The organism is Bombella pluederhausensis (genome assembly GCF_026385525.1).
Classification (GTDB): Bacteria; Pseudomonadota; Alphaproteobacteria; order Acetobacterales; family Acetobacteraceae; genus Bombella; species Bombella pluederhausensis.
Genome location: NZ_JANIDY010000004.1, coordinates 1 through 57,671, shown reverse-complemented (window position 1 = coordinate 57,671; position 57,671 = coordinate 1). Strand labels below are relative to the sequence as shown.

The following is a 57,671-nucleotide window of genomic DNA, read 5'->3' as shown; positions in this document are numbered from 1 at the left end:
CAATACGCTGGTGCTGGCCCGCAGGCCTTCTGCCAGTGGCGCTAACTATGCCCGCATCTGGGACAAGGAGGAGAATGCATCTCCTTTACGTGTCTTTACCCGCAAGCAGGCGGAAGGGCTGGCGGAGCGTCTGGCACCAGACGGAATCCCGGTGGCCTGGGGGATGCGCTATGGCACGCCTTCCGTAAAGCAGGCTCTGGCGGAACTGATGGATCAGGGTTGTGATCGTATCGTTCATATTCCGCTTTATCCGCAATATTCAGCAACGACTACCGCAACGGCGAATGACCAGCTTTTCCGTGCGTTGATGCGTCTGCGGCGTCAGCCTTCGGTGCTGACAGTGCCATCTTTCCCCGATCATCCGCAGTTTATTGAGGCTCTGGCGGCATCAGTACGCCGGGTTTATGAAGGGCTGTCCTTTAAGCCGCAGCGTCTTGTAGCGTCCTATCATGGTTTGCCGAAGGAGTTCGTGGAGAAAGGTGATTCCTATCGGGATGAATGTGTCCGTACAACCAAGGCTCTGGCGGCGGCATTGGGACTGAGTGAGGAGGAGGTTCCTCTGACCTTCCAGTCTCGCTTTGGACCGATGGAATGGTTGCAACCCTACACGGCGCCTTATATTTCCGCTCTGCCGAAGCAGGGAATCACGAAAATTGCCGTCATTATGCCCGGCTTCATGGCGGACTGTATCGAAACGCTGGATGAAATTGGTCGTGAAGTCCGTGAGGAGTTCATGGAAGCAGGCGGTGAGGAATTTGCCTTCATTCCTTGCCTGAATGATGCCCCAGAGGCTGTTACGCTTTTGGAGACCCTGTCTCGTCAGGCCATTAAGGGGTTCCAGTTTTAAGAAGGAAACCGGGAGTCTGAACATGAAAAAACCCGGCCATACTTGGCCGGGTTTTCTTTGTTCACGAAGGAACAATTAGCCCTTAGTGAGAGGCCTGAGCATCGCCATTCGGGTGCTCGGCATCATACCACTGGGCTTTCTGCACATTGGCAGCGTTGGAGTGATTCTTCTGCCACCAGCCAGAGCCGTTCTGCTTGCTGTCTGCAGGGTGCTCTTTGTCCCACAGGGCTGCTTTCTCGGCGATGCTCTTGCGGTATTTGTGGCGCTGATACATGCCAACAGCGCAGCCACCTACAGCGCCCATCACGGTGTGTTTATTGGCAACATGACCGGCGACAGCCCCAGCTGCACCGTATTTCAGGCAGCCACCGGGCTCAGCCATGGCTGGAGCAGCAGAGCCAGCCAGTACGGCAGCGGCGATGAGAGAATAGAGTTTGCGGGTCATGAGATGATCCTTGCACAGAGGCGGGTGAAAACACAGGGTCTTGCTTTGCAAAGCATACATGATGGGTCCATCATGATGAAAGACAAGGCCTGCCTTCCCCTATAATGGAAAGAACATCAATCGTCTTTCGGCTATAGGGTATGGGATGGTGAGTAATCGCCTTATGGGCGATCACATTTTTTTGTAAAAAGACCGAAATCTTCATGAATATCCAGACACATAACGGTCCGGCCTGAGAAGACAACTCTTTGAACAATTTTAGGGGGAAATGGTCGGAGTGAGAGGATTCGAACCTCCGGCCCCTGCGTCCCGAACACAGTGCTCTACCAGGCTGAGCTACACTCCGACTTTCTGGGGCCATTCCTACCCTTCCTCAGGGAAAGGCGCAAGGGGCAATCGGCCTGTTTTTACAGAAAAATGAAGCTTTGCTTACGGGTAGAGGGTCCAGATATGCAAAAACCCGCTCCCTGTTCTGGGAAGCGGGCTTTTGCGTAAAGCGGCAGGCTGTCAGAGGGCTTTTGCCAGAGCCGGGAGAATCTCAAAGAGATCCCCCACCATGCCGTAATCCGCCACCTTAAAGATGGGGGCTTCAGGGTCGATGTTGATGGCCACGATCACACGGCTGTCCTTCATCCCGGCGAGATGCTGGATGGCCCCGGAGAGACCCGTGGCAATGTAGAGTTCAGGCGCCACGACTTTGCCGGTCTGACCCACCTGCATCTCGTTCGGGGCAAAGCCGGAATCTACAGCCGCACGGGAAGCCCCGATGGCTGCGCCCAGCTTGTCAGCCACTGGTTCCAGAAGGGTATGGAAGTTGCTGGCATCTTTAAGGCCCTTACCACCGGAGATGACCACACGGGCCACTTCCAGCTCAGGCCGGTCAGACTGGCTCTGATCCAGCCTTATGAAGCTGCTTTTCCCATCCTCTGCGGGAGCATCCAGAACCTCGACCGGGGCACTGCCGCCGTCTTCAGCCACGGGGTCGAAGCTGGAGGAGCGGATGGTCATGATCTTGACGCTGTCGCTGGACTGCACGGTCGCCAGAGCGTTGCCCGCATAGATGGGCCGCACGAAGGTGGACTCATCCTGAATGGCGATCACGTCAGAGATCGGCTGTGCATCCAGCAGGCCAGCCAGACGGGGCAGGATATTCTTGCCGCTGGAGGAGGCAGCAGACAGGACATGGCTGTAGGAGCCAGCCAGACCAGCCAGCAGGGCAGCAGCAGGTTCGGCCAGAGCGTGCTTCAGGGCCGGGACATGCAGCACTTTGCGGATGCCAGCCAATTTACTGGCGGCTTCGGCACCGGCTTCACCCAGAAGCAGGGCATCAACCTCACCAAAGCGGGAGGCCGCAGCAATGGCAGAACGGGAAGCCTGACGGACTTTGCCGTTCTCGATTTCGATCAGAACAAGTGCGGTCATCAGATCACCTTCGCTTCTGTCTTGAGCTTCTCGACCAGCTCATCCACTGTTTCCACAATGACACCGGCCTTGCGTTCCGGCGGTTCAGCAACGCTGACGATCTTCAGGCGGGGTGTCAGGTCCACGCCGAGGGAGGCGGCTTCAATCGTCTCCAGCGGCTTCTTGCGGGCCTTCATGATGTTGGGCAGGGAGGCGTAGCGTGGCTCATTCAGGCGCAGGTCCGCCGTGATGACGGCAGGTAGGGTGAGGGAGACGGTTTCTGTCCCGCCATCGACCTCACGGGCGACCTCGACCTTGCCATCGGCAATCTCCACCTTGCTGGCGAAGGTTCCCTGCGGCCAGCCCAGACGGGCCGCCAGCATCTGGCCGGTGGCGTTCATGTCATCATCAATGGCCTGTTTGCCCATGGAGACAAGACCCGGCTGTTCTTTCTCCACAACCGCCTTGAGAAGGCTGGAGACGACACGGGGCTCAATCTCGGCATCCGTCTGGATGAGGATGGCACGGTCTGCGCCCATGGCCATGGCCGTACGCAGCACGTCCTGAGCCACCTGCGGACCGATGGAGACAGCAACCACCTCGTCAGCCTGACCTTTTTCACGCAGGCGCAGAGCTTCTTCCAGTGCAATTTCGTCGAACGGATTCATGGACATTTTCACGCCCTGCGTTTCGACACCACTACCATCAGCCGCGACACGCGGCTTGATGTTGTAATCAACAACCCTTTTGACGGGGACAAGAACCTTCATGGTCATCCTTTGTTGCTGTCGCGGCTCAAAGTAAAACTGGAGTCAGACTATCCGCTTTTATCCTAAAAGTCACATCCCGGAAGGATAGTTCGGCCCGCTACTGCCTTCTGGTGTACACCAGTTGATGTTCTGTTCCGGGTCCTTGATGTCGCAGCTTTTGCAATGCACGCAGTTCTGCGCATTGATGACCAGCTCATCCGTCTCGCTGGTTTCATAGACACCGGCCGGGCAGTAGCGGCTCTCCGGTGCGGCAAAGCGGTCAAGGTTTGTGGCCTTCCATGTGGCCATGTCCTGCACTTTCAGATGCACAGGCTGATCTTCATCATGGCTGAGATTGCTGAGGAAGACGGACTCGGCCCGGTTGAAGGTCAGTTTGCCATCGGCCTTGGGGTAGTTGATCTTCGGGGCTTTATCGGCAGGGAGCAGGGTCTGGTTGTCAGCATGGCGGTGACGCAGTGTCCACGGTGCCTGACCACGGAAGATCATGCTGTCGATCCCGCTATAGAGGGCACCGCCCAGCATCCCCCAATGCGAGAAGGCCGGACGGATATTGCGGGCAGCGTGCAGCTCTTTCCACAGCCATGAGCTTTTGAGTCGTTCCATGTAGGAACGGGCTTCATGCTGCTCATTCTGGATGGCTTCCATCACGGCCTCGGCAGCGATGATGCCGGACTTCATGGAGGTATGGATGCCCTTAATCTTGGGCATGTTGAGGAAGCCGGCGCAATCGCCTGTCAGCACACCACCGGGGAAAACCGGGTGAGGCAGGGACTGCACGCCGCCTTCGGAGATGGCCCGTGCCCCGTAAATGATGCGGCGTCCGCCTTCAAAATGCTCCCGGAAGGCCGGGTGCTGCTTGGTGCGCTGCATTTCCTCAAAAGGGGACAGCCATGGATTGCGGTAATCCAGAGCGGTAATGAACCCATAGGAAACGAGATTCTTCCCGAAATGATAGAGGAAGGCCCCGCCATAGGTCTGTGTATCCAGCGGCCAGCCGAAGCTGTGCTGCACGAAACCGGGGCGGTGCTTCTCTGCCGGGATTTCCCAGACTTCCTTGATGCCAAGGCCGAATGTCTGTGGGTCGGCATCCTTGCGGAGGTCAAAAGCTGCCATGGCCTTTTTGCTCAGGGAGCCTCGTGCACCTTCGGCCAGAATGGTTTGTTTTGCCCGCAGGATCATGCCCGGCATGTAATCCGGCTTTTCCTCGCCTTTGCGGTTCACGCCCATGTCACCCGTGATGACACCGCAGACTTTGCCATCTTCCATGAACAGGTCTGCCCCGGCGAAACCGGGATAGATTTCCACGCCCAGAGCTTCGGCCTGTTCGCCCAGCCAGCGGCAGAGGGCTCCGAGAGAAATGACGTAATTCCCCCGGTTATCCATCTGCGGCATGAGAAGATGCAGGGCCGGGACGGGGAGCGCTGCTTTTTCGGTCAGAAAGAGCAGTTTTTCACTGCTGACGGGTGTGTCCAGCGGGGCACCTCGCTCTTTCCAGTCTGGAAAGAGTTCGGCCAGTGTTGTGGGTTCCAGCACGGCCCCGGAAACGATATGGGCACCGACTTCACTGCCTTTTTCCAACAGGCAGACGGAGAGGTCCGGATTTTTCTGGCGCAGCCGGATGGCAGCGGTCAGACCCGCAGGCCCCCCACCCACGATGACAACATCAAAGGCCATTTCTTCCCGTTCAATGGCGGTGTTATCGCTCTGTGGCTGTGTCATGGCGTACTCCTGCGGGCTACCTGAAACATGAAGCTGTACGGGGGGAGGTATCTCACCCTTTCCGTGTGAAGGTCCAGTAAAAAGGCTGCCGTCCTTCACGGAAGGCCTTAGCCTCGTAGCGGGTGGGGGACCAGCCTTCAGGCCGTTCCAATGCGGGGGCGGGGGCTTCGAAAAGGTCCTGCTGGCCCATCACTTCTGTGACCCATTCCTGATAGACGGGATGGTCACTGGCGACACGCCAGTGCGCCCCGGGCTTCAGGAGGCGGGCCATCTGCCTGATGTTTTCCGGATGGATGAAGCGCCGTTTGGTATGGCGGGCTTTGGGCCACGGGTCCGGGAACATCAGATAGGCACGGTCCAGACAGCCATCGGGCAGGCCCTTCAGAAGCTGGCGGCCATCTTCTGCCCAGAGGCGCAGATTGTCCGGGCCGGGAGCGATGGCTTCCTCACCTTCCGGGATGATGCGGGAGAGCAGGGAGCAGACGCCGTTATCGAACACTTCTGAGGCGATATAGCCAGTATCCGGGTTCTGGGCGGCCTGATCGAATGCATGTTCCCCACCGCCAAAGCCGATTTCCAGAAAGAGCTGGGAGACGGGCTTGCCAAAGCCTTTCAGCGGTTCTGCCATGTTGCGGAAATGCACACGGGGCAAAGCTTCATCCAGCAGGCGCTGCTGGCGGGGGCGGAGAGGATGGCCACGCTGGCGGCCATAGAGACGTTCGGGCTGGGGTTTGAGGTCGTCAAGCAACGGTCGGTACACAGTCTGAAAATGGCAAAAAGCCCCGCCCTTGGCGCATATCATGCGGGCAGGGAAGGGGCCTGAAAGCTGGAGGGTGTTTTCACGCCCCCCAAAAGGAGAGATCAGCGGTTGAGAGCGCTCTTGAGCTGCTCGGCCAAGTCTGTGTTCTCCCATGTGAAGTTGTCCAGAGCCGGGTCTGGGATACGGCCAAAGTGACCATAAGCCGCCGTCTTGGCGTAGATGGGGCGGTTCAGACGCAGGCGTTCACGGATGCCACGGGGGGAGAGGTCCACGATCTCGTTCAGCAGAGAGCCGAGGCGGACTTCATCCACATCCTTGCCAGAGCCGTCCAGATCAACATAGACGGAGAGCGGACGGGAAACACCGATGGCGTAGCTGAGCTGGATGGTGCAGCGGTCCGCCAGACCGGCGGCGACCACATTCTTGGCGAGGTAGCGGGCGGCATAGGCAGCGGAACGGTCCACCTTGGTCGGGTCCTTACCGGAGAAAGCACCACCACCGTGAGGGGCAGCACCGCCATAGGTGTCCACAATGATCTTGCGGCCTGTCAGACCGGCATCACCATCCGGCCCGCCAATGACGAAGTTGCCGGTCGGGTTGACGTAGAATTCATGTTCCGGGCACATCCAGCCTTCCGGCAGGACCTCACGAACGGTTTCACGCACCATCTCACGGATGGTGTTCTGACGCATCCCTTCGACATGCTGCGTAGAAACAACCACGGACGTGGCACCGACAGGTTTGCCATCCACATAGCGCAGCGTCACCTGACTCTTGGCATCAGGCAGCAGGCCAACGCCACGGGCATCACCCTGCTTGCGGTAGTCCCGGATGCGCTCAAGGATGCTCTGGGCATAAAAGAGCGGAGCGGGCATCAGCTCCTCCGTTTCACGTGTAGCGAAACCGAACATGATGCCCTGATCGCCCGCACCTTCGTCCTTGTCGCCTGCGCTGTCCACACCGACAGCGATGTCGGCGGACTGAGCATGGAGGAAGGAAGTGATGTCAGCGTGCTTCCAGGAGAAACCTTCCTGATCGTAGCCAATGTCTTTGATGGCCTGACGGGCACGGTCAATCAGGGTGTCTTCCACGGCCTTGGGGCCACGGACTTCACCGGCAAGGATGACCCGGTTGGTGGTAACCAGCGTTTCACAGGCTACACGGGCTTCTGGGTCGGCTTCAAGATAGGCATCAAGGACGGTATCGGAGATACGGTCTGCCACCTTGTCGGGATGACCTTCGGAAACGGATTCAGAAGTAAAAAGAAAATCGCCGTGATTGCGCACTCAGGGACCTCGCAGGGAATGAGTGGTGAAAAGAGGCTGCCCCTGCCCCCCGAAAGGCACAAGTGACAGGAATAAGAGTTCTATCGCTTGACTGAAAATACCCTTGAGGTCAAGAGCAAGCTGACATCAGGCAGGGTACAGGGAGGCATGGAACAGGCCTGCCTCCCTGTGATGTGTCATGGTGCTGTTACGGTGTGTTCAGCACATCCTGCATCCCGTAAAGGCCGGGTTTGCGGTGGCTGTCAGCCAGCCAGAGGGCGGCTTTCAGAGCACCACGGGCGAAGACCCGGCGGTCCAGTGCCCGGTGGGAAAGAGAGATTTCCTCATCAGCGGCGAAGAAGCGCAGGTCATGCTCACCCACGACCTGACCGCCCCGCAGGGAGGCAAAGCCGATGGCACCATCGGGCCGTTTCCCGTTCTGGTCCAGCCGCTTTACGGCATCGAACTCATCGTCCCGGCCCGCCGCAACGGCCCGGCCAATGGCCAGAGCCGTACCAGAAGGTGCATCCAGCTTCTGGCGGTGATGGACCTCTAGGACCTCAGCATCATAATCCGGCAGGGCAGCCCCAAGCTGACGGGCCAGAGAGAGGAGCATCGTCAGGGCTGGGGAGAAATTAGCGGCCTGTAAAACAGCGATCCGGCTGGCAGCATTCTCCACGGCTTGCTGGGCAGCCCTGTCCAGCCCTGTGGTGCCCAGAACCCATGCACAGCCTGCCTCTGCAAAGGCTTTGGCATGAACAGGGACAAGGCTGGCATGGCTGACATCAATGATGACATCGCAGTTTTTGGCCAGCTCAGTAGCGTCTGTCACGATATTGTGGGCCGGGTCTGCTGTGCGGGACAGGCCACCAGCCAGAAGTGGACCGGCCTCCTCGGCACAGAGATGACCGAGGCGGCCTGTGATGCCAGCAATGCCGATGCGGGGAGAGGTGCTGCTCATATCCGGTATCCTTTACCGATCAAGGAATTTCTTGACGCGGGCAAAGAAGCCATCATGCTCCGGGCTGCCCTTGCTGTGGTCGCTGTTTTCTTTCTCAAACTCCTCCAGCAGCTCCCGCTGGCGTTTGGTCAGATGGCTGGGTGTTTCCACTGTGATGCGGATATACATGTCGCCCCGTGCCTTGGAGTGCAGGACGGAGAATCCCTTACCACGCAGGCGGAAATTGTCGCCTGTCTGTGTTCCGGCGGGGATTTTGACCATCGTCCGGCCACCATCAATGAGTGGCACTTCAATTTCATCACCCAGAGCGGCCTGTGTCATGCGCAGCGGGACACGGCAATGGATGTTAGCCCCTTCACGCTCGAAAATGCTGTGACTGTCCACGGAGACCAGAACATACAGATCACCCGGTTGGACGCCTTCGCCACCGGCTTCGCCCTTGCCAGCAACACGAATGCGGGTGCCATCTTCGATACCGGCCGGAATGTCGATCTTGACGGTTTCCTTGGCGGCCTCGGTGCCGCTGCCGTGGCAGCTGCGGCAGGGGTTGCTGACGGTCTGGCCAGCGCCGTTACAGGTCGGGCAGGGGCGTTCCACCACGAAGAAGCCCTGCTGGACCCGCACGGCCCCCTGACCATGACAGGTCTGGCAGGTCTGCTTGCTGGCATTAGGGTCGGCAGAGCCAGACCCATGACAGCTGGAACAGGCCTTGCGGGTGGCGATTTCGACTTCCTTGCTGACACCGGAGAAAGCTTCTGTCAGGCTGATATCAACCTGTACCTGCACGTCCTCAGCCTGACGCTGCTGACGGCCACGGCGCCCGCCCATGTTGAACATCTGCTCGAAGATGTCGCCCAGCCCGCCAGCATCGAATCCACCAAAGCCGCCGCCGAATCCACCAGCGCCGCCACCGCCGCCCATGCCGTTCTGGAAGGCATCATGGCCGAAGCGGTCATAGGCAGCCCGTTTCTGGTCGTCTTTCAGCACTTCATAGGCGGCGTTGACTTCCTTGAACTTCTGTTCGGCTTCTTCATCACCCGGGTTGCGGTCGGGGTGATAGCGCATGGCCAGCTTACGATAGGCTTTTTTGATTTCCTCACCGCTAGCCGAGCGGGAGACACTCAGTGTCTCGTAATAATCCATCTGTGTAGCCATAGTGATCCTCAGTCACGCAAGAGAGCGGACACCCGGACAAGGCGGGCGGCGTATATCCTGCCTTTAATGGCAGGTGGGGCCCTCAATGTAAAAAGGGCGTCTGTTTCCCGCAATGATGGGGGAAGCAAGACGCCAACCGCAGGAAGGGAGCCCGACATGCGGGTGCCGGACTCCCTCTCATTTTCAGCGATTATTTCTTTTTCTTGTCGTCAACGTCTTCGAACTCGGCGTCAACAACATCTTCGTCAGCCTTGCCGCTGGCCTGATGGTCTTCACCACCGGCAGAGGCCCCAGCCTGATGGACGGCCTGACCAACCTTCATGGCGACCTGTGTCAGATGCTCGCTGGCGCTCTTGATGGTCTCGGCATTGTCGCCTTCCAGAGCTTCACGAGCCTTCTTGATGGCTTCTTCAGCTTCGGTCTTGTCTGCAGCCGGGACCTTGTCACCATTTTCAGAGAGGGTCTTCTCTGTCTGATGGATCATGGCTTCCGTGCTGTTGCGGAGGTCAACCAGCTCACGGCGGGCCTTGTCGGCTGTAGCGTTTTCTTCAGCTTCCTTGACCATGCGATCAATGTCAGCATCGGAGAGGCCGCCATCGCTCTTGATGGAGATGTTCTGCTCTTTGCCGGTGGCCTTGTCCTTGGCGGAGACGTTCACGATACCGTTGGCGTCAATGTCGAAGGTCACCTCAATCTGCGGCACGCCACGGGGAGCCGGAGCAATGCCTGTCAGGTCGAAGTTACCGAGCAGCTTGTTGTCCGCAGCCATTTCGCGCTCACCCTGGAAGACCTTGATGGTCACGGCAGGCTGGTTGTCTTCGGCTGTGGAGAAGGTCTGGCTCTTTTTGGTCGGGATTGTCGTGTTGCGATCAATCAGACGTGTGAAGACGCCACCCAGTGTCTCGATACCGAGGGACAGCGGGGTCACATCCAGCAGCAGGACGTCCTTCACGTCACCCTGAAGCACACCACCCTGTACGGCGGCACCGATGGCGACCACTTCGTCCGGGTTCACGTTGCGGGCGGGTTCCTTACCGAAGAACTCCTTCACGCTTTCCACGACCTTCGGCATACGGGTCTGACCACCGACAAGGATGACTTCCTTGATGTCAGCCGGTGTCAGGTCTGCATCCTTGAGGGCCTTGCGGCAGGGTTCCAGAGACCGCTTGATGAGGTCATCAACGAGGCTTTCCAGCTTCGCACGGGTCACCTTGACGACCAGATGCTTCGGACCGGAGGCGTCAGCCGTGATGAAGGGCAGGTTGACTTCTGTTTCCTTGGCGGAGGACAGCTCAATCTTGGCCTTCTCGGCAGCTTCTTTCAGGCGCTGGAGAGCCATCTTGTCGGTGCGCAGGTCCAGACCCTGCTCCCGCTTGAACTCGTCAGCCAGATAGTCGATCAGCTTGTTGTCGAAGTCTTCACCACCGAGGAAGGTGTCGCCGTTGGTGGACTTCACTTCGATCACGCCATCGGAGATTTCCAGAATGGAAATGTCGAACGTACCACCACCAAGGTCATACACGGCCACGTTGCCGGAATCACCCTTCTCAAGCCCGTAGGCGAGGGCAGCAGCGGTCGGCTCGTTGATGATGCGCTTGACGTCCAGACCAGCAATGCGGCCAGCATCACGGGTGGCCTGACGCTGTGCGTCATTGAAGTAGGCCGGAACGGTGATGACGGCTTCCGTCACCTTCTCGCCTAGATAGGCCTCAGCCGTTTCCTTCATCTTGCCGAGCACGAAGGCGGAAATCTGGGACGGAGCGTAATTCTCGTCACGGGCACGCACCCATGCGTCACCATTGTCACCCTTCACGATTTCGTAAGGGACGGTCTTCTGATCCTTGGCAACGGTCGGATCGTCATAACGGCGACCGATCAGACGCTTGACGGCATAGAGCGTGTTGGTGGGGTTGGTGACGGCCTGACGCTTTGCAGCCTGACCGACCAGACGCTCACCGCCATCTGTAAAGGCAACAACGGACGGCGTGGTGCGGGCGCCTTCGCTGTTCTCGATGACCTTGTTTTCATTACCTTCGCGGACGGAAACGCAGGAGTTGGTCGTCCCGAGGTCAATACCAATAATCTTACCCATGGATATCTGTCCTTTTCAGCGGCTTCCCACGACCCCCTCAAGGCATCGGGAGGAAACCCTATTGTGACGTTATCAGGTCTGGGGCAGGCAGGGCCTGCGGTACCCTCGTTTTCCGATCTGGGGAGGGAGAATTATGGTTTCAAGGGGGATGAAGGGAAAAGATTCACGGATACTTCAAGAAGGCCAGGTGGAGTTTCTCTTTGGCGAAGCCTTCCATTTAAGGTAAGCTTTTCAGACCTTCTGCAACTGGATGTTTTTTTGGGGGCTGTCTTCTGTCCTGCCTGTTCTCCCTGCTCTGTAAGTTGGGCCGCTCCCTGCCGTCTCTAGGTGGGACAGGGCGGTACGGTAACGGGGGCCGGTATCTGGTCACCGCCCTGCTTTCTGCCGGTTTCCTGTTTCTGGGTGGGTGCCAGCCCATTGGTCCAGCGCATCTTCAGCATGACCAGCTTGCCTATTCCCGTGCGCTGGGTGAGGTGCAGAAGCGGGAAATGCTGCTGAACATTGTGCGGCTGCGCTATGGGGAGCCACCGGCTTTTCTGGATACGACACAGGTGATTGCGGGTTATAATTTCTCCCGCAGTTTCTCTGGCGGTTATTATGGATATCCGGCCTCTGCCGTGAGCAACTATCTGTTTGGTAGTGGGACGTTATCTCAGGCAGAAAACCCCACTATCACTTATCAGCCTCTGACGGGTGAGCAGTATGCCGAGAATGTGGTCCGTCCCATTTCCCCTACAGCGATCATGCCGCTCAGCCTTGGTGGCATGGCGATTGATACGCTGTTGCGGCTGACGGCCCAGTCCATTGATGGTCTGTCCAACGTGCGAGGTGTCGGGCCTTTTGGTGGTGGGTCCGTGCGGTTTTATCTGTTGCTGCATGATCTTCGTCAGCTTCAGCTTGCAGGGGCTATGACGGTGCGGATCGCTACAGATGATGCGTCTTCATCATCGGGGAAGGCTGGAAAACAGGGGGGCGGTGGCAGTCAGGGAAATAATGGAGGGAATGGCGGGTCTTCCGGTTCATCTGCCAGTTCTGGCGAGCATATTTACCTCGTGCTGACAGCTACGGCGGATAGTAATCTTCAGGCCATTCAGGGTGAGGTGCGCCGCCTGCTGCATCTGGATGCCAATGCGGCGGAAGCTGAAATTGTTTACGGGCCTTACCCCAAGAAAGAAGGGCAGATTGCCATCCTGACCCGGTCCATGCTTGCCATGCTGACACAGCTTTCTTACGAGATGGAAGTGCCAGAAAAGGATGTGCGTTCTGGCCGGACCCTGCCAACCATTGGGCAGGTTGGGATTGAGAGCCGCCCCGAAGTTGCCATTCATTCCGGCAAGAATGCGCCCGATGGCAGCTATGTCTCTGTTTATTACAAGAAATGCTGGTACTGGATTTCCGATACGGATTTCCGGAGCAAGGAGGCTTTCACCATGGTACAGGTGCTCAGCACCCTTGCGGCAACAAGCCATAGCGGTGGGGCTGTCGTGACAATTCCAGCCGGATGACCGGGCTGGTTGGATGAGGATGGCGGATACAGAGTGGTAATGCAGCAGAAACCTGTGATTCTTCAGGTCCTGCCAGCTCTTGGTGTGGGCGGGCTGGAACGCGGGGCGGTCGATATGGCCGAGGCTATCAGTCAGGGCGGAGGGCGTGCCCTCGTGGCGGCAGAGAGTGGGGCTCTTGTGGCCCGCCTGCGCTATGTCGGCGGCGAACATGTGGAGATGGCGTTTCGTAAAAGCGCATCGCCATGGCGTTTCTGGGGGCGTGTGGCTGCCTTAAGAAAGCTTATCCGGCAGGAAGGGGTTAGCCTTGTTCATGCTCGGTCACGTTATCCGGCACTCGTGGCTGTCATGGCCTGCCGGAAGGAAAAAGTTCCGTTGGTGACAACATGGCACGGTGATCATCAGACACGTTTCAGACTGAAGAAGTTCTATAATTCCGGTCTGGTGCGGGGGCAGAGGGTTATTGCCGTGTCCGAACATATTGGGGAACGGCTGCGGCAGGAATATCGTGTCGGAGAGGATCGGTTGCGGATCATCCCCCGTGGGAGTGACCCGGATGTTTTTTCACCGGATGCTGTGCGGGGCCTCCAGATGCAGGAGCTGTTAGAGCGCTGGCGTGTCGGTGAGGAAAGCCGCATTATCCTCATGCCCGGACGTATGACCCGCTGGAAGGGGCAGGAATGCCTCATTGAGGCTCTGGGTTATCTGGCAACGCATCACCCGGAACAGGACTGGGTTTGCGTCATGGTTGGGCCGGGTATGGAGAGCAGCTATACCCGGATGCTGCACCGGATGGCGGAAGAACGGGGGATTGCGGCCCGTCTGCGCTTTGCAGGAACATGCAGGGATATGGCAGCGGCCTATAGGCTGGCCCATGTCGTGACGGTACCGTCTTTGAGGCCGGAGCCTTTTGGTCGTGTCCCTGTGGAGGCGCAGATGATGGGGTGCTGGGTGATTGGTTCGGCCCGTGGCGGGTTGAAGGAAACCATTCAGCATGGTGAGACAGGGACCCTTGTGCCCGCGGGAGACCATCGGGCTCTGGCAGGTGCCCTCAGGGAAGTGCTGGACGTGCCACCGGAACTTATGGCAGAGCGGCAGGACGAGATTCGCGCCCATGCTTTGGCTCATTACACTAAGCAGCATATGCAGCGGGCAACGCTGGGCGTGTATGACGAGTTGATCCATGCTGGATTGCAGGACAGGTTCATACGGTTCCATGAGGAAAGGGATACAGGTGCATGACGCCTGAACAGAACAGGAAGACCGGCGATACGCCTATGACAGCCCGGCAGGAACGCCAGCTGAGGGAAGCACAGGCATTGCGGGCCAATCTTCTGCGCCGTAAACAGCAGCAGCGGAGCCGTCCTGCACAGGCTGGCCGTTCTACGCCTTCCACCCGCCACGAGGACCGTTGAGTGAGCGAGACACGTCTGCGTCTGCCATCCCGGCAGGAGATTGCTCTGGGCATCATCACGGTGCTGTGGGGTGGAACGTACTACATCATTCAGATGGCACTGAAGACGAGCGGGCCGCTATTCTTCATCGGGGTACGTTTTCTGATCGCTGCCTTGTTCGTGATCTGCTTTGTCGGACGCAAACATATCATGCAGGGGATTCCCCGCTCGGAAATATGGCGTGGCGGGTTGATCGGTGTCGTTCTGGCTTTTGGCTATATCTGCCAGACAGTGGGGCTGATGACCATTACCAGCAGCCGCTCTGCCTTTTTGACAGCGCTCTATGTGCCCTTGGTCCCGCTATTACAGTGGATTATTCTGCGTAAGCCACCAAGCAAGAGCGGTATTGCCGGTATTTTTCTTGCTTTCATAGGGCTGGTTCTTCTGGCGGAGCCATGGAAAACCGGCCTGACCATGAGTACAGGCGATGGCCTGACTCTGCTGGGAACATTCTCTTACGCTTTTGAGATCATTTGTGTGGGGCTGTTTGCCCTTCAGACGGATAGCCGCCGCATGGCGTTTGTCCAGCTTGTGGCAGGTGGATTATTCGCCTTCTGTGCCATGCCGGTAATGGGTGAACATATTCCACCCTTCAGCTGGGGCTGGCTGGGCTGTGCGCTGGTGATGGGCGTTGTGAGTGCCGCCACGCAGCTTGTGCTCAACTGGGCGCAGAAGACGGTTTCGCCGACCAAGGCAACGATCATTTATTCCAGTGAACCGATCTGGGGCGGGCTTGTCGGCTGGTGTACGGGGGACGTTCTGACAATGATGACCCTTGCGGGTGCCGGCTTTATTGTGGCTGGTGTGCTGGCCAGTGAGGTGAAGCCCCGCTGGCCGCGCTTCCGCCGGACTCTGCGTGGTGGTGCAGTGCGTGAACCCCTGCCGGAGCAGCGCCGCCGTCGGCGCCGTCCCAGCATGTCCGATCTGGTGATTCATTCCTCGCAGGATGACTGAGGACTTTTCTGCCGCCGGGCCATGACCATCCTGTCCCGTCTCCTTTGCGTGGACGTGGACAGATGATATGACATGGAAGGCCCGGCAGTCGGGTCTCCTCGGCGGGAACAGGCCGCTATGGGGTGTTTTGTCTGGTCAGAGCGACCATCAGCCATAAGGGAGAGCGGTTATGTCAATCATGCCCGATCACTGGATACGCCGCATGGCGCAGGAACACGGCATGATAGAGCCGTTTGTTGAAGCGCAGAAGCGTGAAAAGGTCATTTCTTACGGGTTATCCTCTTACGGGTATGACGCCCGTGTGGCTGATGAGTTTCATATCTTCACGGATGTGGATAGCGCCGTGGTGGACCCTAAAAACTTCTCCGCCGACAGTTTCGTGACACGTCGTGGCGACATCATCATCCCGCCCAACAGTTTCGCACTGGCCCATACGGTGGAATATTTCCGTATCCCTCGTGATACGCTGGTGGTCTGCCTTGGCAAGTCCACCTATGCCCGCTGTGGCATCATCGTCAATGTCACACCGCTGGAGCCGGAATGGGAAGGGCAGGTGACGATCGAGATCAGCAATACCACGCCGCTGCCAGCCCGCATTTACGCTAATGAGGGCATCTGCCAGTTCCTTTTCTTTCAGGGTGCTAGCCCCTGCGAGGTCAGCTATGCCGATCGTGCCGGGAAATACATGCATCAGTCTGGTGTGACGCCCCCGCGTCTGTAACTTTCAGAAAGATAATAATGTCATCCAGCTGCGTTATAGTGGGATGACAGGATGAGGATGGAGAGAGGCTGATGGATTATTTCCTGATAGAAGGTGGCCGGCGTCTTGAGGGACGTATTCCCATTGGTGGGGCCAAAAATTCCGGCCTGAAGCTGATGGTTGCCTCCCTGTTGTCTGAAGGCCCTCTCATTCTCTCCAATGTGCCGGATATTGCCGATATCCGTACCATGCGAACTTTGCTTGGCCAGCTTGGCTATGACGTAGCCGAGATTGATGGCCCCCGGAAGCTCAGCCTTGGCGGAACCATCAGGTCCGTAGAGGCGCCGTATGACATTGTGTCACGGATGAGGGCGTCTATTCTGGTGTTGGGGCCGTTGCTGGCCCGTATGGGAGAGGCCCGTGTCTCCCTGCCGGGGGGCTGTGCCATTGGGACCCGTCCGGTTGATCTGCATCTCAAGGGGCTGGAAGCTCTGGGGGCAGAGATCAGGCTGGAGGGGGGATACATTAACGCCCATGCCCCCGGTGGTTTGAAGGGCGGGCGTGTGGTGCTGCCTTTCCCCAGTGTGGGCGCAACGGAAAATGTGCTCATGGCGGCCACATTGGCCCGTGGGACGACCGAGATCGTCAATGCGGCACGAGAGCCGGAAATTCTTGATCTTGCCAATTGCCTCAATGCGATGGGAGCCCGGATCACCGGGGCGCATTCCGGGACCATCATGGTGGAAGGTGTGGAGCAGCTTCACGGTGCTCATTACGCTGTTATGCCGGACCGCATTGAATGTGGCACTTATGCGTGTGCTGTGGGTATGACTGGCGGGGACGTGCTGCTGGAAGGTGGCCGCATGGCTGATCAGGAAGCGGTCGTATATGCCCTCCAGCAAGCGGGTGTTGAGGTCACGGAGGAGGCTGATGGCCTGCGGATCAGGAGCAGCGGCAAATTGCACGGGTTGGATCTGACAACCGAGCCTTATCCTGGCTTTCCGACTGACATGCAGGCGCAGTTCATGGCCATGCTCTCCGTGGCTGATGGGGCTTCCATGATTACGGAAACGATTTTCGAAAATCGTTTCATGCATGTGCCAGAACTGAACCGTATGGGGGCGAATATCACCATTCAGGGGCGTTCCGCCGTGATTCGTGGTGTGGAACGTCTTTCTGGTGCCAAGGTCATGGCTACAGACCTGAGAGCGTCATTCTCTCTCATTCTGGCTGGTCTGGTGGCCGAGGGAGAGACAGAGCTGAGCCGTGTCTATCACCTCGACCGTGGCTATGAACATGTGGAGAAAAAACTTTCTGCCTGTGGTGCCAAGATCAGGCGTGTGAAGGTGCCTTCAAACGCTTGATGACGCTAGGCACGTCTTCCACAACCTCATAGAGGGTCTGCGCCCCTTCATCAGCAAAGCCTTGCTCAAGGGTGGCGTTCAGCATGGTGATGAGGGGATCGGCCCAGCCATTGATGTTGAGAATGATGATGGGTCGCTGGCTCAGCCCGAGCTGGCGGTTCACGAGAACTTCCGAAAACTCATCGAATGTGCCGAATCCACCCGGTAGGATGATGTAAGCATCGGCGATCTCAAAGAGCTTAGCCTTGCGTGTGGGCATGTCTTCGGTGACCTCAAGGTCTGTTACGCCTTCATGCAGAACTTCTCGTGCTTCCAGAAAGCGGGGAATGATGCCTTTCACCAGTCCACCAGCGTTGAGTGTGGCATCGGCCACGGCACCCATGAGTCCGGCTTTCCCACCGCCATAAACGAGCGTGATACCAGCGTGTCCCAGAGCTGTGCCAAGGCTCCGTGCCGTCTGCATATGGGCAGGGTCATGCCCCGGACGAGAGCCACAGAAGACGGAACAGTAACGGATGGTCATGGTGAGATCATGCTCCTCTTGGTCATGTAGTCATAAAAAAATGCCGGGCAGAATAGGTGCCCGGCATTTCTAATAGTGGGAGCATGATACATGCTCCCATCCCATAAGGGAGTTTACTTGGCGCTTTTGGGCACACCGCAACCCGGGATACGGGAGAAGATGGAGCTGAAAGCAATACCGCTGACGCAGAGCACACCAGCTACGGCAAACATTGTGCCCCAGCCCATATGGTCACGCAGGCCACCCATGAACCAGCTGGAAACCACAATGGTGAGGTCCGTGAAGATGGAGTAAGCGGCAATCAGGATACCGTTATATTCCGGCCCATCGGTCTTGACGGCCATCGTACCCATGGCAGGGAACAGCAGGGAGAAGCCGGCACCCGTCAGGGCTGCACCGACCAGACCGCCCGTGTTGTTATGGACCAGGCAGAAGACGGCCATAGCAATGGCTTCCACCACCAGGGACATGTAGGCAATCGGCACACCACCGTGCTTGTCGATCTGACCAGACACGAAGATACGCATGAAGATGAAGCAGGCAGCGAAGACGCCGAAGGCAATCCCCAGACCCGTCCAGTGGTTTTCCGTGTAATACAGGGCGAGGAAGCTGTTCACCGTACCGAAGCCGACAGAACCAGCAGCCAGAGCGGCACCGTAAGGCAGAACCTTTTTGACAGCGAGACCGAAGGACATCGGCTTGCCGTTACCGGCCAGCGGCTTGATGGCTTTATAGAAGGTCAGCAGGATGAAACCGCCAACACCCAGAGCCACTTCCAGAGCACCAACCGGCAGCAGCTTGATGGTCGGCAGAAGGCCGCTCAGCAGCTGACCAACGGTCACACCGACAGCAATACCACCGTAGGAGGTGACACCGTTCCAGGAAATGGCCACGGAGGAGTGAGCCTGACCAACACGGCGCAGGTTCCATGCCGTAACGGACGTGGATGTGCAGCTTTCGGACCAGCCAATGAACAGACGGCTGATGAGAGCAATACCGAGAGCGATATAGCGGGACGTGTCATTCAGCCCCATGAAGGTGGGAACCAGGGCTGCAAGGCAGACGAGCAGGCCGGAAATGGCGCAGAAAATCAGGCCGTATCTCAGAACGGCCTTGGGGCCATATGTATCAATGCGGTGACCAACGACCATACGCCCCATGGCTGTACCAATGTACTGGAGGGAGATGGTGCTGGCAGCGATAGCCGTGCTGAAACCCAGCGTGTTGTGTACGAACTGGGCACCGATGACGGCGTTGGGCAGACCGATGACGAAATAGACAAGAAGGTTGAATAGAACTACGGGCATCACCCGCATGGTTGGCGAGCACGTATAGGTTGCGTCTTCATCAGACATTGAGCGTCCCCTTTGTAATTTTCCGCAGCCGTGCCCATCTATGTCTGTAACTGGCACAGCCTGTCCTGGAAACTGACCATAGGTGAGAAAATCATTTCCGTCACGAGGCAATGTTTTCTCAGCTTCTGTTGCTGTGAATGGCTGCCATGCAGCTATTTATTGGGCGCTCTATAATAGACGGGAGTAAAGCGTTTTCTCCTGTCCTGTCCGCTGTGGTAAAGAGAGGGACGTGCTGGGTGGCACATCTGGCTGATAGCAAAGGGCCCCGATGATGACTGACGATGAGATCAGAAAAGCCTGTGAGAAGGCAGGATACCAGATTCTTTCTTCCGAAAGAGTATACGAAAACCCGTGGACAGCCGTGCGAGAGGACAAGATTATTCACCCTGGCGGCAAGAAGGGGCTGTATGGGGTTGTTGAACGGGGAACTTTTGCCGTCATCATGCCTCTGCATGCAGATGGTCGTGTCACGTTGGTTCAGCAGTTCCGTTACCCTGTGGGGAAGCGGCTGTGGGAGTTCCCGATGGGTACATGGGAGACACGGCCCGATGCTGATGCCACGGAGCTGGCACTGGGTGAGCTCAGGGAAGAAACCGGCCTACGTGCTGGAGAGCTGATCCATGCGGGTACGCTTTATCAGGGGGCTGGATATTCCAATCAGATGGGGCATGTCTTTCTAGCCCGGAATCTGGTCCGTGGTGATGCAGAGCGGGAAGAAACGGAAGCTGACATGAGAACACGGGACATTCCGCTTGCCGAGTTCGACCGCATGATTGCTGATGGTGAGATGACATGCATGGTCACTCTGGCAGCCTATGCTCAGATTCGTGGTCGGGGTCTGCTCTGACATCTCCTTTGAAGGCATGTGAATCTGAAGGAGGCGGGGCGTCTTCTTTCAGCTGGCGGGCATTGCTACGTCCGGCCCTTCTGGTCCTGTTGCTGGCGGGTGGCCCTCTGCTGCTGTGGCAGATACCTGCCGTACAGCATGGGCTGGACATCATGCGGGGTTGGGCAGGGCAGCCTTATGCTGCCCTGAAGGTTCTTCCAGTAGCGGTAGCCTATTGCGCTATCGGGCTGCCCCGGCAGGCCCTTTGCCTTGCCTTAGGGGCGGGGTTTGGTGTTGGCATCGGGCTTGTGGAATCCAGTTTAGCTTATGGTATCGGGGCTTTGCTGGGCTATGGCTGGGGCTGGTTCTGGCAACGTGGCCGGACTGTCTCGGGCGAGTTTCTGTCATGGTTTGTGCAGGCAGGGCAGAGGGCGCCATTCCGTATGGTTCTCTGTGTCCGGTTGCTGCCGGTCGGGTCTGCTTTGCTGGTGTCGGTGTCATCAGGGATGGCGGGTCTGGCGGTTGGCCGGTTCGTACTGGCGACCATGCTGGGCGGACTGCCCCAGAATCTGGTTTTTCTTCTGGCAGGTAGGGGTGTAGAACTTCGCCATGGAGGAGCCCTGTTTGCTGCCGCCGTGCTGTTGCTTGTCTCGGCAGGACTGGGGGGCTGGGTATTGCGTGGTTTTCACAGAGAGATGAGGAAGGCAGGGTAGCGGAGCATGAAAACGTCACAGCGTGGTTTTTTTGAACATGCCCTGATCGGTAAGCCGTTGATAAAGGGTGGAAAAATGCCCTTCTGGCTGCCCATCCTCCTGGGTACGCTGACGGCGGTTGGCCCGGTCTCGACAGATATTTATCTGCCTGCCTTGCCGGAGATGGAACATCAGCTGGGCTCCGCACCGGGCACGGGCAGCCTGACCATGGCGGCCTGGGTGGCCGGTCTGGCTATTGGACAGATTATTGTCGGGCCTTTGACGGACCGTTTCGGACGCCGCCGCCCTCTCTTGGTAGGGACATTGTTCTATGCGGTGGCGGCAGCGGGCTGTGCGCTGTCTACCTCCATGCCGATGCTTTGCTTCTTCCGAGCATTTGCGGCTTTCATGGGGGCGGCCAGCCTCGTGGTGCCGAATGCTTATGTTCGTGATGTGACGGCTGGAGATGCCACGGCCAAGATGATGTCCCGGCTGATCCTGATTCAGGGGGTGGTGCCCATTCTGGCACCTGCTTTGGGTGGGTTTGCCCTTCAGTTCATCAACTGGCGGGATATTTTCTGGGCCACATCTCTCTATGGCGTGGTTGGTCTGCTGCTTGTCTTTCTGTTCCTGCCGGAGACGCTGGATGAGGAAGATCGTCACCCAATGCGGCTCTGGCACATCATGACCCGCTATGGCCAGACATTGAAGGACAGAAACTACCGCTTCAATGCACTTATCTGGATGGTGCAGGGTTTTTCCGTCTTTACCTATCTTACGGCAGCACCGTTTCTCTTTGAGAGCGTCTATGCCTTTACGCCGTTCCAGTATGGTATCCTTTTTGGTGTCATGGCGGTGTGCATGATCGGTTCATCTCAGGTCAATGCGTGGCTGCTGAATTATTATCATAGTCGGACCCTGCTGCGGGCTGGACTGGGAATCAGCTGTTTTGGGGCAGCTCTTTTGCTGGGTTTGGCTGTCTGGTCCGCACTGGATGTTGATGCCGCAGGGCATCTCAAGCATCTCTATCTCTGGCCGCTGTTCGGAGCGATGCTGTGTGCGCTGGGCCCGACATGCCTCATTGGCCCAAATGCCATGGCTGGCGCCCTTCTATCGCAGGGGCGTAATGCTGGGGTGGCGACGGCTCTGGCAGGGACAGGGCAATATGTGTTCGGTATTCTGGCTAGCATTCTGGTGTCGTGGCTGCCGGTGGGTACGGCCATTCCGATGGGCGGGATGCTGCTGGTGGCGTTTCTGGTCATGATTGCCTTCTCCCGCATGGCCCCGTGAGGCTCCCTTTTAAAACAGGCGCATAAGAGCCTATAAGGGGGCTTTGTGTGTATTCTGATCCTTATGATGAAGGCCGCTCATGTCCTTTAAAGACCCTGCCCCGCTGGACTTGAAACAGTATATTCGTGAAGTTCCCGATTTCCCGAAGCCGGGTATCCTGTTTTACGACATTTCCACTCTGATCCGGAATCCGGAAGCATGGCAGGTAGCAACGGGGCGTCTGGCGCAGGCGGTGGCCCGTTTTCAGCCGGACCTTCTGGCAGGGATCGAAAGCCGTGGCTTTCTGACAGCGGCACCGCTGGCAACCCGTCTGGGCTGTGGCTTTACCATGCTGCGCAAGCCGGGCAAGCTGCCGGGCAAGACAATCGCCCATAAATACAGCCTCGAATATGGTGAGGATGAACTGCATATTCAGGCTGATGCTGTTCGTCCCGGTCAGCGTGTGGTGGTGCTGGATGATCTTCTGGCAACGGGCGGTACGCTTGCGGCTTCCATTGATCTTCTGCGTAAGGCAGGGGCCGAAGTCGTGGGGGCATCTGTGATGATCGAGCTTCTGGCTCTGGGCGGGCGCAAGAAGGTTGATGTACCCGTCACATCCCTGCTGACATACGAGGACTGAGCTTACTACAGGGCGCAGAGGCAGCATGACGGTAGAATCCCTTCCTGTAACGGCAGTTCTGCCTGCCCTGCATGAGGCTCTTGTTACGGGGCCGAATGCCGTGCTGGTGGCGCCGCCGGGGGCGGGGAAGACAACGGCTGTTCCGCCTTTTCTGCTGGAAGCCGCCCCGGACTGGCTGGGGGATGGCCGCATCCTGCTCGTGGAGCCGAGGCGTGTGGCTGTGCGGGCAGCGGCCCAGCGTATGGCGGCGCTGCGGGGTGAAAAGCCCGGCGGAGTGATTGGCTACCGGACCCGTATCGACAGTGCCGTCTCGGCTCAGACACGCATTGAGGTCGTGACGGAAGGACTGCTTGTCCGCCGTCTGCTCGCTGATCCGTTACTGGATGGCGTGTCTGCCGTTTTGTTCGATGAAGTGCATGAGCGGTCCCTTGATGGGGATACGGCTCTTGGTTTCTGCCGTGACGTGCAGCAGAGCCTGCGGCCGGAGCTGCGGCTTGTGGTCATGTCCGCCACGCTGGATGCCGGGATTTTCACGACCGCCTTGCAGGCTCCTCTGATTGAGAGTGATGGTCGCCAGTATCCGGTAGAAATCCGCTACAGGCGGGACATAGCCCATCTGCGTGATCTGCCGGAACATTGTGCTCAGGCCGTAGCGCAGGCATGGCGGGAGGAGGAAGGGTCTGTTCTGGCGTTCCTTCCCGGTGTGGGGGAAATCCGTAGGGCACAGGCCAGTCTTCAGGCTCTGCTGGGTGAGCAGGCTCCCATCTATCCGCTTTATGGCGAACAGTCGGTTGAGGATCAGGCCCGTGCGCTGGACCCGGATTCCGGGCGGCGCATCGTGCTGGCAACGTCCATCGCTGAAACATCCGTGACGGTTCCCGGTGTGCGGGTCGTGGTGGATGGTGGCTGGCGGCGTTTGCCTCAACGTGATGCCAGTACAGGTCTTCCCCGCCTGCATACACGGCGCATTTCTCGGGCTACGGCAGAGCAGAGAGCGGGCCGTGCAGGGCGGCAGGCTCCCGGTATTGCCATCCGTCTCTGGTCGGAGATGACCCAGCGCAGCCTGATCGTGCAGGAAGTTCCGGCTATCCGGGAGGCTGATCTCTGTGATTTTGCCCTTGTCACAGCGGCATGGAATCAGGCGATGGGGACGGCTCCTGCGGCTCTGCCTCTGATTGAACCAGCCCCGGAAGGGGGGCTGGCGGCGGCGCAGTCTCTCCTTCAGTTTCTGGGGGCGCTGGATGGCCAGCAGGACCTGACAGTTCTGGGGCAGCAGATGGTCGGGTTCGGGACGCATCCCCGGCTGGCAGCGATGCTTTGTGCTGCCCGGACGGAGGAAGAGCTGGCCGTGGCGGCCTGTCTGGCAGCCCTTCTGGAAGAGCGTGACCCGCTGGGCGGGCGTGGTGGCAGGGGCGGTGAGGCCTCGGCTGATCTCCGGTTGCGGCTGAAACTGTTCATGCAGGATGATGCGCGTGTGCCTCGGCATGTGCTGCGGCAGCTCCGTCAGGCGGCGGTGCGGTTTCTGCGCCGGGCCGGGCAGGCTGTGAATCAGAATGATCTGGCTGATCTCGTGAGTGAGGGACTGACAGGGTATGCCGCAGGGCGGATGGTTGCGGCGGGGTTTCCTGATCGTCTGGCACAGCGGACCAGTGCGGATGGGCGTTATCGTCTGGCCGGGGGCGGGAGTGCCCGCATAGGGGCGACTGACCTGCTGGTGCAGGAAGAACTTCTGGCAGGGGCGGCCTTCCATATCCGCAAGGGAACGGACATGACCCTTGCGGCGCCTGTCTCTCTGGAGACCTTGCCTGAATCCGTACAGGTCAGCCTGAAGGAACAGAGGGAACCGGCTTTTGATGGTACATCGGGCAAGGTGATTGTCCGGCAGAGGCTGCGGCTGGGTAATCTGGTGCTGAAGGACCGGAATGTTCCGGCCCAGCCGGAAGATATTACAGCGGCCTTGCTGGCGAAGGTGCAGGGTGATCTGCCCCGGCATCTGGACTGGTCGGAGCAGGCACGGCAGTTGCAGGCCCGTGTGGCTCTGGCACGGACCCATTATGCGCCTCATCTGCCGGATATCTCTGATGAAGCGCTGGTCCAGTCCATGGACTGGCTGGAGCCATGGCTGGCTGGGCTGGACAGGCTCGTGCAGCTTAAGGAGCTGGACCTTGCGGCCATTCTGGCCAGTCTGCTGCCTTATGAGGATCGGCAGGAGCTGGATCGGCAGTTACCGCCCTATGCTATTCTGAAGGTCGGACGCAGGCGCATTGATTATACGACTGTTGTACCGTCCCTTTCGGCACGGGCGCAGGATTTTTATGGTACGACTGCCTTGCCTGCATTGGTGGGTGGCAAGGTACCTCTCCATGCGACATTATTGTCACCTGCCGGGCGTCCACAAGCTGTGACGGCGGATCTGGAACAGTTCTGGAAGTCTGGCTGGTTGGATATGCGGCGGGATATGAGGGGCCGTTATCCGAAACATAAATGGCCTGAAAATCCCGCTCTGCCTGAGTGAAAAAAGGATGCTGTCCATCAGGTCATCTATTACAGATGCTGTACGTTATTTCGGCATGTTCTGACGATGGAGATGGTTGGTTATTTCGGACATGTATGACTGATCCTGTATAGAAAAATTGGGCATATCTTCTGTAAATATGAAGATACTTTATGTATTTCTCTGATGTTAGGTAACTTTTTTGTGTATTATTGCCCGGAATGGTAGGTCATAGAGCGATCCTGTATTAAAAATGGACATTATTATGGCACATTATGGGAACGCTTTCATTCAGCATAGAGTATGCTAGAGGTAGGATCGTAACATTGCGGTAGTATGGCCGTAATGGCAGCAGATGGGGTATTCATGCAGCCGGTTATGAGGCATTTGATCTGGTCTGTCTTTTTGCCGGCAGCTGTAGGGAGCATGGCCGCTGCGGGCGTGTGCCTGTGGTGGGTGCCCGGTGGAGAAAAAGTCCCGGCACCAATACGCAATACCAGTCTGTACAAGGCTGTGCATCATCCGCCCGTGCCGGTTTCATCGCCGCTGGTATTGCCCTCAGCATCTGTGCCTGTTGCCCCTGTTACGGCGGTTGTGTCTCATGATGCGCCTGTCATCAGGGAAGCCTTGAATCTGCCCAGCTTTGCCCCGTTGGTGCATCAGGTAATTCCTGCTGTGGTTAATATTTCCATCTCTCATGGGTCATCCTCGGATAATGATGATGACGATGATGGGGATGCGGCATCTTCGCCGGGCCGTGAACAGCGCTCATCACCGTCTCCTAAACGGAAGCGGCATGTAAAACGCCGCAATACTGGCAAAGGGCACCATGTACTGCACCCTGCTGATGATGAGCTGACAGGGGCAGGGTCCGGTTTTGTGGTCGACGCATCGGGCATTATCGTGACGAATCGGCATGTTGTTGGTCATGCCACACGGATCATGATTTCACTCTCTGATGGGCGTTCCCTGCCAGCCCATAGTTTGGGGGATGATCCGATGACCGATATTGCTGTCATCAAAGTGGATAGTCCGACACCATTGCCCTGCGTGACATGGGGGGACAGCCGTCAGGTGGAGATCGGGGACTGGATACTCGTGGCGGGGAATCCTTTCGGCTTCGGGTCATCCGTTACGGCTGGGATTGTCTCCGCCGTGGGGCGTGATCTGGGCAGCGGCGCTCTGGATGATTTCATGCAGCTGGATGCGCCCATTAATCCGGGTAATTCTGGCGGGCCAGCATTTAATCTTCAGGGACAGGTCGTGGCGATGAACGCAGCTATTGCGTCTCCCAGTGACGGTTCTGTGGGGATTGGGTTCGGGATTCCGTCTGAAATCGTAGCGCCTGTTGTGGAGTCCATTCGTAAGACGGGCCATGTGGAACATGGCTGGTTAGGGGTGACGCTCAATGATGCCAGCTCCCCCATGTGGGTTGAGGACGTGGACCCTCATGGGGCTGCATGGCGGGGAGGACTGCGGAAAAAGGATGCCATTCTGGCGATCGGGGACGTGCCCGTGCATGATGCCCGGACCGTGCTGCGTAGCGTGGCAGCGGCGCATCCGGGGACCATATTCAATTTCACCATACGCCGGGAAGGTAAGGTTCTGACCCTCCCGGTGGCGCTGGGTAAGCGCCCCATGGCGGATTTCTAGCCCATCAGGGTGAAGGCGGCTCACGGTCTGCCAGACGGGCTTGTGCGCTGACAGTGACACGGACGGTCTGCATGTCCGCCGTGCTTTCCGGTGGTGCGGAGGCACTGCGGGCCATCATCATCATGGGTGAAGCCCCTAATGGAGGAGGCCCAAAGTCGCCATCAGGACCACGGCCACCGATATGGACACGTTCCAGACCAAGGAGTGTCTGGCCCAGAGCCGTGGCATCTTCCTCTGCCTGCTGACGGAGCTTCTTCAGGGCACCGAGTCGGGCCTGCTGTTCCAGCTTCTCACGGGTTTCGGGGTTGAGAGTCCACTGCATGTCATCAATGCCTAACCCTAGCTTCTGAAGTTTTTCAGCCAGTGCAAGCAGGGCGTCACGATTCTGGCCGCTTAGAGTCAGACTCTGGCGGGCGACCCAGCTTTTCTTGTTATGAGGGCCGTATTCTTCGCCCACACTGTAGCTATCTGCCGTGCTTTTCACATCAGGCTGGTCTTTCAGTACAGCCATAGCACTGCTGATGAGTTGGTTGAGCTGCTGCTGGGTTGTGGTGGGTGAAGTGCCTTCCGTCTTGGCAGAAAAGTGGATGGAGAGTGTGTCTGCTTTTGCCTGTGCTTCGTCAGATACAGAGAAGGACAGCAGGGTACCATGCGGGTGTGGCGGTGGTGGCGCTGTGACGACCGCCCCACCATCTGGAACGGCCCGTGCTGGAGATGCTGCGAGAATGGCACCGCCCAGCAGGCAACCCGTAGCAAGGGCTGTCAGGGAAAGACGGTTCAGGGGATGACGTGGGCTCATTGATGAGGCTCCTCCTGATGTTTCAATAAAACGAGGGCACGGCGGAGGCGACCAATGCCTGCCCTTATGTGATTCTGCTGGCAGAGCTCCTGCCCCTGCTGTTGCAGATGCTGGGCATCTTCCATAGCCCCAACGGGGACATCATGGGGCATGCGCATCTTCTCGGCCAGATGTGCGTTCAACTGCGCACAATAGGCCTGACTGTCGCTGGTAATGACAAGGTCCTGTGAAGGCACGGGGGCTTCCTGTTCATGCAGCAGTGATCCCCATGCCAGTCCGGGCCGTGATGGCATCTGGACGAGCAGAAGGATGACAGTAAGGAAGAATACGGTGCGCATGGTCATGAGAATATCACAGCCAATATGCCCTGAAGATGGGCGTGGTATGAAGATTTGGTAACAGGGATAAAGGGCAGTGGACTGTCATGACGGGTTTTCCGTGGAGATGGTGTGTCTGGCGTTCTGTTCAGCTTCCTGTGTGAGAGGAAGAAACAGAGTGACCTTTAAACCCGGATGGGCCTGTGTGAGCGTGAGGCGGCCATGATGCAGGCTGGTGACGGCCTGCACCAGAGAGAGGCCAAGGCCGGAGCCGGGTGTGTTGCGGGCACTTTCAGCCCGGAAGAAACGCTCATGGGCACGGAGAATATCTGCATCATTCATGCCCGGCCCCTGATCCTGCACGCTGATGTCTATTCCGGCTGGTGTGCCTTCGGCAGCAGCAGTTTCGGGGGTGGGCATGGCAGGGACGGGGTGGGCGCTGAGGGTCAGCGTGCTGTTGGGTGGTGAGAACTTGATGGCATTGTCCAGCAGATTGGCCAGAGCCTGCTGGAGCATCCGTTCATCACCAAACAGGGGAGGAAGGGGAACAATATCCAGATGCAGGCTTAGCCCGGCATCTTCGGCCGAAGCTTCATAGAGCTCGGCCATGTTGGCCAGAAGCTGGTTGAGGTCCATCATCGTGAAGGCAGAACGGCGGGACCCTGCTTCAATCTGGGCGATACGGAGCAGGGCCTCGAAAATGCCGGTGATATGATCCAGATCACCAATAGCCTTATCTACGGCTGTGCGCAGTTCATCCGGGGATGTGGCGGAAAAGAGCGCTTCTTCAAGCTGGTTGCGGGCACGGGTGATCGGTGTTCGCAGGTCGTGTGCTATGGCATTGGAGACCTGACGGACGCCTTCCATGAGCCGGTTGATCCGGTCCAGCATGGTGTTGACCGTTTCGGCCACGAGGTCCGTCTCACTCCCTGTGAGGGCGATGCGGTGATTAAGGTCGCCATTGGCAACGGCAGAAGCCGTGCGGGCGATGGAGCCGACCATGCGGCGGAACAGGTCCCGCACGACAAGCGCCCCACCCACGGCCAGCAGGGCGATCATGACCGCACACCAGATGAGCGTCCGGGTGATGACGGTGCTGAGCAGAGTGCGGCCTCGTATGTCGTGCCCGACAATCATCTTGAAACCATGAGGAAGATGATAGGCTTTGAACTCCGCTGGTGTCGTGAAGGTGTAGCGGCGGATGCTCAGCTCATAGAAGTGATTCATCTTCTTGATGGCTACTGGCCAGCCCGGCAGGTTTCCGGCCAGCCTGCGGCCATGGCGGTCTATCAGCAGATAGAGGGCGTCATCATCGATATTCTGTTCCAGCCGGTCGGTAATGGCATCACCAAGGGCAGGCGCACCGCCATAGACCCAGCGTTTCTGAAGCTCCTGCGCATCGGTTTCGATGAAGGCACGAACATGCTGGTTGAGCAGGTTCGTGCTGCTCCACCAGATGAAGGAGAGGAACAGCGTGGCAGAGATGAGAAACAGGACACCATAACCCAGAGCAAAATTGATGCCTGCCGACCGGATAGGCCAGCGCCGGCGTCTGGCATCAGGTTGTTTCTCCTGCCGGCGGCGGAACCAACGCCGGCGTGGGGGGCTCCTGTCCTCTGCCATAATGCTGATGACCTTGCGTTCTCTCTGTTCTCAGTCCTGTGTGGGGCGGAGAATATAACCCGCATTGCGTACGGTATGGATGATGGCTGTCTCGAAAGGCTTGTCCACTTTCTGGCGCAGGCGGGAGACATGCACGTCAATCACGTTGGTCTGTGGGTCGAAATGATAGTCCCAGACCTTTTCCAGCAGCATCGTCCGGGTGACGACCTGCCCGGCATGGCGGACGAGGAATTCCAGCAGGCGGAACTCACGGGGCTGGAGGTCGATCTTCTGGCCATTCCGGCGGACCTCACGGGAGAGGAGGTCAAGCGATAGGTCCCCTACGGTCAGGGATGTTTCCGGTGCTGAATCATTATGGCCCCGGCGCCCCAGAGCCTCGACACGGGCCAGAAGTTCGGAGAAGGCAAAAGGCTTGGTGACGTAATCATCACCACCGGCGCGCAGCCCGTCCACCCGGTCATCCACGTCCGAGAGGGCAGAGAGGAGCAGAACCGGCGTGTTGTTCTTCTGGCCACGCAGGGTCTCAAGAATGTTCAGGCCATCAATACCGCCGGGGAGCATCCGGTCGAGGATAATGATGTCATATTTCTCCCCGATGGCCAGATAGAGACCATCTTTGCCGTTATCGGCCTGATCCACGTTATGTCCGGCTTCCTTCAGCCCCTTGAGGACAAAGGAGCGGACAGTCGGGTCATCCTCAACCAGTAGAATACGCATTGGTCCTGCCTGTTTTCCTGATATGCTGCATCATGCATTCTGTGAGGCAGAATAGCGGCAAGCCGGGGTAAAAGGAAAGCACACCCTTTACCGTGCCTGCGTGCCTTGCATTACGGATATGTCAGAATATCCGGCAGATGACGATCATTGGCAGGGAGAGATAGCCATGCAGTACAGAAAACTGGGGCGGACTGGCCTGAAGGTGAGTGAAATATGCCTTGGGACCATGACATTCGGCCAGCAGAATACTGAGGCTGAAGGCCATGCCCAGCTCGATATGGCCCTTGAACATGGCGTAAATTTCATCGACACGGCAGAACTTTATTCCATTCCCCCACGGGCAGAAACGCAGGGTTCGACTGAGCGGATCGTGGGGAGCTGGCTGAAAGCCCGTGGCAATCGGGACAAGGTCATTCTGGCCAGCAAGGTGGTCGGGCGCAGCCAGAATGACTGGTTCCGTCCCGGTGGCGAAAAGCCTCGCCTGACTCCGAAGCAGATACGTTACGCCATTGAAGGCTCGCTCAAGCGGCTGAATACTGATTATCTGGACCTTTATCAGCTTCATTGGCCGGACCGTGAGATCAATATCTTTGGCGAAGGCGGCACGACCTTCCGCACATTGTCCGATGCCGATGAAGTGCCAATTGCCGAGACGCTGGGTGCCCTAGGTGAGCTGGTGAAGGAGGGCAAGGTCCGTCATGTGGGGCTGTCTAACGAGACGGCCTGGGGTGTATCGGAATTCCTGCGTGTCTCACGGGAAGAAAAACAGCCCCGCATCGCTTCCATCCAGAATGCCTATAACCTGCTGAACCGGACCTATGAGATCGGTCTGGCGGAAATGGGCCTGCGGGAGGATGTTGGCCTGCTGGCCTATTCGCCTCTGGCGCAGGGTTATCTGACAGGCAAATATCTGGACGGTGCCCGCCCGCCGGGAGCCCGTACGACCTTGTTCAACCGTGGCCAGCGTTATGAGAAACCCGGCGTGGATGAGGCCATCCGGGCCTATCAGGCGCTGGCGAAGGACTCAGGGCTTGATTTTGCTCAGATGGCCATCGCTTTCGTCACATCCCGTCCGTTCGTGACGTCCAATATCATCGGTGCCACGACCATGAAGCAGCTTGAGACGGCCCTGACCTCCATTCAGGTGGACATCACGCCGGAGCTGGAGGAGAAGATCAACGCCATCCATCAGCTGAATGCCAATCCGGCCCCCTGAAGCGGCTTCTGGCAGCCTATGACCGGAACTGACGTATCGGGCTGGTAACAGGCTGTTATGTGAAGCAGGGCAGCCCTTGTCTGTTCCGTAAAGGCATGGGCTGCCGTGAAGGGAGAAGCCCGTATGGTGATTGGTACGCCTGACAGATACATGAAGCAGATCTGCAAATCCTGTAGTGCTGTTTATGTGTCTCATCAGCCATCAGATGCGATCTGGCCCAGAGTGATCCGGTGCAAGAAATGTGGTCATACTGGTTTTGAACATGTTTTCTTCACTCGTCCCCGGTCGTCCGTTTCAGGCTGGGTCAGGCGTTTCCTCCCATTCGGTCTGGGGAGGCGCCTATAGGAATGGCCTGAACAAGTTTAGTCCCTTGAAACTGAAAACCCCGCCTGAGGAAGTTCCCGGCGGGGTTTGTTGTGTTCAGGCGGTTCGTTTCAGCAGCCGCCAGAGGGCGAGCAGCACCCCGCCAAGCAGGGCGAAGTAGAGCAGTACCGCCGTGCCGATGAAGTGGCGTGTGCTGCGATGGGAATCATCAGCCCACTGGAGGAACGCCGTTACATCGCTGGCCATCTGGGGGATGGTTGCCTTCGTGCCATCAGGGAAGGTAATCATCCCTTCATGCAGTGGCGGGCGCATCTTGAACTTGTGGTGATGCGTCAGGGCAATGGGGTTGTAATAGGTGTTCGGGGCCAGTGTGACGCCGGGCGGGACAGGGCGGTAGCCTGCCAGCATCTGGCGGATATAGTCCGGCCCGCCCCGGATGGTACGGGCAATGTGGGAGAGGTCTGGCGGATAGTCCCCGCCATTATTGGCCTTGCCTACGGCCACGCTGGGATAGGGGGAGGCGATGGGACTCTCCAGCCCTGCATGACGCTGTTGTGCCCAGTGCTGTAGAGCTGTGACGGAGGGTTGAAGGCCAATCATGTCTCCATAATGGGCCCGTTCCATGCTGTGGCAGGAGCTGCATACCTGCTGGAAGATCATAAGCCCCCGTTCTTCCGGGCGCATGGGGGGCAGAGGCTCAGCCGGCGGAGGGGACTTCTGTATGGGGACGATGGGTTCATCCGTGCTGGAAGCGTGAGCAGGCAGGCTGGTCAGGGAGAAAGAAACCAGCAGGGCCGTGCCTGTCAGGAAGGAACGCAGAAGCTTCATGATGTTTCTCCCTGTGTGGAGGAACCCGTCATCTGCCGTTCCCTGTATGAGGTCACGGGCAGCAGGACCAGAAAGACGAGGAACCAGACCAGCATGGCCCCCCGGCTGAGCCAGACCCACAGAGGCGTGGCTCCGTGCATCCCTGCCAGAATGAGGGTGATGAAGGCGATGAAGAACAGCCCCATCCCGGCCCTGACCAGCGGGCGGTAGGTGGCGTTATGGCGGGGGGAGCGGTCCAGCCACGGCAGGACAAAGAGAACCAGAAGGCTGGCAGCCGCAGCGATCAGCCCGCCAAGGCGGGACGGAATGGCCCGCAGCATGGCAAACCACGGGGCAAGATACCATTCTGGCGTGATGTCTGCCGGTGTTTTGAGTGGATTGGCGAGAATGACATTATCCAGCTTGCCGAGCAGGTCGGGAAGGAAAAAGATCAGCACGGCAAAGAGGGCCAGAAAGACGCAGACGGCCAGACAGTCCTTCACGACATAAAACGGGGCAAAGGGGCGTGTCGTGTGGTCCGGGCGGGGACTGTCCAGCGTAGGGTTGCTGGAGCCAGTCCCATGCAGGCAGAGCACATGCAGCCCGATCACGGTGGCGATGATGAAGCCAAGCGTGAAATGCAGGATGAAGAAGCGGTGCAGGGCGATGCCTCCCAGCGTATCCTCACCCAGCAGATAGACAAGCAGCCCGTGCCCGATTCCCGGTATGGCTTCCACGGCATGGGTGATGACGGTGGCGCCCCAGTAGGACATCTGCCCCCATGGCAGGACATAGCCTGCAAAGGCGGTCGTCATGAAAAGAAGCATCATGAACAGGCCGGAGAGCCAGACCAGTTCCCGTGGGGCCTTGTAAGACCCATACCAGAGTCCCCGCCCCACATGGAGATAGAGCGCAGCAAACAGCATGCTCACGCCCCCCGTATGGATGCTGCGGATGATCCAGCCGGATGGCACCCGCCGTTCTATGGCTTCCACACTGTCGAAGGCCTGAGACAGGTCAGGCTGGTAATGCAGGGAGAGGAACAGCCCGCTGACGAACATCAGCCCGAAAGCGACCAGCAGGCAGGCGCCCAGTGTCCAGAACAGATTGACCGGCGGCATGGGAAAGCGGGCCATATGCTGACAGAGAGGCCGCAGGAAGGGCAGACGGGTGGAAAGCCAGCCTGTGGAGGGTGTGGTGTTGTCGTTCATCGTGCGGGCTGTCCCTCAGAGCTGCTGGATGCTGTTCAGGCTGTAATGGGGGGAGAGCAGGCTTTCACCCAGCCGGATCGTGTGGTCATCCACGAAATGGAGCGGTGGGACCGGGAGGTTGTAGGGGGCTGGCATGTTGCGGAGGACCCGTCCGGCACCATCAAACTGTGACCCGTGGCAGGGGCAGAAGAATCCCCCGGAGGCTGGCAGGCTGGCGATGTCCTTATAGTCTGGCACGCAGCCCAGATGGGTGCAGATGGTGATGTAAACGCCATATTCCGGCCGGAGGGAACGGTGGGCATTTTCAGCCTCATGAGGCTGCTGCCTGATACGGGATTGCGGGTCTGCCAGTTGGGCGAGCAGGGCGGTGTCCTCCAGCGCATGGATCATGTCCGGTGTGCGGTGCTGTATGGCTACGGGCATCCCCTGCCAGACGACAATCTTATGTGCACCGGGAGCAAGGTCCTGCACGGAAACATCCATGACGGCCTGTTCCCGTGTACTGGCAGCGGAGCTTGCCTGTGTGCGGCGGAGGCTGTCCAGAAACGGCACGGCAAGTGTGCAGGCTCCTGCACCACCCAAAGCAACGGACCCGGCTGTCAGGACCGTACGGCGTGTGGGATGAGGCAGAAGTGACCCTTCCTCATCAAGGGAAGGGTGGGGGAAGCTGGCATCGTGTTTCTGGGTCATGGGCGGGTTTCCTCGTCAGAGGCCCAGTTATAGAAACAGCGGCGGAGTGGTGCAATCAGAAGGGCCTGTGGTGGGTGACCGTTTTTCCTTGTCGGGATTACAGGGTTGCCCGTATCCGGCCACCGAGATTTATGCAGCGGTGTTTTAGCCCTTCCATCAAAAGATAGACTGCCGGTGTGGTGTAGAAGGTCAGAAGCTGACTGAAGGCCATACCGCCCAGTATGGCAACACCCAGCGGGTGACGCAGCTCACACCCGTAACCCTCACCAAACATGAGGGGAATGGCCCCTAATGCTGCTGCCAGTGTCGTCATGAGGATAGGGCGGAACCGTATGACAGAGGCGTGCTGGATGGCCTGTTTGGCTGTCAGTGCCGGATTGTGATTATGGATATAGATGGCGAAGTCGATCACCAGAATGGCATTTTTCTTCACAAGGCCGGTCAGTAGGATGATGCCAATAATGGCGATCAGGCTGAATTTCTCCCCGGCAATCCACAGGCCCAGTATGCCCCCCACACCGGCGGAAGGTAATGTGGAGAGGATGGTGATGGGGTGGACGAGGCTCTCATAAAGGATGCCAAGAACGATATACATGATGGCAACGGCTGCAAGAAAAGCCAGTAGCGCATTGAGCATGAGCGTGTTGGTTTCGCCTGTCGTCCCCGTGAACTCTCCGTGAATCGTGTCCGAAGCGTGAAGGCTGACGAGTGCCTTATTGATAAGGGTAATGGCATCATCGTAGCTGGTACCCTCTGTGAGGTCGAAGGAGAGGGTCGTGGCGTAATAGCCGTTATGGTGCGCAATACTCAGCGGCATGGGGGTTTTGACGATACTGGCGACATTATCCAGCGGGATCATGGTTTCCTGCGAGGAGGAAACAGCCGCTCCGTTAGAGCTGTTGCCCGAAAGCTTGTTGGCGAGTGAGTTGGTGACGGAATCTCTGGAGAGAGACGCCTGTGTGTTCAGTGCCTTGCCTGTGCGGACACGGATAAGGTTGGAGGCAATGCCACCGGCGGCTGTTCCCGCAGAGGTGGAAAGCCATAATTGATGCAGCATGTTGGGATATTCACGGAACGGCTCTCCCACGACCATGACAACCTTGTGGTTTGTCAGTGGCAGATGAATGGTGGAGACAACACTCTGCCCGTAGGCATCAAATAGCGCATTCTGGACAAGTTGTGGCGTGATGCCGTACCGAGCCTCCAGGTCTCGGTGAATGACGATATTGGCTGAGAAGCTGACATCTTCCGCATTGGTGGAGAGGTTGCGGAATTTTCTACTGGCCCGCAGCTTTGCCAGCAGAGCGGGCATGGTGTTGTAAAGGGGCGTACTGCTGTCGCTCTGGAGGACATAGCGGTAATTGCCGGTACTGTCCGAATCTCCGCCGCCTTGCCTGCCGCTATTGAGTGCCCAGAAGAAAGATTCCGCCCCAGCTTGTTGAGGGATGGCCTTGCGGATGCGGGCCAGTATGGTCGGTATGCTGTCCCGCTTGTCCTTGTCTTTCAGCGTGACAAAAAAGCGGCTTGTATGGCTCGTCCGGTTGAAGGTGACGACTGTCTGCACAGCCGGGTCCTTCTGTATGATGGCTTCAACCTGATGGATCCGGCGTGTCAGCGCCTTGAAGGAAAGGCTTGGTTCCCCGTTGACGCTGCCTTGCAGGATGGCAAGGTCCATGTCCGGTATGGCCGTTTTGGGCATGAGGATGACCCCGCCTGCCAGTAGCAGGAAACTTCCCGGCAGCGTCAGGCCTACCAGTAGGGGGTAGCGCAGGCTCCAGCCGATGGAGTGTTCATAAGCTGCCGTCAGGCGGATCAGGCCGAGCTCTATGAGTTCGACAAAGCGTCTGAGTGCATAGCTGGCCCAGCTCATGGGAGTCTGGAGAAGGGACTGCTGCGGTTTCGCTGGAATGTCCGGTTCCGACCCTGCCGGTGCGACCACCAGAAAACGGGCGCAGAGCATGGGGGTCAGGGTCAGGGAGAGGATCATGGAGATGGTAATGGTAGCCGCCATGGTCATGGCGAACTCGGAGAGGGCTGAGCCCAGCGTGCCGGGGATGTAGAGAAGCGGTATGAAGACGGCGATTAGGGAGAGGCTGATGGAGACGACCGTGAAGGCGATCTCGGACGTTCCGATAAGGCTGGCTTGATGACGGTCCATTCCCGCTTCCATATGGCGGGCGATGTTTTCCAGAACCACGATGGCGTCATCAATGACGAATCCTGCCGCAATGGTCAGGGCCATGAGAGACAGGATATCAAGGGAGAAATTGAACCACGCCATCGCCGTCAGTGTGCCGGAAAGGGCTACGGGAATGGTGATGGCGGGTATGAGCGTGCTGGCAAAATGTCGGAAGAACAGGGCCACCACCAGCACGACCAGAAAGATGGAAATGACCAGCGTTTGCTTGGCATCTGTCAGCGAGGCACGGATGGTCAGGGAAAGATCAAGCCCTGTCTGGAGGTTGGCACTGGCGGGCAGGGCCTGTCGTAATAGAGGCAGCCGCTCCGTGATGCTGTTGACGATCTGTACGGTATTGGCATGAGGCTGCGGAATGACAGCAATGGTAATGGCCGTTTTTCCGTTCAGTGTGCTACCCTGATAGACGTCCTGCACATCATCACGGATGGTTGCAATGTCTCGCAGATAGATGGGGTTTTTCCCGTTGCGGTAGGCGACCACAAGGTCCCGGTACTGCGCCGCATTGATGGCCTGATCGTTCGTCTGGAGTTGGATGCGCTGTTCCCCTGCCGTGATGAAGCCTTTGGGTGTGAAGGCGTTGGCAGAGGCGAGGGCGGAGCGGATATCTTCGGGGTTCAGCCCCCAGCGGTAGAGCGGGTAGGGGTTCAGCTCCACACGTACGGCTGGATTGGAAGCGCCGAATGTTTCCACCCGGCCCACACCGGGAATCTGCGCAAGTATGGGGCGGACCCGGATCGTAGCGAGGTCGTATAGCTGGTCACGAGGGAGCTGATCTGACGTCAGATGCAGGAGATAGATGGGCCTGTCACCATCCAGTTTGAAGGCCTGCGGGTCGGAATCCAGCGTGCCGTTGGGCAGGTCGCTGCGGGCTGCCCGCAGGGCGGCCTGCACATCCCGCAAGGCGCCATCAATATTGCGGGACGAGGAGAAGTCCATGAAAATGGATGTCTGCCCGCTGCTGGTAATGGATTCCAGCGTCTGGACGTCAGAGATGGAGGCCAGCCGTCTTTCCAGCGGGGTGGAAACAGATGTGGCCATCTGTTGCGGGTCTGCCCCCTGTTGGTTGGCGATCACCATGATGGAGGTGGCCGTCATATCCGGCATGGTGGAAATGGGCAGAAATGGCAGGGCGATCAGCCCGGACAGAAAAATGGCCAGAGCGAACAGTGTCGTCGCCACGGGGCGGTCGATGAAAAGCCGACAGAAGACCATCCCTGACAATTAACTCTTTCTTTATATGATTATGGAAGCCTTTGCTTCCATAGAGATAGAGCCCTGTATGAATCAACCTGTTTTTACTGGTCATTCATGTGATGGGGAAGCAGGACGGCAGAATAATTCTGGTTCTGCCGCCCCGGTGGTGCTGTTTTCTGTCAGGGGGTGATGGGCTGGGGCGATGGTACATAGCCGTAGCCCTGTACATAAGTCGTTGTCTGGGACACATAACCCTGCCCCGGCTGGTAGCGGGTATAGCCGGGTACGGGATATGGATAACCGGGAGGGGCCGGAGGCGGTGCCGGTGGCTGGACGATCACGACATTGGTGGCCGGAGCGGGCGGCGGGCTGTAGCTGGGCACAGCATAAGGCATGGCATAGCTATCGCCGTAATAGCCTCTGTCAAACCCGTTGAAAGCCCGGTCCACCACATTATAGCCAATGCCGGACCCTACGCCATATCCCAGCCCACGGGCGAAGCTGTGCCCGAAACTGTGATGGTGATGGGCCTCTGCCGGTGTGGCTGCCAGCCCGCAGGACAGGGTGGCTACGGCAAGTCCGGCTGCCACTTTTTTGAGTGTTTCTGAGACAGGGATCATTGGGCTCTCCTTTGTTTCAGCATTATCAGCCAGATAACGGACCAGCGCAGGGGCTGCCTGTCATGGTGTGTCCGGCATCAGGATATAGAGCGCAGGCGCATGAAACGTTAGTGAAATTACCGTCACGAAATGGTCATGTTCTAAAGGATCATGATTCGGTGATGCTGGCAAAAACAGCTTGCGTTACCTTCTGGATATTCTGAGGAGTCAGACAGGCGAGAAACCCTCGTGCTCCAGCGTTGATCCATATGGTGTCATGCTTTTGTGCGCTGCGGTCAATGACGGTCGGCAGGGTTTCCTTTGAGCCAAAAGGTGTTGTCCCACCGGAGACGAACCCTGTGCGTTCATGAGCTTCATCGGGCTGCATCATTTTGGCGTTCCGGCCTCCCAGTGCGGCGGCCAGAGCCTTGAAGTTGACTCGTTTATCTACGGGGATGACGGCAAAGGCAGGCTGTTTCCGGTCGACCTTGATGGCTAGCGTTTTGAAGACGGCGGATGGTGCCGCCCCGATTGCACTGGCGGCTTGTTCGCCAATACGGCCTTTCTGTGGGGCATAGTCATACTGGCAGGTCTCATAGGGGACGCCCGTGCTGTCGAGAAAACGGGTTGCAGCGGTATCCTGCTGGCTGACCATAGGGAGACTCCTTACCCTCAATGAAAGACTGACACTACCGACCCTATCAGATCGTTCTTTCCTCTGTCTGACAAGGTGGGTCTGGTTCAGGTCTGGTTTGCTGGAATGGGAGGGGACACACATTGCGTCAGGTGGGGCTGGGGTTCATTCTGGCACAATCAGGGGCGGGGTGTTTTCTGCCTCTCTGGCCGTGAGGAGATGATTATGACGCAGCCTTTTGTCGTTCTGGCCGAATTCGAAGCCAGAGAGGAAACGGTGGAAGCGTTTCTGGAAGCCTGCCGGGATGACGCTATCTGCTCCAGAAGGGATGAGCCGGGCTGTCTGGAGTTCACCGTTCAGCGCAGTGCAGATAATCCCAATCTTGTGGTGTTGTATGAGGTTTATGCAGACCGTGCGGCCTTTCAGGCGCATGAGGCAGCACCGCATTTTGCTGTGTTTTCAGGTGCCCTGAGGGAGCTGGGAATCGTGACGAAGCAGATCCGCTTCCTGCATAAGCTGTTTCCTTCCGCTCATTGACCAGCGGTGACGCCATCCAGATTGATGAGGCTCACGGCAGGCTGAAAACGGCGGGGGGAATGGGCTGCTTTGTCCATGTTGTTTTCCTCTGCCGTGACGGGCGGAACATGGGTGAAGCTGAGCGTCACCTTCACATGGCTATTGTGCAGGAAGATGGTCCCGACTGTTTCATCCTGCGCTGGGCTGATGCCACGGGCAAGCTGGGTCTCCCGCCATGGCGTAATGAGGCGGGATGACCACGCATCTTCCGCAGAGACGGCATCAGGCTGGTCTGTCTGTTCATCGGAGAAATAGGGGGTCAGCTGCCCATCGGTGAAGCAGGCATTGTTCACGTAGTTTTCCACTGCTTCCCTGTAAGGGCGTGCTTTGTGGTGGCGCGGCATATAGAGGCCGTTCCATTTAGGGTCATATGTGCAGGATTTTGCCCGCCAGAGACCGTCCGTTCCTTTCGCCATGGTGCAGTGGACACGGACATGGAGGGAATCGTCACTGCCGGTCGAGGCGTAAGACAGGGGTGTGCTGGCCAGTTTCTGGCAGGGCAGAGTAGGGACAAGCAGAGCCGGTGCTGCTGGTCGTTTAGAGGCCGGGAGTGGATCGCCGGGCTCCGCATGGGCAGCGGGCAGCGAGGCCAGAACAGGGACAATGAACAGGGCGAAGGAAAGGCTGTGGCGTTTCATGGCGTGGGAGCGTATCGCAGCATGAGGAAAGAGAGGACTCACAATAGCGTATGCGCCATATCGGGCAAGCTCTCCTGAATCAGCTGTTCCCCATCAGCAGGCAGGGACGTTGACAGCCAGCCCGCCAAGGGCGGTTTCCTTGTAACGGTGATTCATATCCCGTCCTGTCTCGGCCATTGTCTTGATGACGTGGTCCAGAGAGACATAATGCGCTCCGCTATCATCGCTCATAGCCAGCGATGAGGCGTTGATGGCTTTGACGGCGCCGAAGGCGTTACGTTCAATGCAGGGAATCTGGACAAGACCGGCAACGGGGTCGCAGGTCATGCCCAGATGGTGCTCCATGGCGATTTCAGCGGCATGTTCGCACTGTTCTGGCGTGCCGCCCAGCGCTGCCGTCAGCCCGGCTGCGGCCATGGAGGAGGCGACCCCCACCTCTCCCTGACACCCAACTTCCGCCCCGGAGATGGAGGCGTTGAGCTTGAATAGCCCCCCTATGGCGGCGGCTGTCAGCAGGAAGGTACGTAGACCTTCCTTGCTATATTCAGGGCAGAAGTCCCGATAATAGCGCATGACGGCGGGAATGACGCCTGCGGCCCCGTTGGTAGGTGCTGTGACAACACGGCCCCCGGCGGCGTTTTCTTCATTCACGGCGATGGCAAAAAGGCTGATCCAGTTCATGACGCCATGGGGTGAGGGAGCGGCGTTGGTTTTTGCCTGAAGGCGGGCATAGAGCTTTGCAGCCCGGCGCTGTACTTTCAGCGGGCCGGGGAGGGTATCCGTATTGCGCAGCCCGGCCTCGACACAGGCAAACATCGTTTCAGCAATCCGGTCCATGCCTCGCTCTACATCCCATAAGGGGCGTGTGGCGGTCTCGTTAGTCATCATGATGGTGGCGATGTCGGTGTTCTGTCGCTTGGTATGGGCGAGCAGTTCTTCACCACTGCGGAAAGGGAAAGGAACATCAGGCAGGGAGTAGGACATCGTCCTCGCCTGTTCCTCTGGCGTAATGAATCCACCTCCGACAGAGCAGAAGCGCTGGCGGGTAATGAGCGTGCCATCCCGGCTGAAGGCTTCAAACTGCATGGTATTAGGATGGATGGGGGGAATGGTCGCTGTATCGAGGCAGATGTCGTTTTGATAATCGAAAGAAAAACTCGTGCCGTTGAGATTCAGGAGGTGGGTGCTTTCAATATGCTGGACCAGTTTCTTGGCGGTGTCCGGGTTTACATGTTCTGGTGTTTCCCCGGCGAGGCCCAGCAGAACGGCCTTGATGGTTCCATGGCCTTCCGCCGTCAGGGCCAGCGAGCCGTACAGGGTAACGACAATGCGGGCGGGGCTTTTTTCCAGCGGGCCATCGGGCAGTTCCGACAGAACATCAGCAAAGCGCTGTGCCGCCCGCATGGGGCCGACCGTATGGGAGGAGGAAGGGCCAATCCCTATCTTGAACAGATCAAACAGGCTGAGCATGAAAACGGGCCCTTATCGTGTGAATCTCGTATGTCTTTTATGGGATAAAATGGGCCTTGTTATAAGCCTTAAAAAATAAATTATTCTGATTATGGAACAATCAGAAAAGCCTGTTATGCAGGACACTTCCCGGCCTGTCACCTGCACGGAAAAGGCCACGGAGGGCGTACCTCTCATGGCCTTGCAGGTGGGTTTCAGCCTGCCGGTGTGTCCCATATCTGGTTTAACGCCGTGCGGCATTGCGTGATGAGCGCTTTCAGGTCGCCATCATACAGGCTGTCCGGCACGTCTGATGAAAAGATTTCCACGGCGCAGGCCCCACGGAATCCCGCATCCCATGTGGCATGGAGCATGTCATGGAGTGGAATGGAGCCCTTGCCGGGGATGCGCCTGTCCCCTGCGGAACGTGGCGTGCGCCAGTCGCTGATCTGCACGACATTGATGAGAGAGCCTGCCCGCAGGATGGCCTCGCAGGCATCCGGCTGCTGCCATATGTTCCAGTAATCCAGACAGAGCCCCAGAGCGGGATGATCCACGGCCCGGATGATGTCCAGTGCCTGATCGATGGTCCAGATGGCTGTTTCGTAATTGATGGAGGTCGGATTGAGCGGCTCCAGCGAGAGGCGGATGCCAAGGTCTGCGGCAAGGGGAGCAAGGTGGCGCAGGGAATCGATCGTCCGGGTGATACAGCCATGGATGTCGCCGTTCTCCGGTGCCCCTGTATTGACGACAAATGGAACACCCTGTGCGTAAGGAGCAAAGCGGCGCATGCTGTCTTCCAGCCGGGCAAGGCGGCGTTCCGGCTCTTGCGGGTAGGGCATCATCTTGCTGGCCCCGAAGGTTCGTACAGCAGGCTGGAAAGAGCTGACTGTCAGGCCGCTCTCTTGCAGCAGGGCCATCTGTTCATCCAGCCGGTGCGGGTCGAGTTTGGCTTCACACAGCTCAATCGTCTCGACTCCCAGAGCGGCATAATTCTGGATGTCTTCTTCAAAGGACCAAGGTTGTGTGGTGAATTCATTCATTCCGAATGCAAAAGGGAAACCGCTCATGCTGCTGCTCCTTCTTCCATGAAGGCAAGGACCGTCTGATTGAACTTCTCGGTTTCATCAAGGAAGACCATGTGGGAGCTGTTTTCAAACTCCACGGCACGGCAGTGGGGCATGTGGTCGGCAACCCATCGGGGGCCTGCGGCGGGCAGAACCTTGTCTTTCCCGGCAACCATCATGAGCGAGGGCAGGGTGAGGTGTGGGAGCACGTCCCGCCAGTCCTGTGTGGTGTGGTCTGCCATCATGAGGGAGGCCGCAGGGCTGGGGCATTTTGCCATTTCGCTCAGCAGCATGGTCTTCTCATCGTCCGGAAGGCTGGTGCTGAGACAATCCGACAGATTCTGCTGATCGAATGCTGTGCGGTTAAAGGCCAGCTGTTGCTGGAGGAAGGTCAGCCCGGCTTCATCGTAGCAGGTGGCATGCCCGAGTTTCCAGTCCGGGGAGAAGAATTGCTTGGGAGTCTGCTGCACGAAGATGGCGCTGCGGAGCTGCTTCTGGCCGAACAGTTCCAGATAGGACCATATGATCGGGGAGCCGATGGACCAGCCCAGCACGGTGGCGTCTTTCAGGTCCAGAGCGTCCAGAAGGTCCCGCAGATCGGCAGCGAGACGGGCGATGCGGTAGCCGTGCTCCGGTTTATCTGACTCGCCATGCCCTCGCAGGTCCAGCGTGATGACACGGTGCTTCTGAGCGAGGGCTTTGATGTTGCGATGGAAGAATCGGCTGGAAAAGGTCCAGCCATGGATCATGACCAAAGGTCGGCCCTGCCCATACTCCTCATAATGGAGCTTTACCTGATCGCTGGTGGTAATGTGGGGCATGTCTGTCCTTCCCTGTTTCATAGGGTATGTAAAGGCCGCAGGGGCTGTCCCTGCCATCATGGCCTCTGTTCTAGTTGGGCCTCTTGTTCTTCCTTCTGCAAGAGGGATGAAAATATTCTTTAGGGGAAAGCGCTTAGGCTGGGGGAGCAGCGGGCAGCCAGATGAGACAGGTGGTGCCTTCGCCCGGTGTGCTGACAAAACGCAGGCGCCCGCCGTGACGGTCCAGAATCTGGCGGACAATGGCCAGCCCCAGCCCGGTGCCTTGCCCTGTGTCGGTGTTGTCAGAAATGGGGGCATCTGTGATGCGGTAGAAGCGTTCCGTCAGACGGGGCAGGTGATGGGCAGCAATACCCGGCCCGTTATCGGCCACGCTGAGCAGGACGCCTGTATCCCCTGCGGCAAGGTCATCATCCAGGCCGCTGCGCCGGGCATTCAGGCGGACATGGAGGGGGCGATCGGGTTGGGTGCCATAACGGATGGCATTCTCCATGAGGTTGAGGAGTACCTGTACCAGTTCGTCTTCATCGGCCAGAACGGTCAGGTCGTCTTCATGTGTCATGTCCAGCTGGCGGCTGGAATCCCGGAAGCGGGGCATGACCTCTCCCAGAACGGTGGCAAACAGCTCCCCGATATCCAGCTGTTCACGGGGGCGCTGATGCCCCTTCAGTTCCAGTTGGGAGAGATAGAGCAGCCGGTCGATCAGTCTCTGCATCCGTGTGGCCTGCTGGTGCATGATGTCCAGATACAGGCTGCGGGAGGCCGGGTCTGTCTGATCGCCACCGTCCCGGAGCAGGTCGATGAAGCCGCTGAGAGAGGCGAGAGGTGTGCGGAGCTCGTGGCTGGCATGGGCCACGAAATCGGCGCGTATCCGGTCGGCTGCCTGAATGGCGCTGCGGTCATCCAGAAGGGTGAGGACGAGGCTGTCCCGCCCGACTGTTCCGGGCAGACGGCGCATGGAAAGGCGGATGGTTCGCTGTATTGGCACGTCCAGACTGATGGTGGTGGAGCAGGCAGTGGGTATGTCGCTCTCTGGCATGAGAGGGGCATTCAGGGCGGTGTGCAGGCTGTTCCGTGCATTGGGATGGCGGAGCAGGGCGTGCAGGCTGTCACCATGGCGTGTCTGTGCTGCCCTGTTGCAGGCCAGAACCTGCCCCATGGCGCCAAGGACTAACGCCATGCCGGGAATGGTTTCAGCCAGCTGGTGGGGATCGTGAGTCTGTGGGGGGTGGTGGGGGACAGGTCTGGTCCGGGCGGCTGGTGGGGGGCTTTCCGGTTTGCTGATGCGGCGTGAGAGACGCCATGCCATTCCCCAGCCCGTGAGAGCGAGGAGGAGGCATGAGAACATGATGACCTCTGGCAGAAGGGGGGATGGCACCATGGATTCAGTCAGATGACTGGGCTTGTGGCGTATTTTCTTTCGTGTCGTCCAGAGCATAACCTGCTGCTCGGACCGTCCGTATCAGGTCAGGTTCTCCCTCGCTGTTCAGGGCTTTGCGGAGGCGGCGGATATGCACGTCCACGGTGCGCAGCTCCACATGCACGTTTGGTCCCCAGATGCGTTCCAGCAGGTCTTCCCGGGAGAAGACCTTGCGGGGGTTGCGTATGAACAGGTCCAGCAGGCGGTATTCGGTTGGCCCAAGGGCAACAGGGCGTCCGGCCCGTGTGACCTGATGGTTTTCTGGCTCCAGAGTAAGGGGACCGAACGTGATGAGGTCCTGACTGGGCCGTGTGCGGCGGAGCAGGGCCCGCAGGCGGGCATCCAGCTTGTCGGCACTGCATGGTTTGGTCAGATAGTCATCTGCACCAGTATCCAGCCCGCATATGACGTCCTGTTCGTCCGTTCGGGCTGTGAGAAAGAGGATGGGAAGGTTTTTCAGGCCCGGTTTCTGACGGATAGTGCGGCAGAGTTCCAGCCCGGAGAGACCGGGCATCATCCAGTCCAGCAGGGCGACATCGGGTTTTTCACGATCAAGGAAGGTGAGAGCCTGTTCGGCATTCATAACAGTACTGACACGATAGCCACGCTGGCGCAGGCTATGCTCCAGCAGGAGGCGCAGGGCAGGCTCATCTTCCACGACAAGGACAAAGCCTTTGCTGGTTGCCTGTGTGGATGCTGTCATGGCGTGATGTCCTTCCGTTGGGCTGATGAGGGGTTATGGTGGTGAAAGACCATCATCATGGGCGTGGGGGCGTGCTGAGGGTAGTGTGGTGCCCGTGACCATGAAGACGATGCGTTCTGCCATGTTGGTGGTGTGATCCCCGATCCGTTCCAAGTTCCTGATGATGAACAGGAGGGAGATATGGAGGCGGATGGTCTGGGGGTGATGTGTCATCTGCTTCAGGCAGTCGCCTGTCATGGCGTTGCCGTACTGGTCCACAAGCTGGTCTGCCTGCCATATGGCATGGGCTTCACGGGCATCTTTGCGCTCCAGTGCATTCATGACACGGCGGAGATGGTCCAGCACGAGCCGTCCCATTTCGTGCAGGGCGGTGCGGGCGGTGTGAGGGATGGGCTGATCCATCTGGTTCAGCCGCCGGGCGATGGAGCTGGCATAGTCGCCCATGCGCTCCAGTGCGGAAGCCATGGGAATACAGGCGATGATTTCTCGTAAGTCCACCGCCATGGGGCCACGCAGGGCCAGAAGCCGGATGGCGAGCGCTTCTATCTCATGTTCCAGAGCGTCAACGGCACTGTCCTGTTGTGCAGCTTCCAGTGCGGTTCTGGTGTCGTTTCCGGCGAGGCTTGCCAGTATGAGAGAAAGCTGATGTTCTACCAGTCCGCCCATCTGTTCCATGAGAGATCGCAGACGGAGCAGCTCATCTTCGTAACGCTGCACAATATGCTGCCGCTGCTGCATCATGGTCTGTTCCCTTCGTAAGCTGGACCAGTCTAGCCCAATTTCTGGTGAGCGGGAACAGAAGCGTCATCCTGGCCGGAATGCTCTGAAAGGGGCGGATTTGAGCCATTTTCTTATAGGAGGCTCTGTTATTTTACGGATATGTCATAAATATTTCATGTTTATGAACGCCCGTCGGGAGTGTGTTGGGAGGTGCTGAGGAATCGCCGTTCTTTTCTGCGGCAGAGCGTCTGTTTTGGTCTGACGGCGGCAGTTGGGTGGGAGCGGGGAATGGCGGGTGATGTATCGACCGTGCGGGACATGCTGCATGATGATGCTGATTTTTACCCTCTCTGGCCGGAACGCACTGAAGATGCTGGCAGGCGGTTCCGCGTGGGGCATGGCGGGCGGGTGTCTGATGTTCGTGTGCCCGGCCTGTATGTTGTTCGGCCTGTCCGGCCGAATGGAGCGGCTGTCGTCATTGCGGCAGGGGGTGGGTATCGGCACATTGCTGTAGGGCATGAGGCTCTGCCCGCCGCCCGCTGGCTGGCTTCATTGGGGATTACGGCGGCCATACTGGTCTACCGTTTGCCGGGCGAAGGGTGGGCTGAAGGTATGGAGGCCCCTATGGCGGATGCCAGACAGGCCCTGCATCTGGTGCGGTCTGGTGCTGTTGGTGGAATAATTGATAAGCAGCGTGTGGCCTTCATGGGGTTTTCTGCCGGTGGTCATCTGATGGGGCTTTCCGCATTGCAGATGCACGATGTGCCGCCAGCTTTGCTGATGCTTCTTTATCCGGTTGTCAGCGTGGCACCACCTTTTACGGGGAGCCGCACCAGCCGGGCCTGTTTTGGAGATGACCCTACGGAAGAACGGGCAGCCCGCTGGTCTCTGCCGCCGCATGTTCGGGCTGATGCCCCGCCTTTATTCATGGCCTACGCCGCTGATGACCCCATTGTGTCGCCAGAGCAGGAGGCTCTGCTGGGGCAAGCCTATCAGGCGCATCATCACCCCTGTGAAGACCATTGTTTCCTTGTTGGAGGGCATGGTTTCGGCATGGGGCGCAGGGACGGGCCAACGGAGCAATGGCCCGTTCTGGCGGAACAGTGGATGAAGCGGTGGGGCTTTGTGTGAGAGGATCAGGCCGGGTCAGGGAGTGATCATGGCTGGTAGGGAATGACATCGAGGCTTGTTTGCAAACATGTGTTTTTAGCCTTGCTTAGAGGGTTGTTGTGCAGACATCTAAACGGATGGTGCCTTTCAGGGGGCCTGTTTCATCCGTCATGGTCCTGTACAGGTTTTGTTATGCTTCAAGCAGGCGTTTGGCGTAGTGGAAGAAGGTCAGGTCTTCTTCTGGCCTTTCGATAGCCTTTAAACCTTATGCTTGGGCCGAGTTGTGCATCGGCCGGAATGAATACTGTCCTGCAGGCTTATAGCGTTTTGTGTATGGCTCTCATCCTGCTGTTTCTCACCCTTTGAATCTACTTCTGACAATATCAGTTATCTGAAGTAGTGTGGCATACCAGAAACTCGCTGCGGAGATCTTAGTCCGTTACGGGGGTAAGCCGAATGTCCATTTTGAGAACGGGAAGACCGAAACTGGAAATTCAGAAATACAGTGAGAGTACTCCATTTAGTTGTCTTTTCTAGACTGAGCTGAAATTCGGTGATTCGTAAATTGTATTTTTCCATAAATAAGGCAATATTGAATGCTGTCCAATATGAGGACATCACAGGAGGAATTAATGGCATTTATTGAACCAATTACGATCAAGGACGCTATTGAAAGGATAGATCGCAAGAACTACTTGCTCCCTGCCATACAGCGTGAATTTGTCTGGGCCCCCGGTCAGATTGGAAAACTCTTTGATTCCCTTATGCGGGATTATCCGATCAGCTCGTTTCTGTTCTGGGAAGTCGAAAGCGAGAACGTCGACAAATATCAGTTTTACGAGTTTATCCGTGATTATCACGAACGCGATAATTATCATAACCCTAAGGCTAATCTGAGTGGGAGTGCTGGCATCATTGCCATTCTTGATGGCCAACAGCGGCTTACTTCCCTGTATATCGGACTTAAGGGCTCGTATGCTCAGAACGTACTGAAAAAGCGCCGGAACAACGATGCCGTTTTCTCCAAACGATATCTTTATCTGAACCTTTTTTATGGGTCTGTAGAAGATAGTGATGTCGAATATGAGTTCAGTTTCCTGACACAGAAGGAGGCTGGCGTTCGAGATGACAAAAACTTTTGGTTCAAGGTTGGTGATATTCTCGATATCGTCGAGCCTGTCGATGTTAATGATTACCTTTTGAACAATGATGCAGCACAATTCGGAAAAGATAACTTCCGGCTGGCTAATAAGGCCCTGTTCAAACTGCATGACGTTATTCACAAAAGTAAATCAATTAATTTCTTTCTAGAGCGTGGTGAAGATTTGGACAAAGTTCTCAATATCTTCATCCGCGTGAATAGCGGAGGTACAAAGCTCAATTCTTCTGACCTGCTATTGTCCATTGCCACGGCACAGTGGAAGGACAAGGATGCGCGCGAGGAGATCACGCAATTCGTCGACGAGGTCAACGGTATCTGCGATGGTTTTAACATCAATAAGGACTTCGTATTGAAGTGTTGCCTTGTCCTAGCCGATTTTCGTGACATTGCTTTTAAGGTGAAAAATTTCAATAAGGCCAATATGCTCCATATTGAGCGGCAATGGGAAGATATCACTAAAGCCATCCGCAGTACGGTTATTCTATTAGCTAATTTCGGTTATAGCGGTGCGACATTGAAATCAAACAATGCGTTGATCCCTATCGCTTATTACCTGCAGAAGATTGGCTCTCCTAAAGATTTCGATATTGCTTCGAAATATGAGGCTGACCGCAAGGCGATATTCAAGTGGCTGGTGATCGTCCTGTTAAAGGGAACATTCGGCGGCCAGCCTGATAATGTGCTTCGCCCTATCCGTGAGGTCATTCGTGGCACTGACCAAGGTTTCCCGTTTGAGGAGATTGTAAGCAAGTTGAAAGGCACCTCGAAATCTTTGGCCTTTGACGAAGACGAGATTGCGAGACTTCTGCGCTACGGCTACAATGAGACGCCCACCTATTCCGTATTGGCTTTCCTCTACCCGACACTCGATTTTCGTAACAAGTTTCATCAGGATCACATTTTCCCGAAAAAGATGTTTACCAAGAAACGGCTGTTAGAAGCGGGTATCAAGGATGACGAGATTGATTTCTTCATGGCGAAGTTCAACAGTCTAGCGAATTTGCAATTACTCGAAGGTATACCAAACCAGGAAAAGTCGGATAAAGATTTCGATACGTGGCTAGCTAACAAGTATCCTTTGGAGGCAGACCGTAGGGACTACAGGGCAAAGCACTATATTCCTGATATAGATCTCTCCTTTGCTAACTTTCGTGAATTTATCGAGCAACGAGAGAAGCTACTTACCAACGCATTTAAAAATATGCTCGCCTGATGGTAGAGGCCAGGGCTACCAGGGCACTCTGCCTCGGTAGCCCAGTTTCGGCGGTAGTGGGGAAACGTGAGTTTACCGTAGGTAAATTGCTTCAGGGTCGATTGACCCATGGCTGACATATGAGCTTCAGTGTTTTGACAAACCATTATGTTCGAAATGCTGTCTGTCTCGCACGTTTTTCAGTGGACCAGCGGCGAGTCAGAGCTGACGATGCAAATGTCTTCATTCAGGCGGTCGTCGTTGATCGTTCTGCTGGTTTGATACGGGCCGGGGCCGCGGTATTAAATCCTTTTAGGGAGCGGTTTAGTTGTGGCAGCATTGATGTCTGATCTTTCCGGTTTGCTCATGCAAAGCCTTCTGATATCAAAGAGCTATGCTCTCCTGATTGGCTCAGGAATGACTCAAACCAACAATTTGGTAAATTAGGTATCGCTTCCAATTCGCTGCATCCCGCAAAAGATACGGTAGATGCTGTGGCGTCCCGTACGGGATTCGAACCCGTGTTGCCGCCGTGAAAGGGCGGTGTCCTAGGCCTCTAGACGAACGGGACTAAAGGCGTGGGTGTCCTTTACTGAATCATAAGGTGGTTGGTCAAGCCAGCAGCGGGGTATAACTGTCTGATTCTGAAGATTAGGGTCCTCTGCCATGTGTTGGTGATGATGGAATGCCGTCCCAGAATCATCCTGCAAGCCAATCGTTATCGTTCTTTTATGGCGAATATTCTGTCAGGCACGCCGTTTTTATACGGGGATAGTCTGACGACTGGTTGGGAAGGGAGCCGGGTGGTTTGTGTCATATCTTGTTGGAGTTAAAGAGAAATTCTGCGAATTTTAAAAGTAATAACCATAATTAAATTAGTATATAAAATAACTATGATGTATTAAATAATAGTATATATAATATTATTATAAAATTAATTTCAGTATCTATAATATTTTTTGTTGACTCCAGTTTTTTATTGTGACTTTTTGTTCTTGGAAGTTCCATGTAAAACTTCCGTTCTCTTAATAAAAATTGTGTGGAGACTTAAGATGAGAGCTCTTAGCACCCGTGAGCTGGATAGCGTTTCTGGTGGTTTTGGTCTGCTGGGCAACCTGCTCGGCGGTCTGTTGGGCGGTGCTCTTGGTGGTGGTCAGAACGTTCTGGCTCCTGCTGCTAACACCAACACGATTCCGGCAGCCAACTATGTTCCGAACGGTTACGCTGCAGCTGTAGCCGCACCTGCCCTCGGTGGTGGCGTGATGGGCCTTCTGTCTGCTCCTCTGCAGGCAATTTCTGGCTTCCTGCAGAACCCGCTTGGTAGCCTTGTCTCCCTCGTTGGTGCAGGCATCCAGCAGGCTGTGAATTTCGTCACACGTCTGATCTGATAAACCTTGCTGGCCCGATAAGGGGTGCATGGTAGGGTTTCTGTCCAGCTAGGGCAGGCTCTCTTTGGGGGGATGGTCCGTATGGGCCATCCCCTTTTCTGTTGGCTCTTATTATTGGGGTAGGATGTAAGGGCCAGCACTAAGGACTTCGATTTCCAACAGGGAACCCTCTGGCATGGTGATGTTCGGTAGAGGCAAGTGAGCCTGTCCGTTGGTCCAGCGGCAGGGGCTGGCCTCCATGACATCCCAGCCTGTGTTGGATGGCGCTGTGAGATGGGAGGTTAATGGCTGTTGCTGTCCTTCAGGATGGATGAGGATGATGCTGCCTACCAGCACACCCAGCAGGCGCCTGTCATCCACGAAGGGGCCGATGCTCTCACTGGGGCGGGCCGTGCGTGATGTAATGGACAGAAAAGGAACGGCGCCTTGCATTTGAAAAAGGTAATGAGACCCGTCTTTCCGAAGGAGAGGGAGCTCTGAGCCTTGAGGATCAAGTAGCCTGAGGGCCGGATCATCTGTCAGATGGTGATTGGGGGTGTCTGCGGGCACACCGAGCTTTTCTGCTCGCCGTGTCAGGGCGGTATGTATCGGTTCTACGAATGTGCGGTCCACCCGTAGGGGGGCCGCAGCATCATGGTGCCAGTCTTTGATTCTGTCGGGGAAGGCTGGGCCAGAGTGAATAATCGTGCCTGTATCTGGTGTGATGAAGCTGCCCCGGTTACCTGTATTCAGGTAGGTCTCGGAGAGGACACCATTGGCACTGATAATACGGTGTTCATAGGTTTCGACATGATGGATGTCGAAACATGTCCGTTCTTCCCGGGTGATTGTACTGTGATTGACTAGCATTCGGGCAGGGATAAAAGCGCCTTTTAGATACAGGCAGTGTTCTTCTGTGATGTACAGGTCTTGGAATGGGCAGTTTTTTCCGAATGTGTGGGGCTTGATGCGGATGGGCCAGTCATCAGGTGACGCTGCTGTGACGGATTTGTAGCCAACCCAGCGGAGATGTTCGACTCGTTTCTGATGATTCTGAAAACTATGGATAGCATCACCGGGCCGTAACTCCTCCACCTTCATCGGGCCATTGGGGGTATCTATCAGTGTGCCTGGCAGATAGCAGACAAGTTCCGGTGCTGATGATTTTGCCGAGCCAGCATCAGAAAGGCTGATGGCGCACCAGTTTCCGTCCAAAGGGAGATGATAGGGATTGCCGGGAATGAGGATGGTCGTATGGGCCGTGCTGGAGACGCTATAATCTTCATTCAGCTGGATCGTTGTCTGGTTATACTGTGCATCGTAGCGTTGCCGTGCGGCTGTTGAACTGTTGCTTTGTGTAGAAAAGGCAAGTTTGATTTTGAAACTGGGGGGCGGCGTTACGGTTAGATGAAGGGTAAGGGATAGATTTGTTGGCAGGACGGTACTGCTCAGCCCTTCATAATCAACAAGAAGCGTCCCGCCCTTACCGGGGTTTATGGTTAGGGTATGGGGGGTAGCCAGTGCAGCCGGGCTGACCAGCCCCTGCCATGAGGCTGGAGAAATGACCAGCGTGCCGCCCTGAAGATTGAAAGAATTGTCTCCAGAAAAAGATGGCAGATTATCCGGCATGAAAAGTGTGGCCTGAATGATGGCCTGTCTGGATTGGGGAAACCAGTTAACAGTCTGCCCGAATGGGATAATCATACGGTTCCGTTTTGGAAGTTACCCTGAAGGCTACGGAGGAAGAAGAACTAAGGCTAGGTCCCATTTATTTAGTGAAAATTAAGCAGAGGGAGGATGAAACGCTCTTTTAATCGAAGAATGTTTCATTGGTGGAAAATGAGGAGATGGTTATAAATGGATGTATAAAAAATCAATAAAATAAAAGAGTTGTAAAAATATATTTTCATGTTTATCTAAAAATAGAATCAGACAGCTAACAAAATTAATAGTATTTTCACCTAAAATATATTGACGGTTACCACGATTATTATGCCTTATTCTCTTGAGGGTTCGTTGTGGATTCTCTTATTCATCAGAAAATCTCTTGGAGACTCGTTATGAGAACTCTTAATGAGCATGAATTGAATCAAGTATCTGGTGGCTGTCTGCTGCTGGAAGCTGTATCTGCCCTTGGCGCTACTTTGTTGGGTGGCCTGTTGAACTCAGGGGGAGGCCACACAATGGCGCAGAACTTGGCTGGGGCCCAGGCTGATATGGCGGAGCATGGCACGCCCCTGCCAAGACCCGTTAAGAAGGGGCTTGATAGTGCTCTCCAGAAGGGAGCTGGGTTCCTTGAGGCCCTGACGCATGATGTTGCCGGGCATATCAGTGCAGGTATTCGTGATGTCGCTGATCTGCTGGGGCGTCTGTTCTAAGAGTACTGGTAGAACCGGGGAAGTATCCTGGGTTTAAGATGTAGAAAATGTCAGGCTGTCAGTTACTGGAGGGCGGGTCTCATGGCTCGCCCTTCTGTTTGTGAGGTGGCTGAATGATGCCGATAAAAAAGGGCGGGCCAGAGGAAACTCTGGCCCGCCCTAATGAGGCATCCATCTGAATGGAGTTCGATCAGAACTGCATCCTGAAGGAGCCGGTTGCGCCGCTTTCGGTGGACTGGTTGCCGTACTGGCCGATGTAGGACAGGTCCAGATCGATCCGGTCGGTCAGCTTGGCTGTCAGACCTGTATCAATAATGGCAGCATTGCTGGAGAGCAGAACACCGCCCACATCCATGTCGCTGCTGTTGCCTGTCGAGACAAAGGCTTCATGCATATGGGAGCCGAGCTGGCCGAAACCATGACGGTAAGCGCCCATAATATGCGGCATGAAGACCATCTTCCCGATACTGACCTTTGTGGAGGCCCGGAACCCGAAGGTGGAGAAGGTCACGCCACTATCTGTCCCACGGCTGTGCAGCGCTGCGGAGTTGCCATGCTCACGATAGCTGTTTGTCTGCATATTGACGTAAGCCACGTTCATGAACGGTTCGAACACGCTGTTTGCGCCATGCAGCTTATAGCCAAGCTCTGCGAAGCTCTGGGCTGTACCACCCAGATAGCTGCTGCTGACACGCCCGCCATATTCGCCAACGGCAATATGACGGCGGGTGTTGATGACGTTCCAGCTATAGGCTGCACCAAGGCGCAGGTTCAGGCGACCCCAGTGCGTCCCAGCATAACCACCAACGGTGATATTGTTGCTGTTACCGGAGGAAGACCGGCCCCGTGCAACATTGAACTGGGAATGCCCGTAGGAGAGCATACCACCCACACGCCAGTTGCTGCCACGGACAGGCGCATCCGCCCCCATGATGAAGCCTGCCGTGTTGTGATGCATCAGGGCAGCATTGCCATCCCCGCTATTATGGCCCAGCCCGCCATAGGCCTGGCCCCACATGGTAGCGTGGTCGGAGTAGCAGGCACCGTTCTTCTCATGGGTCTTCAGGTCATAGACACTCTGCCCGTTGCGGCCATAGTCACAATCCACATTGGCCAGACGGTTCAGGACTGCATTCCGCATGTAGAAGCTGTCCTGAATCAGGGCCGTGCGGATGGAGGCATGTAGCTCGCCAGACAGGTTATCCAGAGCCTGTTTGGCCTGTGTGCGTGTCAGCTGCACCATGGCATCTGCCAGAGCGTCATTCTGGGAGATGTGATCAAGCCCGTTGCCGGTGGTGATCTGGTTGCGTGTGCCACCCACAGAGCCAAAGCCCTGGATGCTGCGGCGCAGGACGATATCGACATCATTGCCGGTATAGGCGAGTGCCGGGTCGAGATAGGCATATTCTGCGGCCAGATTGGTGTTCAGCGCATCATAATGCCCGGTGACACCGTCAGTAGCCGTCAGGACACGGTAGGCTTCGCCATAGGTCAGGCCAGCACCGGCATTCTGCACATGCAGGTCCAGAGTACCGCCCTGAATGGTTGCCTTACCGCTGACAGCAACATGGTCGGAGGTCAGCGCGTTATAGTTGAAGCCGCTGGTCTCCTGAAGCTGCTGACCTGTCGTAGCGCTCGTACCACGGATGCGGAGCACGGAGCCCTTGGCCATGGTCAGGTCGCCAGCGACATGGAGCGTACCAAGGTTGTTAGCTTCATAATGGCCCGGTGCCAGTGTAGCGCCGGAATCCACTGCTGTCGTGCCGACTGTGCCAGTCCCGGCCAGCGTGGCGTTCTGCCGCACAGCCATGGCGGAATGGGACAGGTCACCTTCGACAACCATCTCACCGGCCTCAATGTCAGTTGGGCCTGTGAAGTCAGAGCCGTTTCCTTCAAAGAAGAAGGTACCAGTGCCGGTCTTGGTCAGCGTGTTGCTGTCGCCCAGATGGTTTGAAAGCTGATCGGCATCGTCAGACGCATCGGCCAGTGTGGAGCCGCTGCCCAGTGTCATTTTGTTCTGATCCTGCACATCAAACACGGCACCTTGAGAGCCGATGCTGGTGTTCAGGTTGCTTGTCAGATCAGAGCCCTGACGGTTCTGGAGCGTACCACCATTCAGGACCAGACGTGCCTTTGAGCCTTCTTCTGCATTCAGGCCAGCCTGACCGTTGGCATCGCCAGCCACCAGCGTACCGCCATCCAGTACGTTCAGCGTGGCATTGAAGCCATTGCCAGTAGCAGGGGAGGCCTTGGCAAAGACAATCGGCCCGGAGCTCTGAAGATCAGCACCATTGGCGAGTGTCAGAGTACCTGCACCCGTAGCGCCAATTTTCAGTCCCTTGCCAGTTGTCAGTTCTGCGAGCGGTCCTGTGACCTCCAGCGTACCGTTATCGACATTTACGGCTCCCCCCAGAGCGGACTGGTTCGTCAGAACTTCATGACCGTTGGAAAGCGTCAGGCTGCCATTGCCGGAGAGGGACCCATTATAGGTATCAGCGGCATTGGTCAGGTTCAGCGTCCCGCCTAGTTTGCCATCAGCGTTACCAGAGAGGGACTTCACGACAGAACCTGCATCGGTCACGTTGAAGGTGCCACCATTAGCAGCCAGCGTGCCGTCTACCTGATTGCCATCAAGTGTCAGGCTGCCGTCATTCTGCGTGACGTTACCAGTGACGATATTGCCACGTCCCAGCGTCATGGTGCCGCTGTTGGTGGCGGAGGCAAGCGTACCACCCGTGGCGGTAAAGGTTGCCCCGGCCTCATTGCTGATATCTGTTGCCGTGCTGTTCGTGAGTTCAGCTGTGCCTGCCTTGTTTATGATGGCAGCCAGTGTGCCACCTGTAGCGGTCAGTGTGCCGCTGTTGGTGGTGAGACCAGCAACATGCCCGCCTTCAATATCGGTTGTCCCGGCATTGTTCAGGGCACCGGCCAGAGAACCGTTGAGCGTCAGGGCAGCCGGTGCGGTAATGGTGGTATCGCCGTTGAAGCTGTTATTGCCTGTTAGGGTCTCATGGCCACCAGCCACCGTCAGGCCACCCGCACCAGAGATGACACCGGCATAGACAGTGTCAGGTTTGGCGTCTGTTAGGGTCAGGGTCTGGTTGCCGAGTGTGATATCGCCTGTGCCACCGATATCCTTCACGGAGGCGCCAGTATCAGTCCCGCTGATGTCGAACCGGGCACCATCCTTGATATCCACCAGAGCAGACTGATCGATGCTGCCCTTCTGGGCCAGAGCCAGAACGCCGTTATCGAGTGTTGTCGTGCCTGTGTAGCTATTGGCGCCTGTCAGGGTTGCCTGTCCATCAGAGAGGGTCAGACCGCCCGTACCAGACATGGAACCGGCATAGCTGTCCTTGGCATTGGTCAAGGTCAGCGTGCTGTTCAGCGTACCATTTGCAGTTCCGGCCAGCGAGCCGACCTTGGAACTGTTGCCAGTAATAGTGAACAGGCCACCATTAGCAGTAAGCGTTTTCTGGATCGTGCTGTTATCCAGCGTCAGGCCGCCATCCTTCTGGGTAACATCACCGGAGACTGTGCTGTTGCTCAGTGTCATGGTGCCGTTGTTGGTAGCAGATGCCAGTGCGTCACGTGTGGCTGTCAGAGAAGCGCCATGAGTGTTGGTCACGTTACCGACAGAGCTGTCTGTCAGCTCGGCGGTACCAGCCTGGTTGGCGAGCTCAGCCAGAGCGGACTTATTGACGGTCAGCGTCTTGTTGTTGGTTGTGAGACCAGTAACCTTGCTGCCTTCAATGTCAGCCGTACCCTCATTGTCCAGCGTTCCATTGAGGGCATTGTTGGTGAGGGTGAAGCCTGCCTTGTTGATGACATTACCGACAGAGCTGTCTGTCAGCTTGGCGGTACCAGTCTGGTTGAGCAGGCCAGCCAGAGCGGACTTA

General features: G+C 57.1%; 49 protein-coding genes and 2 tRNA genes (1 of these 51 running past the window's edge). 19 read left to right on the top strand and 32 right to left on the bottom strand.

What is annotated here, in order from left to right:
• A protein-coding gene (gene hemH / locus NQF86_RS07975; RefSeq protein ID WP_266117114.1) for a ferrochelatase crosses the window boundary here: on the top strand, positions 1 to 847 show its 3' portion. The gene continues 185 nt to the left of window position 1, outside the view; 847 of the gene's 1,032 nt are visible here — the last part of the coding sequence; the start codon falls outside the window, past its left edge; it ends in the stop codon at positions 845 to 847.
• Between the two features lie 82 nt (positions 848 to 929).
• Here the strand turns inward: hemH and NQF86_RS07970 are convergent, their stop codons facing one another.
• From NQF86_RS07970 to dnaK, 10 genes are all read right to left on the bottom strand, one after another.
• Complete coding sequence (locus NQF86_RS07970; RefSeq protein WP_266117113.1) at positions 930 to 1,292, bottom strand: hypothetical protein; 363 nt, start codon at positions 1,290 to 1,292, stop codon at positions 930 to 932.
• A gap of 269 nt (positions 1,293 to 1,561) precedes the next feature.
• Positions 1,562 to 1,638 (bottom strand) — tRNA-Pro (locus NQF86_RS07965).
• A 161-nt stretch (positions 1,639 to 1,799) separates the two neighbouring features.
• A complete protein-coding gene (locus tag NQF86_RS07960) occupies positions 1,800 to 2,714 on the bottom strand; it encodes an electron transfer flavoprotein subunit alpha/FixB family protein (RefSeq protein ID WP_266117112.1) in 915 nt (304 codons plus the stop codon).
• Positions 2,714 to 3,463, bottom strand: coding sequence for an electron transfer flavoprotein subunit beta/FixA family protein (locus NQF86_RS07955; protein ID WP_266117210.1), 750 nt, complete (start codon positions 3,461 to 3,463; stop codon positions 2,714 to 2,716). Before NQF86_RS07955 ends, NQF86_RS07960 begins: the two co-directional genes overlap by 1 nt.
• Before the next feature lie 69 nt (positions 3,464 to 3,532).
• Complete coding sequence (locus NQF86_RS07950) at positions 3,533 to 5,182, bottom strand: electron transfer flavoprotein-ubiquinone oxidoreductase (RefSeq protein WP_266117111.1); 1,650 nt, start codon at positions 5,180 to 5,182, stop codon at positions 3,533 to 3,535.
• A gap of 52 nt (positions 5,183 to 5,234) precedes the next feature.
• A complete protein-coding gene (gene trmB, locus NQF86_RS07945; RefSeq protein ID WP_266117209.1) occupies positions 5,235 to 5,984 on the bottom strand; it encodes a tRNA (guanine(46)-N(7))-methyltransferase TrmB in 750 nt (249 codons plus the stop codon).
• Between the two features lie 59 nt (positions 5,985 to 6,043).
• Positions 6,044 to 7,228 (bottom strand): methionine adenosyltransferase, encoded by a 1,185-nt coding sequence (gene metK / locus NQF86_RS07940; protein WP_266117110.1) that lies wholly within the window; start codon positions 7,226 to 7,228, stop codon positions 6,044 to 6,046.
• A gap of 187 nt (positions 7,229 to 7,415) precedes the next feature.
• Positions 7,416 to 8,168, bottom strand: a complete 753-nt coding sequence (gene dapB, locus NQF86_RS07935) for a 4-hydroxy-tetrahydrodipicolinate reductase (protein ID WP_266117109.1) — start codon at positions 8,166 to 8,168, stop codon at positions 7,416 to 7,418.
• Positions 8,169 to 8,180: 12 nt separating this feature from the next.
• Positions 8,181 to 9,323, bottom strand: a complete 1,143-nt coding sequence (dnaJ, locus tag NQF86_RS07930) for a molecular chaperone DnaJ (RefSeq protein WP_266117108.1) — start codon at positions 9,321 to 9,323, stop codon at positions 8,181 to 8,183.
• Positions 9,324 to 9,513: 190 nt separating this feature from the next.
• Positions 9,514 to 11,415, bottom strand: coding sequence for a molecular chaperone DnaK (gene dnaK / locus NQF86_RS07925; protein ID WP_266117107.1), 1,902 nt, complete (start codon positions 11,413 to 11,415; stop codon positions 9,514 to 9,516).
• A 488-nt stretch (positions 11,416 to 11,903) separates the two neighbouring features.
• Here dnaK and NQF86_RS07920 point away from each other — a divergent pair, with 488 nt between their 5' ends.
• The 6 genes from NQF86_RS07920 to murA all read left to right on the top strand — a co-directional run bounded on the left by NQF86_RS07920 (position 11,904) and on the right by murA (position 17,389).
• A complete protein-coding gene (locus tag NQF86_RS07920) occupies positions 11,904 to 12,920 on the top strand; it encodes a hypothetical protein (protein WP_407652892.1) in 1,017 nt (338 codons plus the stop codon).
• Between the two features lie 39 nt (positions 12,921 to 12,959).
• Positions 12,960 to 14,159 carry a glycosyltransferase family 4 protein gene (locus tag NQF86_RS07915; protein ID WP_266117105.1) on the top strand — a complete coding sequence of 400 codons (1,200 nt, stop codon included), beginning with the start codon at positions 12,960 to 12,962 and terminating at the stop codon, positions 14,157 to 14,159.
• Entirely contained in the window at positions 14,156 to 14,332 is a 177-nt protein-coding gene (locus NQF86_RS07910) for a hypothetical protein (protein WP_266117104.1), read from the top strand. Before NQF86_RS07915 ends, NQF86_RS07910 begins: the two co-directional genes overlap by 4 nt.
• Positions 14,333 to 15,325, top strand: a complete 993-nt coding sequence (locus NQF86_RS07905; RefSeq protein WP_266117103.1) for a DMT family transporter — start codon at positions 14,333 to 14,335, stop codon at positions 15,323 to 15,325.
• Between the two features lie 169 nt (positions 15,326 to 15,494).
• The gene (gene dcd / locus NQF86_RS07900; RefSeq protein WP_266117102.1) at positions 15,495 to 16,046 is read left to right on the top strand and encodes a dCTP deaminase; all 552 of its coding nucleotides are present in this window, start codon (positions 15,495 to 15,497) and stop codon (positions 16,044 to 16,046) included.
• Between the two features lie 71 nt (positions 16,047 to 16,117).
• The gene (gene murA / locus NQF86_RS07895; RefSeq protein ID WP_266117101.1) at positions 16,118 to 17,389 is read left to right on the top strand and encodes a UDP-N-acetylglucosamine 1-carboxyvinyltransferase; all 1,272 of its coding nucleotides are present in this window, start codon (positions 16,118 to 16,120) and stop codon (positions 17,387 to 17,389) included.
• Here the strand turns inward: murA and NQF86_RS07890 are convergent.
• Both NQF86_RS07890 and NQF86_RS07885 read right to left on the bottom strand, forming a co-directional pair.
• Positions 17,358 to 17,912: an LOG family protein gene (locus NQF86_RS07890; RefSeq protein WP_266117100.1), complete on the bottom strand. Its 555-nt coding sequence runs from the start codon at positions 17,910 to 17,912 to the stop codon at positions 17,358 to 17,360. The two genes, murA and NQF86_RS07890, sit on opposite strands and share 32 nt — an antisense overlap.
• Before the next feature lie 113 nt (positions 17,913 to 18,025).
• Positions 18,026 to 19,267: an MFS transporter gene (locus NQF86_RS07885; RefSeq protein WP_266117099.1), complete on the bottom strand. Its 1,242-nt coding sequence runs from the start codon at positions 19,265 to 19,267 to the stop codon at positions 18,026 to 18,028.
• 271 nt (positions 19,268 to 19,538) lie between these two features.
• Between NQF86_RS07885 and NQF86_RS07880 the strand changes: the two genes are divergently transcribed.
• From NQF86_RS07880 to NQF86_RS07855, 6 genes are all read left to right on the top strand, one after another.
• Positions 19,539 to 20,114 carry an NUDIX domain-containing protein gene (locus NQF86_RS07880; protein ID WP_266117208.1) on the top strand — a complete coding sequence of 192 codons (576 nt, stop codon included), beginning with the start codon at positions 19,539 to 19,541 and terminating at the stop codon, positions 20,112 to 20,114.
• Positions 20,115 to 20,176: 62 nt separating this feature from the next.
• Positions 20,177 to 20,806 (top strand): TVP38/TMEM64 family protein, encoded by a 630-nt coding sequence (locus NQF86_RS07875; protein ID WP_266117098.1) that lies wholly within the window; start codon positions 20,177 to 20,179, stop codon positions 20,804 to 20,806.
• A gap of 6 nt (positions 20,807 to 20,812) precedes the next feature.
• The gene (locus tag NQF86_RS07870) at positions 20,813 to 22,075 is read left to right on the top strand and encodes a multidrug effflux MFS transporter (RefSeq protein WP_266117097.1); all 1,263 of its coding nucleotides are present in this window, start codon (positions 20,813 to 20,815) and stop codon (positions 22,073 to 22,075) included.
• Positions 22,076 to 22,154: 79 nt separating this feature from the next.
• Positions 22,155 to 22,694, top strand: a complete 540-nt coding sequence (locus NQF86_RS07865; RefSeq protein ID WP_266117096.1) for an adenine phosphoribosyltransferase — start codon at positions 22,155 to 22,157, stop codon at positions 22,692 to 22,694.
• 25 nt (positions 22,695 to 22,719) lie between these two features.
• Positions 22,720 to 25,209 (top strand): ATP-dependent helicase HrpB, encoded by a 2,490-nt coding sequence (gene hrpB, locus NQF86_RS07860; protein WP_266117095.1) that lies wholly within the window; start codon positions 22,720 to 22,722, stop codon positions 25,207 to 25,209.
• A gap of 405 nt (positions 25,210 to 25,614) precedes the next feature.
• Entirely contained in the window at positions 25,615 to 26,841 is a 1,227-nt protein-coding gene (locus tag NQF86_RS07855) for a S1C family serine protease (RefSeq protein WP_266117094.1), read from the top strand.
• Between the two features lie 4 nt (positions 26,842 to 26,845).
• Here NQF86_RS07855 and NQF86_RS07850 read toward each other — a convergent pair whose 3' ends face one another.
• The 4 genes from NQF86_RS07850 to NQF86_RS07835 all read right to left on the bottom strand — a co-directional run bounded on the left by NQF86_RS07850 (position 26,846) and on the right by NQF86_RS07835 (position 30,297).
• Positions 26,846 to 27,640 carry an SIMPL domain-containing protein gene (locus tag NQF86_RS07850; protein WP_266117093.1) on the bottom strand — a complete coding sequence of 265 codons (795 nt, stop codon included), beginning with the start codon at positions 27,638 to 27,640 and terminating at the stop codon, positions 26,846 to 26,848.
• On the bottom strand, positions 27,637 to 27,984 hold the full coding sequence (locus NQF86_RS07845; RefSeq protein WP_266117092.1) for a hypothetical protein: 348 nt from the start codon (positions 27,982 to 27,984) through the stop codon (positions 27,637 to 27,639). Before NQF86_RS07845 ends, NQF86_RS07850 begins: the two co-directional genes overlap by 4 nt.
• A 78-nt stretch (positions 27,985 to 28,062) precedes the next feature.
• Positions 28,063 to 29,580, bottom strand: a complete 1,518-nt coding sequence (locus tag NQF86_RS07840) for a sensor histidine kinase (RefSeq protein ID WP_266117091.1) — start codon at positions 29,578 to 29,580, stop codon at positions 28,063 to 28,065.
• 30 nt (positions 29,581 to 29,610) lie between these two features.
• The gene (locus NQF86_RS07835) at positions 29,611 to 30,297 is read right to left on the bottom strand and encodes a response regulator transcription factor (protein WP_266117090.1); all 687 of its coding nucleotides are present in this window, start codon (positions 30,295 to 30,297) and stop codon (positions 29,611 to 29,613) included.
• 166 nt (positions 30,298 to 30,463) lie between these two features.
• Between NQF86_RS07835 and NQF86_RS07830 the strand changes: the two genes are divergently transcribed.
• Entirely contained in the window at positions 30,464 to 31,513 is a 1,050-nt protein-coding gene (locus NQF86_RS07830; RefSeq protein WP_266117089.1) for an NADP(H)-dependent aldo-keto reductase, read from the top strand.
• Between the two features lie 420 nt (positions 31,514 to 31,933).
• On the opposite strand, the gene NQF86_RS07825 is transcribed toward NQF86_RS07830, so the two are convergent.
• The 6 genes from NQF86_RS07825 to ybaK all read right to left on the bottom strand — a co-directional run bounded on the left by NQF86_RS07825 (position 31,934) and on the right by ybaK (position 39,193).
• Entirely contained in the window at positions 31,934 to 32,665 is a 732-nt protein-coding gene (locus tag NQF86_RS07825) for a cytochrome c1 (RefSeq protein ID WP_266117088.1), read from the bottom strand.
• Positions 32,662 to 33,855 carry a cytochrome b gene (locus NQF86_RS07820; protein ID WP_266117087.1) on the bottom strand — a complete coding sequence of 398 codons (1,194 nt, stop codon included), beginning with the start codon at positions 33,853 to 33,855 and terminating at the stop codon, positions 32,662 to 32,664. Before NQF86_RS07820 ends, NQF86_RS07825 begins: the two co-directional genes overlap by 4 nt.
• A gap of 15 nt (positions 33,856 to 33,870) precedes the next feature.
• Complete coding sequence (petA, locus tag NQF86_RS07815; protein WP_266117086.1) at positions 33,871 to 34,545, bottom strand: ubiquinol-cytochrome c reductase iron-sulfur subunit; 675 nt, start codon at positions 34,543 to 34,545, stop codon at positions 33,871 to 33,873.
• A 97-nt stretch (positions 34,546 to 34,642) separates the two neighbouring features.
• Complete coding sequence (locus tag NQF86_RS07810; protein WP_266117085.1) at positions 34,643 to 37,957, bottom strand: efflux RND transporter permease subunit; 3,315 nt, start codon at positions 37,955 to 37,957, stop codon at positions 34,643 to 34,645.
• 161 nt (positions 37,958 to 38,118) lie between these two features.
• Positions 38,119 to 38,559 (bottom strand): hypothetical protein, encoded by a 441-nt coding sequence (locus NQF86_RS07805; protein ID WP_266117084.1) that lies wholly within the window; start codon positions 38,557 to 38,559, stop codon positions 38,119 to 38,121.
• A 148-nt stretch (positions 38,560 to 38,707) separates the two neighbouring features.
• Positions 38,708 to 39,193: a Cys-tRNA(Pro) deacylase gene (ybaK, locus tag NQF86_RS07800; RefSeq protein ID WP_266117083.1), complete on the bottom strand. Its 486-nt coding sequence runs from the start codon at positions 39,191 to 39,193 to the stop codon at positions 38,708 to 38,710.
• A gap of 204 nt (positions 39,194 to 39,397) precedes the next feature.
• On the opposite strand from ybaK, the gene NQF86_RS07795 reads away from it, so the two are divergent.
• Positions 39,398 to 39,709, top strand: a complete 312-nt coding sequence (locus tag NQF86_RS07795) for a putative quinol monooxygenase (protein ID WP_266117082.1) — start codon at positions 39,398 to 39,400, stop codon at positions 39,707 to 39,709.
• Here NQF86_RS07795 and NQF86_RS07790 read toward each other — a convergent pair.
• From NQF86_RS07790 to phoU, 7 genes are all read right to left on the bottom strand, one after another.
• A complete protein-coding gene (locus NQF86_RS07790; protein WP_266117081.1) occupies positions 39,703 to 40,428 on the bottom strand; it encodes a hypothetical protein in 726 nt (241 codons plus the stop codon). The two genes, NQF86_RS07795 and NQF86_RS07790, sit on opposite strands and share 7 nt — an antisense overlap.
• Before the next feature lie 51 nt (positions 40,429 to 40,479).
• The gene (locus NQF86_RS07785; RefSeq protein WP_266117080.1) at positions 40,480 to 41,856 is read right to left on the bottom strand and encodes an L-serine ammonia-lyase; all 1,377 of its coding nucleotides are present in this window, start codon (positions 41,854 to 41,856) and stop codon (positions 40,480 to 40,482) included.
• Between the two features lie 194 nt (positions 41,857 to 42,050).
• Positions 42,051 to 42,905, bottom strand: a complete 855-nt coding sequence (locus tag NQF86_RS07780) for a sugar phosphate isomerase/epimerase family protein (RefSeq protein WP_266117079.1) — start codon at positions 42,903 to 42,905, stop codon at positions 42,051 to 42,053.
• Entirely contained in the window at positions 42,902 to 43,723 is an 822-nt protein-coding gene (locus NQF86_RS07775; protein WP_266117078.1) for an alpha/beta fold hydrolase, read from the bottom strand. The genes NQF86_RS07780 and NQF86_RS07775 overlap by 4 nt, the downstream gene beginning before the upstream one ends.
• A 133-nt stretch (positions 43,724 to 43,856) precedes the next feature.
• Complete coding sequence (locus tag NQF86_RS07770) at positions 43,857 to 45,068, bottom strand: sensor histidine kinase (RefSeq protein ID WP_266117077.1); 1,212 nt, start codon at positions 45,066 to 45,068, stop codon at positions 43,857 to 43,859.
• Between the two features lie 37 nt (positions 45,069 to 45,105).
• Positions 45,106 to 45,843, bottom strand: a complete 738-nt coding sequence (locus NQF86_RS07765) for a response regulator (protein WP_266117076.1) — start codon at positions 45,841 to 45,843, stop codon at positions 45,106 to 45,108.
• A gap of 33 nt (positions 45,844 to 45,876) precedes the next feature.
• Entirely contained in the window at positions 45,877 to 46,584 is a 708-nt protein-coding gene (gene phoU, locus NQF86_RS07760; protein ID WP_266117075.1) for a phosphate signaling complex protein PhoU, read from the bottom strand.
• 189 nt (positions 46,585 to 46,773) lie between these two features.
• Between phoU and NQF86_RS07755 the strand changes: the two genes are divergently transcribed.
• Entirely contained in the window at positions 46,774 to 47,694 is a 921-nt protein-coding gene (locus NQF86_RS07755; RefSeq protein ID WP_266117074.1) for an alpha/beta hydrolase, read from the top strand.
• A gap of 611 nt (positions 47,695 to 48,305) precedes the next feature.
• The gene (locus tag NQF86_RS07750; protein WP_266117072.1) at positions 48,306 to 50,048 is read left to right on the top strand and encodes a DUF262 domain-containing protein; all 1,743 of its coding nucleotides are present in this window, start codon (positions 48,306 to 48,308) and stop codon (positions 50,046 to 50,048) included.
• Positions 50,049 to 50,522: 474 nt separating this feature from the next.
• Here NQF86_RS07750 and NQF86_RS07745 read toward each other — a convergent pair.
• Positions 50,523 to 50,598, bottom strand: a tRNA-Glu gene (locus NQF86_RS07745).
• A gap of 481 nt (positions 50,599 to 51,079) precedes the next feature.
• On the opposite strand from NQF86_RS07745, the gene NQF86_RS07740 reads away from it, so the two are divergent.
• Positions 51,080 to 51,415 carry a hypothetical protein gene (locus tag NQF86_RS07740; RefSeq protein WP_266117071.1) on the top strand — a complete coding sequence of 112 codons (336 nt, stop codon included), beginning with the start codon at positions 51,080 to 51,082 and terminating at the stop codon, positions 51,413 to 51,415.
• 111 nt (positions 51,416 to 51,526) lie between these two features.
• Here the strand turns inward: NQF86_RS07740 and NQF86_RS07735 are convergent, their stop codons facing one another.
• Positions 51,527 to 53,098, bottom strand: coding sequence for a Hint domain-containing protein (locus NQF86_RS07735; RefSeq protein WP_266117070.1), 1,572 nt, complete (start codon positions 53,096 to 53,098; stop codon positions 51,527 to 51,529).
• Between the two features lie 356 nt (positions 53,099 to 53,454).
• On the opposite strand from NQF86_RS07735, the gene NQF86_RS07730 reads away from it, so the two are divergent.
• Positions 53,455 to 53,772, top strand: coding sequence for a bacteriocin (locus NQF86_RS07730; protein WP_266117069.1), 318 nt, complete (start codon positions 53,455 to 53,457; stop codon positions 53,770 to 53,772).
• Between the two features lie 190 nt (positions 53,773 to 53,962).
• Here NQF86_RS07730 and NQF86_RS07725 read toward each other — a convergent pair.
• On the bottom strand, positions 53,963 to 57,671 hold a 3,709-nt coding region (locus NQF86_RS07725), incomplete at its 5' end, for an autotransporter domain-containing protein (RefSeq protein WP_266117068.1).

Coding starts and splice junctions, on each gene's coding strand:
- NQF86_RS07855 (WP_266117094.1), top strand. CDS start 25,615: ATGGCCGCTGCGGGCGTGTGCCTGTGGTGGGTGCCCGGTGGAGAAAAA.
- ybaK (WP_266117083.1), bottom strand. CDS start 39,193: ATGGTCAGCCAGCAGGATACCGCTGCAACCCGTTTTCTCGACAGCACG.
- hrpB (WP_266117095.1), top strand. CDS start 22,720: ATGACGGTAGAATCCCTTCCTGTAACGGCAGTTCTGCCTGCCCTGCAT.
- dnaJ (WP_266117108.1), bottom strand. CDS start 9,323: ATGGCTACACAGATGGATTATTACGAGACACTGAGTGTCTCCCGCTCG.
- NQF86_RS07850 (WP_266117093.1), bottom strand. CDS start 27,640: ATGAGCCCACGTCATCCCCTGAACCGTCTTTCCCTGACAGCCCTTGCT.
- dnaK (WP_266117107.1), bottom strand. CDS start 11,415: ATGGGTAAGATTATTGGTATTGACCTCGGGACGACCAACTCCTGCGTT.
- NQF86_RS07915 (WP_266117105.1), top strand. CDS start 12,960: ATGCAGCAGAAACCTGTGATTCTTCAGGTCCTGCCAGCTCTTGGTGTG.
- NQF86_RS07840 (WP_266117091.1), bottom strand. CDS start 29,580: ATGGCAGAGGACAGGAGCCCCCCACGCCGGCGTTGGTTCCGCCGCCGG.
- NQF86_RS07970 (WP_266117113.1), bottom strand. CDS start 1,292: ATGACCCGCAAACTCTATTCTCTCATCGCCGCTGCCGTACTGGCTGGC.
- NQF86_RS07830 (WP_266117089.1), top strand. CDS start 30,464: ATGCAGTACAGAAAACTGGGGCGGACTGGCCTGAAGGTGAGTGAAATA.
- NQF86_RS07955 (WP_266117210.1), bottom strand. CDS start 3,463: ATGAAGGTTCTTGTCCCCGTCAAAAGGGTTGTTGATTACAACATCAAG.
- NQF86_RS07870 (WP_266117097.1), top strand. CDS start 20,813: ATGAAAACGTCACAGCGTGGTTTTTTTGAACATGCCCTGATCGGTAAG.
- NQF86_RS07740 (WP_266117071.1), top strand. CDS start 51,080: ATGAGAGCTCTTAGCACCCGTGAGCTGGATAGCGTTTCTGGTGGTTTT.
- NQF86_RS07910 (WP_266117104.1), top strand. CDS start 14,156: ATGACGCCTGAACAGAACAGGAAGACCGGCGATACGCCTATGACAGCC.
- NQF86_RS07765 (WP_266117076.1), bottom strand. CDS start 45,843: ATGACAGCATCCACACAGGCAACCAGCAAAGGCTTTGTCCTTGTCGTG.
- NQF86_RS07920 (WP_407652892.1), top strand. CDS start 11,904: ATGCTGCTGAACATTGTGCGGCTGCGCTATGGGGAGCCACCGGCTTTT.
- murA (WP_266117101.1), top strand. CDS start 16,118: ATGGATTATTTCCTGATAGAAGGTGGCCGGCGTCTTGAGGGACGTATT.
- NQF86_RS07865 (WP_266117096.1), top strand. CDS start 22,155: ATGTCCTTTAAAGACCCTGCCCCGCTGGACTTGAAACAGTATATTCGT.
- NQF86_RS07890 (WP_266117100.1), bottom strand. CDS start 17,912: ATGACCATCCGTTACTGTTCCGTCTTCTGTGGCTCTCGTCCGGGGCAT.
- NQF86_RS07820 (WP_266117087.1), bottom strand. CDS start 33,855: ATGAACGACAACACCACACCCTCCACAGGCTGGCTTTCCACCCGTCTG.
- NQF86_RS07795 (WP_266117082.1), top strand. CDS start 39,398: ATGACGCAGCCTTTTGTCGTTCTGGCCGAATTCGAAGCCAGAGAGGAA.
- NQF86_RS07730 (WP_266117069.1), top strand. CDS start 53,455: ATGAGAACTCTTAATGAGCATGAATTGAATCAAGTATCTGGTGGCTGT.
- NQF86_RS07835 (WP_266117090.1), bottom strand. CDS start 30,297: ATGCGTATTCTACTGGTTGAGGATGACCCGACTGTCCGCTCCTTTGTC.
- NQF86_RS07960 (WP_266117112.1), bottom strand. CDS start 2,714: ATGACCGCACTTGTTCTGATCGAAATCGAGAACGGCAAAGTCCGTCAG.
- NQF86_RS07770 (WP_266117077.1), bottom strand. CDS start 45,068: ATGTTCTCATGCCTCCTCCTCGCTCTCACGGGCTGGGGAATGGCATGG.
- dcd (WP_266117102.1), top strand. CDS start 15,495: ATGTCAATCATGCCCGATCACTGGATACGCCGCATGGCGCAGGAACAC.
- NQF86_RS07880 (WP_266117208.1), top strand. CDS start 19,539: ATGACTGACGATGAGATCAGAAAAGCCTGTGAGAAGGCAGGATACCAG.
- NQF86_RS07750 (WP_266117072.1), top strand. CDS start 48,306: ATGGCATTTATTGAACCAATTACGATCAAGGACGCTATTGAAAGGATA.
- trmB (WP_266117209.1), bottom strand. CDS start 5,984: ATGATATGCGCCAAGGGCGGGGCTTTTTGCCATTTTCAGACTGTGTAC.
- NQF86_RS07785 (WP_266117080.1), bottom strand. CDS start 41,856: ATGCTCAGCCTGTTTGATCTGTTCAAGATAGGGATTGGCCCTTCCTCC.
- NQF86_RS07825 (WP_266117088.1), bottom strand. CDS start 32,665: ATGAAGCTTCTGCGTTCCTTCCTGACAGGCACGGCCCTGCTGGTTTCT.
- NQF86_RS07885 (WP_266117099.1), bottom strand. CDS start 19,267: ATGTCTGATGAAGACGCAACCTATACGTGCTCGCCAACCATGCGGGTG.
- NQF86_RS07950 (WP_266117111.1), bottom strand. CDS start 5,182: ATGACACAGCCACAGAGCGATAACACCGCCATTGAACGGGAAGAAATG.
- NQF86_RS07780 (WP_266117079.1), bottom strand. CDS start 42,905: ATGAGCGGTTTCCCTTTTGCATTCGGAATGAATGAATTCACCACACAA.
- NQF86_RS07810 (WP_266117085.1), bottom strand. CDS start 37,957: ATGGTCTTCTGTCGGCTTTTCATCGACCGCCCCGTGGCGACGACACTG.
- dapB (WP_266117109.1), bottom strand. CDS start 8,168: ATGAGCAGCACCTCTCCCCGCATCGGCATTGCTGGCATCACAGGCCGC.
- NQF86_RS07775 (WP_266117078.1), bottom strand. CDS start 43,723: ATGCCCCACATTACCACCAGCGATCAGGTAAAGCTCCATTATGAGGAG.
- NQF86_RS07805 (WP_266117084.1), bottom strand. CDS start 38,559: ATGATCCCTGTCTCAGAAACACTCAAAAAAGTGGCAGCCGGACTTGCC.
- NQF86_RS07845 (WP_266117092.1), bottom strand. CDS start 27,984: ATGACCATGCGCACCGTATTCTTCCTTACTGTCATCCTTCTGCTCGTC.
- phoU (WP_266117075.1), bottom strand. CDS start 46,584: ATGATGCAGCAGCGGCAGCATATTGTGCAGCGTTACGAAGATGAGCTG.
- NQF86_RS07735 (WP_266117070.1), bottom strand. CDS start 53,098: ATGATTATCCCATTCGGGCAGACTGTTAACTGGTTTCCCCAATCCAGA.
- petA (WP_266117086.1), bottom strand. CDS start 34,545: ATGACCCAGAAACACGATGCCAGCTTCCCCCACCCTTCCCTTGATGAG.